Source organism: Methanolobus sp. ZRKC4 (assembly GCF_045291305.1).
In the GTDB taxonomy this organism is placed as follows: Archaea; Halobacteriota; Methanosarcinia; order Methanosarcinales; family Methanosarcinaceae; genus Methanolobus.
This window is the reverse complement of sequence record NZ_CP146983.1, coordinates 690,369-748,039: the sequence shown is the minus strand read 5'-3', so window position 1 is coordinate 748,039 and position 57,671 is coordinate 690,369. Positions and strand designations below refer to the sequence as shown.

General features: G+C 40.9%; 63 protein-coding genes, 1 tRNA gene and 1 pseudogene (1 of these 65 only partly in view). 33 read left to right on the top strand and 32 right to left on the bottom strand.

Translation table 11 applies throughout. From position 1 onward, the window contains the following. Window positions 1-83, top strand: the 3' portion of a protein-coding gene (locus tag V7O67_RS03900; RefSeq protein ID WP_406670950.1) for a coenzyme F420-0:L-glutamate ligase. Its footprint begins 676 nt before the window's first position; the window shows 83 of its 759 coding nt (coding positions 677-759); its start codon lies off the left edge, out of view; its stop codon occupies window positions 81-83. Here the strand turns inward: V7O67_RS03900 and V7O67_RS03895 are convergent. After that, entirely contained in the window at window positions 69-530 is a 462-nt protein-coding gene (locus V7O67_RS03895; protein ID WP_342306117.1) for a cytidine/deoxycytidylate deaminase family protein, read from the bottom strand. The two genes, V7O67_RS03900 and V7O67_RS03895, sit on opposite strands and share 15 nt — an antisense overlap. 111 nt (window positions 531-641) lie before the next feature. Between V7O67_RS03895 and V7O67_RS03890 the strand changes: the two genes are divergently transcribed. The 6 genes from V7O67_RS03890 to V7O67_RS03865 all read left to right on the top strand — a co-directional run bounded on the left by V7O67_RS03890 (window position 642) and on the right by V7O67_RS03865 (window position 7,247). Further along, window positions 642-1,544, top strand: a complete 903-nt coding sequence (locus tag V7O67_RS03890; protein ID WP_342306118.1) for a protein translocase subunit SecF — start codon at window positions 642-644, stop codon at window positions 1,542-1,544. Next, entirely contained in the window at window positions 1,541-3,232 is a 1,692-nt protein-coding gene (locus tag V7O67_RS03885) for a preprotein translocase subunit SecD (protein WP_406670947.1), read from the top strand. Before V7O67_RS03890 ends, V7O67_RS03885 begins: the two co-directional genes overlap by 4 nt. A gap of 17 nt (window positions 3,233-3,249) precedes the next feature. Then, complete coding sequence (locus V7O67_RS03880; protein ID WP_406670945.1) at window positions 3,250-4,278, top strand: AAA family ATPase; 1,029 nt, start codon at window positions 3,250-3,252, stop codon at window positions 4,276-4,278. 33 nt (window positions 4,279-4,311) lie between these two features. Then, complete coding sequence (locus tag V7O67_RS03875) at window positions 4,312-5,958, top strand: tRNA uridine(34) 5-carboxymethylaminomethyl modification radical SAM/GNAT enzyme Elp3 (protein ID WP_406670943.1); 1,647 nt, start codon at window positions 4,312-4,314, stop codon at window positions 5,956-5,958. A 102-nt stretch (window positions 5,959-6,060) separates the two neighbouring features. Beyond that, window positions 6,061-6,429 carry a helix-turn-helix domain-containing protein gene (locus V7O67_RS03870; protein WP_342306122.1) on the top strand — a complete coding sequence of 123 codons (369 nt, stop codon included), beginning with the start codon at window positions 6,061-6,063 and terminating at the stop codon, window positions 6,427-6,429. Window positions 6,430-6,500: 71 nt separating this feature from the next. Then, window positions 6,501-7,247, top strand: a complete 747-nt coding sequence (locus tag V7O67_RS03865) for a MinD/ParA family protein (RefSeq protein WP_342306123.1) — start codon at window positions 6,501-6,503, stop codon at window positions 7,245-7,247. Between the two features lie 26 nt (window positions 7,248-7,273). On the opposite strand, the gene V7O67_RS03860 is transcribed toward V7O67_RS03865, so the two are convergent. Next, a complete protein-coding gene (locus V7O67_RS03860; protein ID WP_406670941.1) occupies window positions 7,274-7,984 on the bottom strand; it encodes a hypothetical protein in 711 nt (236 codons plus the stop codon). Between the two features lie 673 nt (window positions 7,985-8,657). On the opposite strand from V7O67_RS03860, the gene V7O67_RS03855 reads away from it, so the two are divergent. Continuing rightward, the gene (locus V7O67_RS03855; protein WP_406670940.1) at window positions 8,658-9,053 is read left to right on the top strand and encodes a DUF1699 family protein; all 396 of its coding nucleotides are present in this window, start codon (window positions 8,658-8,660) and stop codon (window positions 9,051-9,053) included. A 50-nt stretch (window positions 9,054-9,103) separates the two neighbouring features. Here V7O67_RS03855 and V7O67_RS03850 read toward each other — a convergent pair whose 3' ends face one another. Then, window positions 9,104-9,523 (bottom strand): secondary thiamine-phosphate synthase enzyme YjbQ, encoded by a 420-nt coding sequence (locus V7O67_RS03850; protein WP_406670938.1) that lies wholly within the window; start codon window positions 9,521-9,523, stop codon window positions 9,104-9,106. A gap of 14 nt (window positions 9,524-9,537) precedes the next feature. Then, window positions 9,538-9,720: a hypothetical protein gene (locus tag V7O67_RS03845; protein WP_342306127.1), complete on the bottom strand. Its 183-nt coding sequence runs from the start codon at window positions 9,718-9,720 to the stop codon at window positions 9,538-9,540. A 111-nt stretch (window positions 9,721-9,831) separates the two neighbouring features. Between V7O67_RS03845 and V7O67_RS03840 the strand changes: the two genes are divergently transcribed. Beyond that, complete coding sequence (locus V7O67_RS03840) at window positions 9,832-10,329, top strand: hypothetical protein (RefSeq protein ID WP_342306128.1); 498 nt, start codon at window positions 9,832-9,834, stop codon at window positions 10,327-10,329. Between the two features lie 13 nt (window positions 10,330-10,342). Further along, complete coding sequence (locus tag V7O67_RS03835) at window positions 10,343-11,725, top strand: DHHA1 domain-containing protein (protein ID WP_406670936.1); 1,383 nt, start codon at window positions 10,343-10,345, stop codon at window positions 11,723-11,725. 16 nt (window positions 11,726-11,741) lie between these two features. Here the strand turns inward: V7O67_RS03835 and V7O67_RS03830 are convergent, their stop codons facing one another. The 4 genes from V7O67_RS03830 to V7O67_RS03815 form a co-directional block, all read right to left on the bottom strand. Further along, window positions 11,742-12,494: a DUF128 domain-containing protein gene (locus tag V7O67_RS03830; RefSeq protein ID WP_406670934.1), complete on the bottom strand. Its 753-nt coding sequence runs from the start codon at window positions 12,492-12,494 to the stop codon at window positions 11,742-11,744. 66 nt (window positions 12,495-12,560) lie between these two features. Beyond that, complete coding sequence (locus V7O67_RS03825) at window positions 12,561-13,292, bottom strand: glucose-6-phosphate isomerase family protein (RefSeq protein ID WP_342306131.1); 732 nt, start codon at window positions 13,290-13,292, stop codon at window positions 12,561-12,563. A gap of 93 nt (window positions 13,293-13,385) precedes the next feature. Beyond that, window positions 13,386-15,185, bottom strand: coding sequence for an excinuclease ABC subunit UvrC (gene uvrC / locus V7O67_RS03820; RefSeq protein ID WP_406670932.1), 1,800 nt, complete (start codon window positions 15,183-15,185; stop codon window positions 13,386-13,388). Window position 15,186: 1 nt separating this feature from the next. Continuing rightward, entirely contained in the window at window positions 15,187-15,942 is a 756-nt protein-coding gene (locus V7O67_RS03815; RefSeq protein ID WP_406670930.1) for a ribonuclease H-like domain-containing protein, read from the bottom strand. A gap of 158 nt (window positions 15,943-16,100) precedes the next feature. On the opposite strand from V7O67_RS03815, the gene mdh reads away from it, so the two are divergent. The 6 genes from mdh (at window position 16,101) to V7O67_RS03785 (ending at window position 21,711) form a co-directional block, all read left to right on the top strand. Continuing rightward, window positions 16,101-17,024, top strand: a complete 924-nt coding sequence (gene mdh / locus V7O67_RS03810; protein WP_406670928.1) for a malate dehydrogenase — start codon at window positions 16,101-16,103, stop codon at window positions 17,022-17,024. 90 nt (window positions 17,025-17,114) lie between these two features. Continuing rightward, entirely contained in the window at window positions 17,115-17,384 is a 270-nt protein-coding gene (locus tag V7O67_RS03805; protein WP_406656411.1) for a PRC-barrel domain-containing protein, read from the top strand. Between the two features lie 7 nt (window positions 17,385-17,391). Then, a complete protein-coding gene (locus V7O67_RS03800) occupies window positions 17,392-18,132 on the top strand; it encodes a tRNA(His) guanylyltransferase Thg1 family protein (protein ID WP_406670927.1) in 741 nt (246 codons plus the stop codon). Between the two features lie 64 nt (window positions 18,133-18,196). After that, window positions 18,197-19,147 (top strand): tyrosine--tRNA ligase, encoded by a 951-nt coding sequence (locus V7O67_RS03795; protein WP_406670925.1) that lies wholly within the window; start codon window positions 18,197-18,199, stop codon window positions 19,145-19,147. Window positions 19,148-19,228: 81 nt separating this feature from the next. Continuing rightward, the gene (locus V7O67_RS03790) at window positions 19,229-20,362 is read left to right on the top strand and encodes a hypothetical protein (RefSeq protein ID WP_406670923.1); all 1,134 of its coding nucleotides are present in this window, start codon (window positions 19,229-19,231) and stop codon (window positions 20,360-20,362) included. Between the two features lie 65 nt (window positions 20,363-20,427). Further along, a complete protein-coding gene (locus tag V7O67_RS03785) occupies window positions 20,428-21,711 on the top strand; it encodes a methanogenesis marker 16 metalloprotein (RefSeq protein WP_342306139.1) in 1,284 nt (427 codons plus the stop codon). Here V7O67_RS03785 and comE read toward each other — a convergent pair. The 9 genes from comE to V7O67_RS03740 form a co-directional block, all read right to left on the bottom strand. Next, a complete protein-coding gene (gene comE, locus V7O67_RS03780; protein WP_406670921.1) occupies window positions 21,680-22,243 on the bottom strand; it encodes a sulfopyruvate decarboxylase subunit beta in 564 nt (187 codons plus the stop codon). The two genes, V7O67_RS03785 and comE, sit on opposite strands and share 32 nt — an antisense overlap. Continuing rightward, window positions 22,243-22,767 (bottom strand): sulfopyruvate decarboxylase subunit alpha, encoded by a 525-nt coding sequence (comD, locus tag V7O67_RS03775; RefSeq protein ID WP_406670919.1) that lies wholly within the window; start codon window positions 22,765-22,767, stop codon window positions 22,243-22,245. The genes comE and comD overlap by 1 nt, the downstream gene beginning before the upstream one ends. Window positions 22,768-22,771: 4 nt before the next feature. Continuing rightward, window positions 22,772-23,404 (bottom strand): (Fe-S)-binding protein, encoded by a 633-nt coding sequence (locus tag V7O67_RS03770; protein ID WP_406670917.1) that lies wholly within the window; start codon window positions 23,402-23,404, stop codon window positions 22,772-22,774. A 2-nt stretch (window positions 23,405-23,406) separates the two neighbouring features. Continuing rightward, on the bottom strand, window positions 23,407-24,105 hold the full coding sequence (locus V7O67_RS03765) for a GTP-binding protein (protein ID WP_406670915.1): 699 nt from the start codon (window positions 24,103-24,105) through the stop codon (window positions 23,407-23,409). Continuing rightward, window positions 24,102-24,866 carry an ATP-binding cassette domain-containing protein gene (locus V7O67_RS03760; protein ID WP_406670913.1) on the bottom strand — a complete coding sequence of 255 codons (765 nt, stop codon included), beginning with the start codon at window positions 24,864-24,866 and terminating at the stop codon, window positions 24,102-24,104. Before V7O67_RS03760 ends, V7O67_RS03765 begins: the two co-directional genes overlap by 4 nt. Window positions 24,867-24,868: 2 nt before the next feature. Beyond that, the gene (locus V7O67_RS03755) at window positions 24,869-26,119 is read right to left on the bottom strand and encodes a cysteate synthase (RefSeq protein WP_406670912.1); all 1,251 of its coding nucleotides are present in this window, start codon (window positions 26,117-26,119) and stop codon (window positions 24,869-24,871) included. 134 nt (window positions 26,120-26,253) lie between these two features. After that, complete coding sequence (locus V7O67_RS03750; protein ID WP_406670911.1) at window positions 26,254-26,976, bottom strand: tetratricopeptide repeat protein; 723 nt, start codon at window positions 26,974-26,976, stop codon at window positions 26,254-26,256. Window positions 26,977-27,008: 32 nt separating this feature from the next. After that, a complete protein-coding gene (locus V7O67_RS03745; protein WP_342306147.1) occupies window positions 27,009-27,665 on the bottom strand; it encodes an HAD family phosphatase in 657 nt (218 codons plus the stop codon). Window positions 27,666-27,720: 55 nt separating this feature from the next. Beyond that, window positions 27,721-30,882, bottom strand: a complete 3,162-nt coding sequence (locus V7O67_RS03740; RefSeq protein ID WP_342306148.1) for a tetratricopeptide repeat protein — start codon at window positions 30,880-30,882, stop codon at window positions 27,721-27,723. Window positions 30,883-31,013: 131 nt separating this feature from the next. Here V7O67_RS03740 and V7O67_RS03735 point away from each other — a divergent pair, with 131 nt between their 5' ends. The 4 genes from V7O67_RS03735 to V7O67_RS03720 all read left to right on the top strand — a co-directional run bounded on the left by V7O67_RS03735 (window position 31,014) and on the right by V7O67_RS03720 (window position 35,769). Next, window positions 31,014-31,610, top strand: a complete 597-nt coding sequence (locus V7O67_RS03735; protein ID WP_342306149.1) for a YigZ family protein — start codon at window positions 31,014-31,016, stop codon at window positions 31,608-31,610. Between the two features lie 115 nt (window positions 31,611-31,725). Beyond that, complete coding sequence (locus V7O67_RS03730) at window positions 31,726-34,188, top strand: tetratricopeptide repeat protein (RefSeq protein ID WP_342306150.1); 2,463 nt, start codon at window positions 31,726-31,728, stop codon at window positions 34,186-34,188. Between the two features lie 407 nt (window positions 34,189-34,595). Continuing rightward, window positions 34,596-35,435: a hypothetical protein gene (locus V7O67_RS03725; protein ID WP_342306151.1), complete on the top strand. Its 840-nt coding sequence runs from the start codon at window positions 34,596-34,598 to the stop codon at window positions 35,433-35,435. A 49-nt stretch (window positions 35,436-35,484) separates the two neighbouring features. Next, window positions 35,485-35,769: a hypothetical protein gene (locus V7O67_RS03720; protein WP_342306152.1), complete on the top strand. Its 285-nt coding sequence runs from the start codon at window positions 35,485-35,487 to the stop codon at window positions 35,767-35,769. Window positions 35,770-36,072: 303 nt separating this feature from the next. Here V7O67_RS03720 and V7O67_RS03715 read toward each other — a convergent pair whose 3' ends face one another. Further along, window positions 36,073-36,534, bottom strand: a complete 462-nt coding sequence (locus V7O67_RS03715; RefSeq protein WP_342306153.1) for a DUF5788 family protein — start codon at window positions 36,532-36,534, stop codon at window positions 36,073-36,075. Window positions 36,535-36,779: 245 nt separating this feature from the next. Between V7O67_RS03715 and V7O67_RS03710 the strand changes: the two genes are divergently transcribed. Next, window positions 36,780-37,652 (top strand): PrsW family intramembrane metalloprotease, encoded by an 873-nt coding sequence (locus tag V7O67_RS03710; RefSeq protein WP_342306154.1) that lies wholly within the window; start codon window positions 36,780-36,782, stop codon window positions 37,650-37,652. A 358-nt stretch (window positions 37,653-38,010) separates the two neighbouring features. Here V7O67_RS03710 and V7O67_RS03705 read toward each other — a convergent pair whose 3' ends face one another. Continuing rightward, a complete protein-coding gene (locus V7O67_RS03705; protein WP_342306155.1) occupies window positions 38,011-39,003 on the bottom strand; it encodes an ATP-binding protein in 993 nt (330 codons plus the stop codon). A gap of 232 nt (window positions 39,004-39,235) precedes the next feature. On the opposite strand from V7O67_RS03705, the gene V7O67_RS03700 reads away from it, so the two are divergent. Beyond that, window positions 39,236-39,421 (top strand): hypothetical protein, encoded by a 186-nt coding sequence (locus tag V7O67_RS03700; RefSeq protein WP_342306156.1) that lies wholly within the window; start codon window positions 39,236-39,238, stop codon window positions 39,419-39,421. Between the two features lie 181 nt (window positions 39,422-39,602). Here the strand turns inward: V7O67_RS03700 and V7O67_RS03695 are convergent, their stop codons facing one another. Continuing rightward, window positions 39,603-40,403 (bottom strand): CBS domain-containing protein, encoded by an 801-nt coding sequence (locus V7O67_RS03695; protein WP_342306157.1) that lies wholly within the window; start codon window positions 40,401-40,403, stop codon window positions 39,603-39,605. A 193-nt stretch (window positions 40,404-40,596) separates the two neighbouring features. Between V7O67_RS03695 and V7O67_RS03690 the strand changes: the two genes are divergently transcribed. Continuing rightward, window positions 40,597-40,974 carry a hypothetical protein gene (locus tag V7O67_RS03690; RefSeq protein ID WP_342306158.1) on the top strand — a complete coding sequence of 126 codons (378 nt, stop codon included), beginning with the start codon at window positions 40,597-40,599 and terminating at the stop codon, window positions 40,972-40,974. Between the two features lie 29 nt (window positions 40,975-41,003). Here the strand turns inward: V7O67_RS03690 and V7O67_RS03685 are convergent, their stop codons facing one another. The 4 genes and pseudogenes from V7O67_RS03685 to V7O67_RS03670 all read right to left on the bottom strand — a co-directional run bounded on the left by V7O67_RS03685 (window position 41,004) and on the right by V7O67_RS03670 (window position 43,999). After that, on the bottom strand, window positions 41,004-41,519 hold the full coding sequence (locus tag V7O67_RS03685) for a gamma carbonic anhydrase family protein (RefSeq protein WP_342306159.1): 516 nt from the start codon (window positions 41,517-41,519) through the stop codon (window positions 41,004-41,006). A gap of 246 nt (window positions 41,520-41,765) precedes the next feature. Continuing rightward, the gene (locus tag V7O67_RS03680) at window positions 41,766-41,897 is read right to left on the bottom strand and encodes a hypothetical protein (protein ID WP_342306160.1); all 132 of its coding nucleotides are present in this window, start codon (window positions 41,895-41,897) and stop codon (window positions 41,766-41,768) included. A gap of 155 nt (window positions 41,898-42,052) precedes the next feature. Then, window positions 42,053-43,074, bottom strand: a pseudogene (locus V7O67_RS03675) (IS630 family transposase). A 424-nt stretch (window positions 43,075-43,498) separates the two neighbouring features. Then, window positions 43,499-43,999, bottom strand: coding sequence for a fasciclin domain-containing protein (locus V7O67_RS03670; protein WP_342306161.1), 501 nt, complete (start codon window positions 43,997-43,999; stop codon window positions 43,499-43,501). Window positions 44,000-44,856: 857 nt separating this feature from the next. Here V7O67_RS03670 and V7O67_RS03665 point away from each other — a divergent pair. Together V7O67_RS03665 and V7O67_RS03660 are read left to right on the top strand one after the other, a co-directional pair. Next, a complete protein-coding gene (locus V7O67_RS03665) occupies window positions 44,857-45,294 on the top strand; it encodes a MarR family transcriptional regulator (RefSeq protein ID WP_342306162.1) in 438 nt (145 codons plus the stop codon). A gap of 35 nt (window positions 45,295-45,329) precedes the next feature. Further along, a complete protein-coding gene (locus V7O67_RS03660) occupies window positions 45,330-46,535 on the top strand; it encodes an MFS transporter (protein WP_406670906.1) in 1,206 nt (401 codons plus the stop codon). A gap of 127 nt (window positions 46,536-46,662) precedes the next feature. Here the strand turns inward: V7O67_RS03660 and V7O67_RS03655 are convergent. Then, window positions 46,663-46,733: transfer RNA gene (locus V7O67_RS03655), tRNA-Gly, on the bottom strand. A gap of 269 nt (window positions 46,734-47,002) precedes the next feature. Here V7O67_RS03655 and V7O67_RS03650 point away from each other — a divergent pair. After that, window positions 47,003-48,217 (top strand): tetratricopeptide repeat protein, encoded by a 1,215-nt coding sequence (locus V7O67_RS03650; protein WP_342306164.1) that lies wholly within the window; start codon window positions 47,003-47,005, stop codon window positions 48,215-48,217. A 27-nt stretch (window positions 48,218-48,244) separates the two neighbouring features. After that, a complete protein-coding gene (locus V7O67_RS03645) occupies window positions 48,245-48,988 on the top strand; it encodes a hypothetical protein (protein WP_342306165.1) in 744 nt (247 codons plus the stop codon). 158 nt (window positions 48,989-49,146) lie between these two features. Here V7O67_RS03645 and V7O67_RS03640 read toward each other — a convergent pair whose 3' ends face one another. From V7O67_RS03640 to V7O67_RS03630, 3 genes are all read right to left on the bottom strand, one after another. Then, window positions 49,147-49,680: a J domain-containing protein gene (locus tag V7O67_RS03640; protein WP_342306166.1), complete on the bottom strand. Its 534-nt coding sequence runs from the start codon at window positions 49,678-49,680 to the stop codon at window positions 49,147-49,149. Between the two features lie 314 nt (window positions 49,681-49,994). Then, a complete protein-coding gene (locus tag V7O67_RS03635) occupies window positions 49,995-50,123 on the bottom strand; it encodes a hypothetical protein (RefSeq protein ID WP_406670904.1) in 129 nt (42 codons plus the stop codon). A 2-nt stretch (window positions 50,124-50,125) separates the two neighbouring features. Continuing rightward, window positions 50,126-50,557, bottom strand: a complete 432-nt coding sequence (locus tag V7O67_RS03630) for a flavodoxin family protein (protein ID WP_342306167.1) — start codon at window positions 50,555-50,557, stop codon at window positions 50,126-50,128. 346 nt (window positions 50,558-50,903) lie between these two features. Between V7O67_RS03630 and V7O67_RS03625 the strand changes: the two genes are divergently transcribed. Beyond that, complete coding sequence (locus tag V7O67_RS03625; protein ID WP_342306168.1) at window positions 50,904-51,494, top strand: CTP--2,3-di-O-geranylgeranyl-sn-glycero-1-phosphate cytidyltransferase; 591 nt, start codon at window positions 50,904-50,906, stop codon at window positions 51,492-51,494. Window positions 51,495-51,515: 21 nt separating this feature from the next. Here V7O67_RS03625 and V7O67_RS03620 read toward each other — a convergent pair whose 3' ends face one another. The 4 genes from V7O67_RS03620 to V7O67_RS03605 form a co-directional block, all read right to left on the bottom strand. Next, entirely contained in the window at window positions 51,516-52,172 is a 657-nt protein-coding gene (locus tag V7O67_RS03620) for a TetR/AcrR family transcriptional regulator (RefSeq protein ID WP_406670902.1), read from the bottom strand. A gap of 139 nt (window positions 52,173-52,311) precedes the next feature. Then, on the bottom strand, window positions 52,312-52,626 hold the full coding sequence (locus tag V7O67_RS03615; protein ID WP_406670900.1) for a hypothetical protein: 315 nt from the start codon (window positions 52,624-52,626) through the stop codon (window positions 52,312-52,314). 1 nt (window position 52,627) lies between these two features. Continuing rightward, window positions 52,628-53,353 (bottom strand): hypothetical protein, encoded by a 726-nt coding sequence (locus V7O67_RS03610; RefSeq protein ID WP_406657509.1) that lies wholly within the window; start codon window positions 53,351-53,353, stop codon window positions 52,628-52,630. Next, the gene (locus V7O67_RS03605) at window positions 53,350-54,219 is read right to left on the bottom strand and encodes an ATP-binding cassette domain-containing protein (protein ID WP_406670899.1); all 870 of its coding nucleotides are present in this window, start codon (window positions 54,217-54,219) and stop codon (window positions 53,350-53,352) included. The genes V7O67_RS03610 and V7O67_RS03605 overlap by 4 nt, the downstream gene beginning before the upstream one ends. Window positions 54,220-54,400: 181 nt before the next feature. Between V7O67_RS03605 and V7O67_RS03600 the strand changes: the two genes are divergently transcribed. Genes V7O67_RS03600 through V7O67_RS03580 form a run of 5 tightly spaced genes read left to right on the top strand, consistent with a single transcriptional unit; the run spans window position 54,401 to window position 57,631 of the window. Further along, window positions 54,401-55,537 carry an amidohydrolase family protein gene (locus V7O67_RS03600; RefSeq protein WP_406670897.1) on the top strand — a complete coding sequence of 379 codons (1,137 nt, stop codon included), beginning with the start codon at window positions 54,401-54,403 and terminating at the stop codon, window positions 55,535-55,537. A 31-nt stretch (window positions 55,538-55,568) separates the two neighbouring features. After that, the gene (locus tag V7O67_RS03595) at window positions 55,569-56,027 is read left to right on the top strand and encodes a universal stress protein (protein WP_406670895.1); all 459 of its coding nucleotides are present in this window, start codon (window positions 55,569-55,571) and stop codon (window positions 56,025-56,027) included. A gap of 11 nt (window positions 56,028-56,038) precedes the next feature. After that, window positions 56,039-56,242, top strand: a complete 204-nt coding sequence (locus V7O67_RS03590) for a CBS domain-containing protein (RefSeq protein ID WP_406670893.1) — start codon at window positions 56,039-56,041, stop codon at window positions 56,240-56,242. Continuing rightward, window positions 56,203-56,892: a CBS domain-containing protein gene (locus tag V7O67_RS03585; protein WP_406670891.1), complete on the top strand. Its 690-nt coding sequence runs from the start codon at window positions 56,203-56,205 to the stop codon at window positions 56,890-56,892. Before V7O67_RS03590 ends, V7O67_RS03585 begins: the two co-directional genes overlap by 40 nt. Before the next feature lie 58 nt (window positions 56,893-56,950). After that, entirely contained in the window at window positions 56,951-57,631 is a 681-nt protein-coding gene (locus V7O67_RS03580) for a 2,5-diamino-6-(ribosylamino)-4(3H)-pyrimidinone 5'-phosphate reductase (protein WP_406670889.1), read from the top strand. Window positions 57,632-57,671: the final 40 nt, after the last annotated feature.

Below are 57,671 nucleotides of genomic sequence, written 5' to 3'. Positions count from 1 at the left end.
AAGATGGGTCAATAAAAGAAATGTATCGAAGTGACCGTGAAGATATAATCAAAAAAGGACTTCGCTGTTTAAGCAAAGTCTGATATCGGCATGTTAACTACTTCAACACCTGCCTGTGAGAAGAATTCAAGAGAATCGGTATCTGGATAAGGGTGAATGTAGATGACTCGTTTGATATTGGAATTGATGATCATCTTGGTACACAATATGCATGGCTGGTGAGTGCAGTAAAGTGTCGCACCATCAGTACTCACTCCATGTAGTGCAGCCTGAATGATAGCATTCTGTTCAGCATGAACGGCCCTGCATTTCTCATGACGTGTACCTGAAGCAATGTTATTTTGCTGCCTGATGCAACCTATGTCAAGGCAATGTTCCATGTTCCGTGGAGCACCGTTGTAGCCTGTGGAAACTATACGCTTATCCCTTGCAATTACAGCGCCAACCTTGTTTCTAAGACATGTAGAACGTTTAGCCACAACCGTGGCTATCTCAAGGAAATACTCGTCTATACTTGGCCTGTCATTCATTGTTTAAGAGAAGCAGTAAGTGGTATATATAAGTTATAGTGTAAGAGTGTATTCATCAATTTTAAAAAATAAAAGTATGGATTGAGAACTTATTATTCTGGAGCATAAAACATGGAAGTCGGTTTGACTGAACGTTTAGATTCTTTTGTTAGAAAGCACAACGATCGCCAGCTTGCAGCAATCCCGCTTACAATATTTGTAATCTCATTATTGATACTTGCATTCACATTTGCAAGTAGCGGCGCACCTGTAAAGCTTGGTATGGAATTTAAGGGCGGAACAATGGTCTCTGTGGCAACAGAGGAAAGTGTACAATCCATTGAACTAAAATACTCAGATTATCCCCTAACTGATATCAGACAGGCCGGAAACCGTTTGATAATGCAATTTGGACCAATGAGTAACGAACTACAACAGGAACTTGTCAGTGATGTGATAGATTCCTATGATAATGTCGAAATAAACCAGATCGGACCTGTATATGGAGAAGCCCTTCAGAAACAGGCTGTTAAAGCGGTTATTATATCATTTATCGGAATGGCGATTGTGGTCTTTTTGATATTCAGGACATTTATTCCGTCACTGGCAGTAGTATTGTCAGCATTATCCGACATTTTCATTGCAGCGGCGTTCATGAACATCGTTGGAATCGAATTGTCCCTGGGAACAGTTGCAGCCCTGCTCATGCTCATTGGTTATTCCGTTGACAGTGACATTTTGCTCACCACAAGAGTACTCAAAAGACGCGGAACCCCACAGGAAAACATTAGCAATGCAATGCACACGGGTGTAACCATGACAACCACTACTTTAGCTGCCCTTGTAGTAATGTACCTGGTATCAACTTACTCATACTTACTAAGTTCATCACTTTCACAGATCACTCTTCTTTCAGACATATCCATTGTCCTGATATTCGGACTGGCCGCAGATATGATGAACACCTGGATGCTTAACACATCAATACTCAGGTGGCATGTGACAGGCGTAGGCACAAGGAGGCGTAAAGCATGAAAGACGATGAACAACAGAGTTTATTAAAGGACCTAAGAGTAATCGTCTTTATTCTGGCAATTATCGGGTCTGTAATCTTCATACACCCATGGTATTCTTCAGATGAAGGTTTCACAAGCAATCTCAACTATGGACTTGACCTGGAAGGTGGCTCCTGGCTTCAGTTAAAACTTCAGGGAGCTGTTGCAGAACTTGATGCTGATAATGGTCTTTTAGTTAAGGAAATAGTCAATATCAATCTTGGAGAAGAAGTGGAGATACGATCGGTTGATGAAGGAACTGATGAAACTACGATAACTTTTACTTCAGATTCAATACTCACAAATAATCAGATGGATCAGCTTGCAGTGGGCCAAACCACCATCTCCCGAACCAACAATGTGACAGAGGTCATACTTCACTCTTCAAAAGTGACACTGATAAAAACATATCTTGCAGACTCACTCAAAGCAGAAGTCCTGCCTACACTTGTTTCTGACACTGTCGAATATGAGATAAGAACTGCCATTTCACAGGAAGATCTTCAGGAACTCATGGCAGCTGTCGGCGGCTCAATTGTAACTGACATAAATGGAGATGCACTTTACAAAGAAGGCGTCACAACAGAAACAAGGGACATGACCAAGGAAATACTGAGTGACAAGCTCAATTCCCTTGGACTTAAGGACATACCAGTAAAAACAGTGGGTGATGATTACATACTCATTGACTTTGCAGGAATTGACCTTGCAACTGCCAAGAATATCGCTGAAAAACCGGGTAAATTCGAGATAAGAATTCTGACCCAGGGCAACGAATCAAAGCACGTCCTTTATGGAGATGAAATAGCAGCTGTCAGTATTGTGGGATTCCACGAGGATGAAGGACAGTGGTACGTACCATTCACACTAACGGATACAGGTGCCCTTGCACTTCAGGAAGTTGCGACCGAAACCGGTGCGACTACAGATCCGATGTCGCATAATCTGGTAATGTATCTGGATGATAATGAAGTTTACAGCGCACCATTAAGTTATTCAGCTGCATCCAGACTTGAAGAAGTGCCAATATACGCATGGCAGGCATCTACCGGACCTGATGAAGATAGTAAAACAAGAGCCGAGGAATTGCAGATTCACCTGCGTGCGGGAGCACTACCTGTCAATGTAGAACTCATGGGTTCAGGTCATGTTGACGCTTCACTGGGTGCTCAATTCAAGAGTCAGGCAGTCATCGCAGGACTGCTTGCACTGTTTGCGGTTGCACTCGTTATTTACAGACGCTATCGCAAACCAGAGATTCTCATACCTATGGTGGGTACTTCCATCTCCGAAGTGATCATGATCCTTGGTTTTGCAGGTGCTGTCGGCTGGCAACTTGACCTGCCAAGTATCGCAGGAATTATCGCGGTCATAGGTACGGGTATAGACCATCTGGTGATAATTACCGATGAGGTACTCTATGAAGGCAAACTTCCGCCAAGAAAAGTATATTTGTCCAGGATCACAAAGGCATTCAGCATAATATTCGCTGCTGCGGCAACAACTATCATAGCAATGTCACCACTTGTGGTGATGGGCTTTGGCGCACTCAAAGGATTCGCCATTACAACAATAGTTGGTGTCCTGATAGGTATACTGATCGCAAGACCTGTATATGCAAAAGTAATCCATGAAGTTCTTCAGGCAAACTCAACAGACGTTGAATAAAAGGAAAAGGTGATAATTTGAAGGATCTGTGGACTGTAAAATATCGGCCTGAAAGCCTTGATGAAATAGTCGGCAATGAACAATCATTAGACATGGTCAGGAAGTTGGCCATGTCCAATAACCTTCCACATTTTGTATTCCACGGACCTGAAAACTCAGGCAAGTCAAGCACAGCTTTTGCGCTTGCCCACCAATTATATGGAGAAGGTTATGAACGTAACCTGGCATACTTCAACGCATCCGATTTCTTCGAGCAGGGAAAAAGATACATTGTCAGGGACAAGAGATTCACCCGCATAATCGGGACTGATGATCCAAAGAAGATCAATAAAAGCGTGATAAATATCTTCAAGGACATCATCAATGAATATGCAGGTATGCCACCTGTAGATTCGGATTTTAAGATAATATTCATTGATAATGCCGAATCACTCAATTCTGATTCACAGCACGCCTTGAGAAGGATAATGGAAAAGTATACAGCTTCGTCTCGCTTTATACTTTCAACAACCCAACCTTCTAAGCTGATAAGCCCTCTTAGGTCAAGGGGTTTGCAACTATTCTTCACACATGTTTCAGATGATAAACTTGCAAATTTCATTAGCACAATCGTTGATGCCGAGGGGCTTCAGATCAATAGTGACGGTATTGATGCACTGGTATATCATGCAAGAGGCAATATTGCAAGGGCATTGAACACACTCCAGATAGCATCCGTACAATCTGCAGATGAGAGTATTGGACCTCAACAAATATACGATTCAACACTGGGAGAGCAATCAGAGAACATAGCAAGTCTCTTTGAATCAATAACTTCAAAGAACATTCTTGAAGCTAGGAAATACATTGATGCCCTCATACTCGAAGAAGGATTGTCCGGGCAGGAAATACTACTCCAGCTGCACAAGGTCACAGTGAATTCTAACGAAGCGGATGACATCATTGCCAAATGGGTCACAAAAATAGCAGACACTGATTTTTACCTGACAGAAAGTGCAAACGACAGAATACAGCTGGAAGCACTGGTTGCAGGATTCTGTCAATGATTCGAATATAATCTCAATATTTTCACGGTTAAAATGACTGAAAATGACTTTGAAACAGCCTGCAGAAGCATGTTGGATATGGTACTTAATGGCCAGATAACTAACGATAAGCAACTAAGTGAAACTAAGAAAAAGATTGCAAAACAGTTTCGTCTTTCAACCCTTCCGAAGAATGCCGACGTAATCATGGCCGGAAACCAGGAAGAGCAGGAAAAAGTGCGGGATATACTACGCCGCAAACCAGTGCGCACCATCTCAGGAGTGGCAGTCATTGCCGCAATGACATCACCTGCCCCCTGTCCCCACGGAGTATGCGTACCCTGTCCAGGAGGACCGGCTTCAGAGTTCCATTCGCCACAAAGCTATATGGGTAGGGAACCTTCCACAATGCGTGCGATCCAGTATGAGTACGACCCATACAGGATTGTTACCGGAAGGCTGAAACAGCTCAATCAGATAGGACATGAAGTAAAAAAAGCCGAACTCATCGTAATGGGTGGCACTTTTTCTGCCAGGTCGATAGACTATCAGGAATGGTATACAAAACGCTGCCTGGAAGCCATGAACGATTTTTACGGGGACTCCTGGAGGCAGCGGGCAAACCCAATTGGAAAGACAGTTCCATATTTTACAATAGAAGATGTTCAGAAGGCAAACGAGACATCAGAAGTAAGGAATACGGGCATTACCTTTGAAACACGCCCCGATTGGGCAAAAAAAATCCACATTGATAAGATGCTCGAACTTGGAGCAACTAAAATCGAAATTGGTGTTCAAAGCACTTACGATTTTGTTCTGGAGAGAATGAAAAGAGGGCACACGGTGGCTGATAGTATTGAAGCTAACCGCATTCTCAGGGATAGTGGCCTGAAAGTAGGTTTCCATATGATGCCCGGGCTTCCTGGAATGGATTCGGAAAGGGAAATCCGAAATTTTAAAAGATTATTCATCAATTCAGGATTCAAACCGGATTATCTGAAGATATATCCCACACTTGTAACAGAAGGTACTGAACTTAACGAGATGTGGGCAAACGGGGAATACCAGGCGATAAGCGATGAAGACGCTGTCGGGATTCTTGCAGAGATAAAGTCCCTTGTCCCTAAGTGGGTTCGATTGCAGCGTATTCAGCGAGACATACCTGCCCAGCAGATACTGTCAGGTGTCAGGAAAAGCAATATCCGACAGCTTGCACAGGACCGTCTTGGTCAGCAGGGTGGCAGGTGCCGCTGCATCAGATGCCGGGAAGTGGGTCACAACATCCTGCAGGGAAAAGAACCTGATATAGAAAATATAGAGCTCACTGTCGAAAGTTATGATTGCTGCGGCGGAAAAGAGCACTTCATTGCATTTGAAGACCTTAAAAAAGATATATTGATAGGTTTCCTTAGATTAAGGCTTCCTGACAACCCTCACCGTAAAGAGCTAGAAAATGCTGCTCTTGTAAGAGAACTCCATATATTCGGATCATCCGTGGCTGTGGGAAAGAATGCTGGAAATAATGATTGGCAGCACAGAGGATATGGCAGAGAACTCATTTCAAAGGCAGAAGAAATTGCATTGGATTTTGGATATGCGAAGATTGCAATAATAAGCGGTATTGGTGTGCGTCAGTACTACCAAAAAGCAGGTTATGAACTGGAAAATGTTTATATGACAAAGAATCTGAACATAAACTAAACCAGAAAGGATTATTAGTAAAGAGAACTGATGTGGAGTCAGTATAATATATAAATAAGTAATAATAATGTGTATTCTGATTAAAACGTAGGGGACTAAATATTGGACTCGGAATTGCTTGAACAGGTTGTCAATAACTTAAAAGAAATAAATTCCAAACTTGATCGACTCATTTTACAGGCTGAGTTCAAAGAAGATCAGGTCGGTGAGAAAAGCAAAATAATAGCAGATTCTCTTGATGTAATAACGCTACTTTCCCTACCAGATCACTTAAGGACTACTGCAACGACTTTATTTGAAATTGGTCCGGCAACAGCAGACGAGATTGCAAACGTGACAAATAAGGAAAGAGCTGTCGAAAGTAATTATCTCAACCAACTTGTCAGAATGAATCACGTCAAAAAATATAGAGACGGAAGGAAGGTTTATTTCCGCATAAATGAAAGCTTGAGGAAAAAATGTATAGAATGACATTAATTCTTTGGATGAATTTCAATATTGATTCAAAGTATTAAAATTAATCAATAATTAATGAAGGAAACATGACTCTTACATTAGCAATACACTCCTCCAAAGGTGGAACAGGAAAAACAAGCATCGCAGTAAATCTGGCAGTAGCTTTCGCATTAGAAGGAAAAAATACATGCTTGATCGATCTGGACCTTAGAGGACCATCCCTTTGTTCTATGTTCGAACCAGGAACTCATTTCTGGATCAACGATTTCTTATCAGGAAAATGTAGCCTGAAAGACACCATGAACGACTTTCAAAAAGACATCGAAACTGATGGCCACATGTACGTGAGTTTTTCTAATCCTGATATAAAAGAGATAAGGGACCTTGTGAGCAAGGATCGAAACTGGCAAGCAGGAGCCCTTAAAGCACTTATGAATGGGAAAAAAGAACTTGCTTATCAAAATATGGACATCATTATATTTGATACCAGTCCAGGTGTAGAATATGAGTCCATAAATGCTGTTGCCGCATCGGATATGGTAATTATTGTGCACAATGATACAACTGCATGTTTCAATTGCACTGAGCAATTAATAAAAGGTGTTTACACTCTTCTTGACAAAAAATGTGCAATCGTAGATAACATGCACCACGGTAATTGTCTTGATATAATAGAGAAGAAAAGATACGGTGCACCTGTTATTGCAACTATACCCTGTATGTGCGAAATTGCGACCCGCGGCAGAAATGAGATACTTGTTAACTCAGACCCTGAACACTTGTTCTCTAAAAGTATTACAGCAATCAAAGATAAAATAGTAGAAATGCAATAAGAACTCATTGTTCCTAAGTGTCTTTTTTATTTTTCTTTTATAATGTTCAACACATCATTTTGAAGATATTCGTCCAAATCCTGGGTTTTCTTATCCTCAATATCTTTTTCGACATCATCTGATGAGAGTATTATGTCTTTGAATACAACAACCAGTACATAAACCAGAAATGCAGGGAAAAATGCGAGTATTGTCCGTTCCACAGGATAAAGAAAGATCACTGACTTATACATATTTACAGGTAGATCATATAATAGATAACAGGTAATACTTCCTGCCATGTGATCAGACAGAACACCCATTAATGAAGCCAAAAATAGAGATAAGAATATGTATGCTTTAGAAGTAACGGTTTTCACCAAAATTGATTTTTCGAAATATACGAAGATGCCAAGTATCAGCAAATGATACCATGGATAAAAATAGGCTTCCCTTCCCACATCAAGCATGTACCATGCAACAATAAGTACAAAAAATATACTTTTTGCAGCCTTATGTTCCCTGTTGACAACAAGACCCGAAACTATTGAACTAAGTGCAATGAATAGAATCGAAAGTACCGAAAACGTATTCATAGAGAGATACTTACCACTTGTTAGTTCATACAAAAGAAAACCAGTTGTTGACACGATGGAACCCCAGAAAGGACCAAAGAGCATACCATTCAGTGCTCCAAAGGAAACAACGGAGCTTATTTTTGTGCCTTCCATGCCTGCTACATTCATGAAATCTGGCATATATATTGAAAAATATGTCAAGATTATACCAAATATAATGTAAATTATTTTTACATCATTTTTTACTCGCAATTTCGGCAACAATTTTGGAAGCACGTATCCTAAATTGGATATTGAATTATATAAACGTTTATGCTTGAATATAATAAATTACTTTAAAATCAGTAAGCTTCCCTGATTTTAAAAAAGATAGAGACGATAATGATGCAATTGTTGTATATACATGAATTTTGAGCCATATACATTAATTCAAGCCAGATGAATCAAGGTATCAGATAGATACACCAAAAATGGTGTGTCGACATTAAACCAAATATTTTCAGTGGGCAACTCAAAATAAATAATATTAACCGTAAAATATAAAATGATTTTTTTAAATGATTAATAAAAAAGTAGTGCACCGTGTTTAAAAAACAAATAAACAAACAATCATAATAAATTGATTATGAGTCAATAGGTAGCGTTTAGTTAGCAAATAAACTGACAACAAACTTGATAAATAAAATAACTAATTATACGATTAAACTAATTTATACTATGAATATAATCTTATACCCCGGGTTACCTTTAAATAAAACTTTGTATATACAGTAATTTTTAGAAAGAAAAAATCTAAACTCCCATTCATAAAATTTGATGAAAAACCTAAATATAAGAGAAAGGAAGGTAAAACATGAAAATCAGAGTTGTAAGTTCAAAAGAAGAAATCAACACCCTTGGACCAAATGAAGAGATTGTGCACCTTGCATTCAGACCATCAAACACCGATATATTTTCCCTGGTAATGAAATGCCCAAGCGTAAAAGCACTTCACATACCAAGCTCCTACAAGAGAACAATTTCAAATTCCGCAAAAATGTACCTTGAAATGCAGGGAATCGACCTTCTGGAAGGCGACGTATGGGGACACAGGAAAGATATCAACGAATATTCAGAAGTATCACAGGGTGTCTACGACCGCATAGACCAGTACAGAGAAGACGGACTCTCAGAAGACGAAATCGAAGACAAAATGATCAGAGAGACAAGACTCAGTCCCGACTTCGTTAAATTCCTTGTTAAACAATAAAAACAGTATGCATCCGGCTAAAAGCCGGAAACCCTTTCTATTTTCATTATTTATTCACCGTATACCTGGACAAGTACTTTTCTTGAACGTGGACGGTTATCCAGGTCTATGAAAATAATCTGCTGCCATGTTCCAAGCTGAATATTTCCTTTAACCAGAGGAAAGGATTCACTTTGGCCAAGAATTGACGCCCTGATGTGAGAGTGACCATTCCCATCATGCCAGCGCTCATTGTGAAAATAAGTAATACCTTCCGGAGCCAGTCTTTCAAGTGCTTCTTTAAAATCACGGACCAGACCAGGTTCGAATTCAATAGTCGTTATTGCAGCAGTTGAGCCTGGTACATATACAAGCACAATCCCATTACTAAAACCAGATGATGCGGCCAGCTCAGAAACATAAGGAGTAATATCCAGAACATCCGCGTTTCCGGATGTATCCAGATTGAACTCAGCACTGAACACTGACATTGGACTAAATAACCTCAATTCATTTCATTCAACTTTAAACCGACCACTGACATAGCAACTATGAATATCACAAGTGAGAAAACAAACCCGTATTCCTGAGGAAATAGATTCCTCATCTGATGTGCTGCGGCAAAAAGTATCAGCAACAATACTACAGAACCTATTGAAGATATAATTTCCAGATTTTTCTTATTCATCACTGCTAATTGAGTTAACAGGTACATCAATCTAACGAGTTGCATAATATAACCAAGGCAATATTTAATATAAGCTTGAAAAGAATATAATTTCAAAAACGTGATAATACAATGACAGAATTTGAAAGAGTACTTGTCCAGTCATTCAACGCATTCTTCGAAGAGAAAAAAATGAAGGGAATCTCATATCGGCTTAAACAGCACAGGTTCACCTCACAGTTCCTGGATGTACTTGTTGATTCACTTGACCCGGATTATTATATGGGAATAGAATGCAAGAGCATTTCTGTGGATAAAGGTGCAAAGGCACTTTATTTCACACAACATTTCACAACTGATAAGAATGGTGCCCACCAGATAGAAAGAATATCCGACTTTTTATTACGATCAGGGAGAACCGGATTTCTTGCAGTTGAATTGAAAATGGGCGTTGGACGTGCAAGAGAAGCATATATGATACCATGGACAGAGCTTTGCAAGAAATATAACGAAGAAGGCATTCCAAAGGTAACCGTGGAAGAGATACAGAGTTACCCGAGAATAGAAAGAGCGAGTAACAAATACCTGATCGATCCGAAAGGATGGAAAAAATCCAGAGTGATAGAATAAGAGGATAATAAACATGTCTGAAACTATGACCATGATGGCAGAGCATGCCCGGGAATGCGCTGAAGAGATCAAAAAATACGAGGAGATACAGCTGGTATCCCACATCGATGCAGATGGAATAACATCAGCAGCCATTATTTCAAAAGCCCTGGAAAGAGCAGGTATCGGCTCTGAGATGATGTTTGTCAAACAGCTTGATGAAACAATCGTAGAAAAACTTGCGGATATGAACCCAGAACTTACGATATTCACAGACCTTGGAAGCGGGCAACTGGAGCATATCAATAATTACGGAGTACATGCTATTGTTTCAGACCATCACCGACCACAGGGAGAGACTAAATTTCACCTGAACCCTCACCTTTACGGAGCAAACGGTTCTTACGAGATAAGTGGTTCAGGAACAACATTTATACTTGCATCCCAACTTGGTGATAACCGTGACCTTGCGGACCTTGCGATAGTGGGATGTGTTGGCGACATGCAAAATCGCAAGCATGGAAAACTTGTGAGCCTTAACAGGATGATACTTGAAGCAAATCCTGAAGTAATAATTCCTAAAAAGGATATCTCACTTTTTGGAAAACAGACACGACCAGTGTACAAAATGATACAGTATTCATCCGATCCATTTATTCCCGGGCTCACCGGTAATGAGGATGCATGCATTGACTTTCTTGCCAGGGTAGGCCTTCAGTTCTCAAATGATGAGAAATGGAGAAGATGGATAGACCTTTTGGAAGAAGAAAAAATGAAAGTTACATCATCCCTTATGCAATACTCCATGCAACACGGCATGTCATCCTACAATATCGGCAGGCTGGTATCAGAGGGCTACATACTCCTTTCCGAGCAGGAAGGTACTGAAATGAGAGACGCATCAGAATATTCTACACTCCTTAATGCCACAGGAAGATACATGAAAGCGGAAGTTGGAATGCAGGTATGTATGGGCAACCGGGACGAAGCCTACAGAGAAGCACAGGACCTATTGCAAACCCACCGCAAGAACCTGGTAGAAGGATTGAACTTTGTAAGAGATAATGGGGTGACCCAGCTATCGCACCTTCAATTCTTTGATGCAGGCAGCAGTATACCGGAAACCATTGTCGGTATTGTTGCAGGAATGAGCCATGCTTCCAATAACCGCCGCATCCCAATCATAGCATTTGCAGACAAGGATGACGGGCATAAGGTATCGGCAAGAGGCACACAGGAACTTGTCAACAAGGGACTCAATCTTTCGGAAGCCATAAGCCAGATATGCCAGGAAATAGGAGGAGCAGGCGGAGGTCATGATATCGCAGCAGGAGCTACTGTTCCCTTTGGTAAAAAAGAAGAATTCATAGAGAAACTAAACTCAATAATAGCATCCCAGATAGTCAGTAAGGCATGATGCTTAAAAATTGATTTCAAAGATCGTTGATGTGTTTCAGTTCATTAATATCCATCAACGTAGACATTGCATTGGTTCTGATAGGAATTCCATGCTCCTGGACTATTGCCATGGGATTCGTGCCGCCGATTACGACAATACCAAGGTGGTCCCTCTCAACCGGAACATCCAGTATCCTTGTGTTGGGCTCACCTACTTCCAAAATCCCCGTAATACCTGCATCAACCATATCCGAGAGCGTGCTGTCTATGATATCCCTTGCAACCATGGGTGCTTCCCTGAGATTCGCAAGAATCTTTCCGGTACCGGTCCTGAGCATTTCCATAACAGATGTTAGCTCCTGGGACATCAGTACTTCCAGAGGATCTATTGTGGTACTTTGATAAGTGAGCACATTTGTAAAACGCAGAGGAACACCATCACGAATTTCTACAAGGCCACCGAACCGGGGTTTAATCATCACACCCGCTTTCAGCAGGATGCCGTCAATGGTGATACTGCATACTGTTGCAAAGCCTACCTCATCTTTTCCTATAACCCGCTCTCCCACAGAGTCACCTTCATGCAACACTTTCAACATGGGACTTACAGCGAGACCACTATTGATGGCAAGGCTGAATATCTTAAGGACATCTTCAAAATCCCGTTTGTCAATCAGGGAAAGGTTGACGATGACATCTCCTTCCATAGTTTTAGGATTGAAGGTCGTCCTGAACATCAGGTCCTCTATTTTCGATGACGTGAATTGAATCTGGTTATTCCTTTGCAAAGACATACCTCTAACCGTTTAGTAGTTGCCAACCATTTATAGTTTCTCATAGTAAAAAGATACTATTCAAAGAGATGTTATCTTCCCGAATATTTCCATATGATCCTGCGGATGAACAAGGAAATCGAGTTTACCTATATCATTCACGATATCATACATATCCTCACCACAGAAAAGACCAGCTTCGGGATAATCCATTGGTTTTATGAATCGTATATCCGGCACTTCCCTGTAATCCGGATTCTTTTCAAACCCACCGGTCAGAAGATAGTATGCCCCACCGAAGAGTTTCTTAATAGGCTCATAAAGAGATGCAAAATCACGGCATACCCAGTTAGCCATTTTAAGTGTATCATCTGAATTATTGATAGTTATATGGCCATAACCCGGCGGAACAAGAGCAAGATCTCCTGCCTTTGCCTCACAGACAATCACATCTACGATCTCGTCACCCTCTGCTTTCTGAAGAAGATAGGTAGCCTCACCCTCCAGTACCTGATAGAGTTCAGCATATGACACATTCTGCCCCGGAACCGGAGGATGATAATGACCGGCAGTCTTGACGTATTCATCACTCAACATTGCAGGAGGAATTATAGTAATGTCATACCTGAGGCCATTTTCTTCTATTTTTGCGTGGTCGGACTCATTCTTTGAGAGATCACGATACATGTAATAAAGTTCAATGTTATCCTGTAAGCGCAGCCATGCCTGATCATGCACGACCTCATCCATATCATGAAGCATCCTGATATCAGGATGATGAACGTTCCCATAAAAATCCAACTCGTTACCCATTTAATCACACTTTACCATTTTTACCAAAAAGCAAATCCACTAAGCTATATTTGACCCACACTATTTATTTTTGCCGCAACAGTATTAATTAGATTACTTACTTTCCAAATGCTCAAGTATCTTTTTTGCGAGTTGCTCACTTATACCATCCAGACCAGACAGATCCCCCACTGAAGCAGACCTTATCTTATCAATGGAATCGAAGTTCTCAAGCAAAATACGCTTTCTGGAAGGCCCTACACCAGGAATAGAATCCAGTTCCGAATGTGTAAGACTGGCAGACCGCCTTCTTCGGTGGGAACTTACTGCAAACCTGTGCGCTTCATCACGAATATGCATCAGTATTTTTAATGCAGATGACGTGTGTGGGAGAATTATAACCTCATCGGGGCCTTTTTTGGTGGTAATAATATGTTCGAAACGCTTTGCCAGGCCAATCAAAGGAATATCAAGTCCTAAGGCATCCAGAGAAGATTTGGCTGCTCCTACCTGCCCCGGTCCGCCGTCGATGAGTATAAGATCAGGTAATGATCTGTTTTCTTTCAACAGGCGTGAATATCTCCGGCTTACTACCTCAGCCATCATTGCGAAATCATCGATTCCCTTGACCGTACGTATGTTATGTTGACGATACTTGTCGTTAGCCGGCATTCCGTCTTCGAAGACTACCATCGACCCCACGGCATTAGTACCAGAGATATTGGAAATATCAAAGCCTTCTATGTGTTGGGGCATGGAGTCCAGGGACAAGACCTTTTGCAATTCCTCAAGTGCTGCAATGGCTGATTCTGACGGTGCAGGCTTTAGTTGTGCCATCCTCATTGACATCTGAGCATTCCTTTCAGCCATCTCAATGAGTTTTTTCTTTTCACCCCGTTGTGGCACATGCACCCTTACATCCCGACCGGAACGCTGGCAAAGCCACCTTACTATAAGTTCTTTTTCAGGAATTTCATGCTGTACGAGTATTTCCGGTGGGATGGGTGAATCCTGATAATACTGTTTCACAAACTGAGCCATGGATTCTTCAATATTTTCCGATACATCAGCACCAAGAAGTGTGAAGTCCGCCTTGCCGACCATACTACCATGGCGCACATAGAAAACCTGTATGTATATCGTTTTCTCGTCAGATACTGCAGCCAGTACATCACGGTCATCAGTACCGGATGTTGCGATCTGCTGTTCTGAGAGATATTTTACAGATTCGATCTGATCCCGCACCTCGGCAGCAGATTCATAATCCTGCTCCTTAGCCAGTAATCTCATCTTTGCTTCCAGTTCCTTTAAAATTCCCGATGTTTCACCCTTCAGAAAACGAACAGCCTCCATCACCCTTTTGCGATATTCTTCCTTATCGAGTCTTTCCCTACATGGAGCCATGCAGCGTTTGATATGGTAATTGAGACATGGACGGGATTTGCCCGGCTCTATTTTCTTCCTGCACCGGCGAAGCATGAAAATCCGGGAGATTAGGTCAAGTGTTGTTCGGATAGCCTTTGCATTAGTGTAGGGACCAAAATAAAGAGCATCATCCATGAGCCGCCGACGAGTCAGGAATATCCGTGGAAACTTCTCATTGATAGTGACCTTGACATAAGGATAGCGTTTATCATCCTTCAGGCGAACGTTGTAACGAGGCTTGTACTTCTTAATGAGGTTGGCCTCAAGCACAAGAGCATCGATTTCGGTGTCTGTAACGATAAATTCTATATCGTCGATCTGCTTTACCAGTACACGCGTCTTGGGAATCTGGCTGGCAGATGAGTGAAAATAAGAACGTACCCTTTTAATAAGGGATATGGCTTTTCCAACGTAGATAATATCTCCCGTATTATCTTTCATCAGGTATACGCCGGGAGAATCAGGGATCTTGCTTAGATCGGGAACCATATCAAATGCTTTCGGAGAACTTATGTTCTATGAATCGGGGAAGGGTCATTTCCATTATAGTCTTGAGATTCACAATATCCTCGCGATTATATTTCAGCAGCAGGTCAAGTGCATCCTCATCCCCGCGCTCATACTGGTGCCAGAGGCGTACAGCGTCAAAGCCACTTATACCAACAGTTTCTTCAGCTCTTGAAATACCAAGTTCGCATTCTATTTTTTTCAGGCCGCCTGAAAGAGAGATGCGGCGCAGTGGATACATAAGATCTGCATGTAACTGGTTGAATTCAATTTGAGGAAACTCGCGTTTGATGAAAGGAAGATCGAACCTTGCTCCGTTGAAGGTCACAAGGAATTCATATTTAGAAAAAACATCTACGACCTCATTCAGGTCTATGCCTTTTACATAGGTCTTAGCCTCTTTTCCGTCATATATCCCTACAACCGTGATGTATGAGCTGCCAGGGGAAAGACCGGTGGTCTCTATATCAACATAAGCAACCTTTCCTGAAAATTCCCTGAATGCACGCCAATGTTCTGCTTTTGGAAGCGATCTTGCAAAGAATTCAAAATCCCTTGACTCCAGCCTTTCAGCAGATTCTTTGATGCCAGTCATGATCATCTCTTTTTTAGAAGGAGATATCAGAAGCTCATCCCTTTTATCCATGAAGTCATCCCAGGTCCTAACCCCACCGGACCATATCCTTTTTTCCACAGTTGTACCAATCCGTGGCATATGAATGTATGTACTTGTAAGCATGATAATTTCCCTTTTTCAGTTATGATAGATGATATTGATAACTATGATGTTCTACCTGCAAGTGCTAAATAAAATAAGGTTTGATATATATATGTTGGATTCAATCCCTACACTTATAATATAGTAATTTTTTAATTAATTGTAATCAGGAGAGAAAGATGAGCAAAGTTGCAGTTATCGGATCAGGCAATGTAGGTGCCACCACAGTTCAGAGACTTGCGGAACTTAATATTGCAGATATCGTGATGCTCGACATCGTTGAAGGAATGCCGCAGGGAAAAGCACTGGACATACTCCAGGCTGCCCCGCTTATTGGTTACGATGTCGATGTGATCGGAACCAATGATTATGCAGACATCAGTGATTCAGATGTTGTAGTAGTTACCGCAGGAATTGCACGCAAACCCGGGATGGAGAGGGATGATCTGCTTGCAACAAATATCAAGATCACGCAGCAGGTATGCGAAAATATAGAAAAGTATGCACCTGATGCTATTATCATAACAGTGACTAATCCTCTTGATATTATCACCTACGCTGCCCTGAGATGCACACAATCTGACAGGAACAGAGTGTTCGGGATGAGCGGATTGCTGGATTCAGGCAGATTCGCTTCGTTCATCGCACAGGAGATTAATTGCTCTGTCAAAGATATCAACGCAATGGTACTGGGCGGGCATGGTGATTCAATGGTCCCACTCCCGGGACATACTACAGTATCAGGCATACCACTGACCAGCCTGATGGATGAGGATGCTATTAACAGAATCATTAAGAGAACTGTTAATGCAGGTGCCGAAATAGTCGGACACCTGAAAACAGGAAGCGCATTTTACGCACCTTCCGCTGCAATTGCATGCATGACCGAGGCCATATTGAAAGATACAAAAAGAATAGTTCCAGCTTCTGTTCAACTTGATGGGGAATACGGCCTGAAGGATATATGCCTGGGAGTTCCTGTAAAACTTGGAAAAAAGGGAGCAGAAGAAATAATAGAACTTGAACTTAGCAGCCAGGAAATGGCAGCTCTGGAAAGATCTGCTAATGCAGTCAAAGAAGGAATTGCAAAGATACGTCCCTAAGTAGCGTTAAAATTGTGCAATTAAGTACTAAATCATCGACTTACATACAAATATTGATATATAAGTAAAATATAAGTAAGAGGGGATATCATGCGAGTAGACATAACTTCACTTTTCGGCTTGAATATTTACACTGACACCGGCACATATGTAGGAAAGGTTGCTGACCTTGTTCTGGATGTTGACGAAAGAGCAGTAAAAGGAATCGCCGTATCTTCTATCAACAAGGACATCTTCGATGTTACTTCAAAGGGCGTTATAATTCCCTACAGATGGGTGATCACCACAGGCGACATTGTTCTGATAAGAAATATCGTGAACAAATTCAAAAAGCAGCCTAAGAAAGAACCTGAAGATTGATCGGTCTATGAAAGGGCGAGAGATCTACTCGGATCTGCGTTGTGTACCACCTGTTATCGTGCGCGTTGACGGCCGCAATTTCAGGAATGCGCTGTCACGCATGGAATTTGAGAAGCCCTATGACATCAGGTTCGCATCTGCAATGGCGGATGCAATAGAACTCTTTTTTAAGAATAGTGGACTAAGCCCGGTGTTCGCATATGTTTTTTCCGATGAGATCAGCTTTTTTTTCCGGGAACTTGCCTTTGACGGAAGGATAGAAAAGATAGACTCTGTTGTACCTTCCTTTATGAGTAGTGCATTGACAATGCTGCTGAAGCCTGATGAACCCCTTTCCTTTGATTCGCGGATAATACCCGTGCACAGACAGATTGTTGCTGATTACTTTATATGGAGACAGGCAGAAGCATGGCGCAACTGTATTAATTCTTACGCATATTATACGCTGCTCTCCGAGGGAATGAAAGAGGAAGATGCTGCTATGCACCTTAAAAGGAAAAAGTCCTCAGATATGCATGAGATCCTTTTTGAAAGAGGGATCAATATATCAAAAGTCCCTGCCTGGCAAAGGCGTGGAATAATGATACTCCGAAAAGAAATAGAAATTAAAGGTTTCAACCCTCACCTCAATGTGAGAACAACAAGTACCCGGACAAAAATTTTCAGCGACCGTGAGATCCCGTTGTTCAGCTCAGAAGAGGGAGAAGCATTTCTCAAAAATATCCTTGCGCCACAAGTAAGCGAATAATGCAAGAAAAAGCATTTAAAGGGATATGTGTTTATACAGAGCACGATTTACAAATGGTGAACTCATGGACAGACTTGAGCTTATAAAAAGGAACGTGCAGGAAATAGTAACAGAAGAGCAACTTAAAAACCTTCTGGAAACAAAAGAACATCCTAAAGCCTATGTAGGATACGAACCCAGCGGCAAGATCCATATGGGACATGTCCTGACAGTTAATAAACTCCTTGATCTCCAGAAAGCAGGATTCGAAATTACTGTATTGTTAGCAGATGTCCATGCATATCTCAACCAGAAAGGAACACTTGAACAGGTCCGTGAAACTGCAGACTATAACAAACGCTGCTTTATCGCCCTTGGGCTGGATGCCGAAAAGACTAACTTTGTTTACGGATCGGACTACCAGCTTAGCTCTGAATATATGCTTAACGTGCTCAAACTCACCCAACTTACATCCCTGAACCGGGCAAGGCGCAGTATGGACGAAGTGGGACGCCAGATGGAAGACCCAAAAGTCTCACAAATGGTCTATCCAATTATGCAGGCTGTGGATATTGCATTACTTGGAGTTGATGTTGCGGTCGGAGGAATAGACCAGAGAAAGATCCATATGCTTGCAAGAGAGGGACTGCCTTCACTTGGATTCAAGGCACCACTGTGCATTCACACACCAATCCTCTTAGGACTCGATGGAGACAAGATGTCTTCATCCAATGAGAACTTCATTTCCGTAGATGATTCAGAAGCAGAATTGAAGAAAAAGATGAAGAAAGCTTTTTGTCCGGCCGGAGAAACAGAGAACAACCCTGTGCTTGAATTGTTCAAGTATCATATCTGCCCTCGCTATGAAGAAGTGGTCTTTGAAAGGCCGGAAAAGTTCGGAGGAAACCTTAGCTGCAAAGGATATACAGAACTAGAGGCTGTATTTGCTTCCGGCGAACTGCATCCTATGGACCTGAAGAACGGTGCTACAAAATACATGAACATGATACTTGATGTTGTCAGAAGTGTGCTCTAGAACAAGACGGTATCTCCCTAAATAACAATTTATATATGAGGTCCGCAAGAATATATCATTAAAAACATGAAGGGGATTTGGATGAAGTACACGTTTCAGGACTCAACTGACTTACCATTACAAAGAGATTTTATTCAGGACCTGAATGAGTTCATAGAAATCGCAAAAAAAGTTATTCCTATGGAAAATTCTGCTATCGAGCTTAGCGAGGAAGAAACAGGAGAGATATCCTCCCTTGAAGCAAGGATAGAGGAAATTGAAAGCTTCAGCAAGGATATACAGCAATATGTAGACGACCGTGCAAAAGGTGCCCAAGACAAGGAAATACTTGAATGCCGTAATGCTATTATCGATGCCTGTATTGAAACCAGCAACCACGGACTTAAGGAGCTTACCCAAAAACTGGAGCTGATCAAGCGCCAGTCTGAAAGTGGAATCTACAAGATAGAAATGGATCTGCTGAACAACCTGAATCCTCTTTTTGAATCAGGTATCTATGGAGCAAATAAGACATATTATGTCTCCACAAAAGAAGGTACCCTAAAAGGAATACTAAAAGCATCCTTTTCCGGTGTGGAATACGCAAGTGACCTAACCTATGCCCATGAGACACTCAGTGTCAGAGAGGTTTACGGAGAATTATCCCTGCCAACATGGACAAAGGCCGGCATATTCTCAAAAGAGAACAAGGTCAAAATGATAGATGTCTCCGAGCATATCATCACATCCATGAATTATGACGGTAACAAGCATATTGATGTAAGCTTTGAGAACAAGAAAGGTGACCATAAATTCAAGGTCGTTTCTGACAATGACACATATCAGATATATCACGGGGAACTCGATATAACTTCTGATGAAACACTGCTCAGATCACTGCGAGTGGACAATGTTTCCGGCTTTGTTGAGGATGTCAGAAAGTATATGGAAATGTTCATAAAACACCAGAAACTCACACACATAATGCTTGATGGAAAGGATGCCGTACGCAATAATGAAGTGTTTGACTGCCTCAAGCTCATTGCGGAACAATATGGAGATATTGTCAGAGAGTCACTTGATAAAGGTTATGTAAAGAACGAGATAACCATCAAGATAGAAGCAACCGATGGTACCCGTACTGAAAAATACATCACCAAAGAAGAGGCTTTTGACCAGCTCGCTGAACTTGGAAGCGAAGGCCTTGAACTGGCAAGTATACTCGGTGTTGACTGAATGCAGTTAATACTGCAATCTTTTTTTTAGTTCACATTCACAGTTAACTAAATTCGAGGGATATTTTGGAACGCTCTGTTGCTGATATAAGAGAAAAGCTGGAGAAAAAGGAAGCTGTTGTCATGACAGCACAGGAAGTCTCCGAACTTGTGGACAAAGAAGAGAACGTTGGCATGATGGATGTCGATGTTGTCACAACTGCAACAAGGGCGATAATGAGCGGAACATATGCAGTTCTTTCATTTCCTGTAAATTCCCCCCTTAGTTTCAAGAGAGCCTCGAAGGTGCTTCTCAATGGAGTTCCGGCACATGTAGGACCCTGTCCCAACGAAAGTCTTGGAGTGCTTGACCTGATAGTATTTGGTACAGCTCACTCAACCCAGAAGCACAGTTACGGTGCAGGCCACCTGTTCAGAGAGATGGTTGAAGGAAAGGATATAGAAGTATCCGTAATCACAGACGAGAATGTATCCTTTAAAAGTGAGATCAAACTAAAAGATATGCCTTATGCAAAGCTATATTCTACCCGCCATTCCTTCAAGAATTATGCAGCTTTTGTAAATTGCTCAACAAACCCTGTCAATACGATCTTCCATGCCACGCAATTCAGTCCTGACATGAACGGTGCAACGCTTTCCGGATGCGGTGAGATCAACCCAATCCAGAACGACCCTAAGATGGAAACTATTGGCATAGGAACGCGCATGCTTATGAACGGAGCTGAAGGTTTCGTTATTGGAGAAGGAACACGCAGCAGCCCTGAAAAACCAAATCTTGCAGGAGTTGCAGACATGCATGATATGGATCCGGCACTCATGGGAGGGTTTAAGACATCTGCCGGACCGGAGTGTATCGCATCATGGGCCATAGCAATACCGGTTACAAGCCAGTCTGTGCTTGATGCTGTACTCAAAACAGACCATGACATTCCAATGGTCGTAAATGACGTTGATAAAAGAGTGATGATAGGCAGTAGCACATACGCCGATGCCTGGAAGAATACAGACCCTACAGTCAGCTTCAATTCTGATGCATGCCTCAATTGCGAAGTATGCAAACCTGTAAGAGATTGTCCAATGGAGGCAATATACCGTAAAGACGACAGAATGATACTTGAAAGGCATCTGTGCTTCAATTGCGGACTCTGCTCAACTCTCTGTCCGGGAGGAGTGTTCACCGCAAACTTAGGAACCCTTCACTTTGAAAAAGAAACTGAGCAGCTAAATATCCCAATCGTCCTAAGACAATCTGACCGTAAAAGATCAGAGGAACTTGCGGAGAAATTGAAAGATAGAGTAATAAATGGGAACTTCAAGCTCAACGAGATGGTTGAGAAGATTTATCCATAAACCTTTTCAGTATAGCTTCGGGAGCCATCCCAATCACCGGAGCATCAGTATTTCCCGGTTCTGCTTTTACTACAATTATCCCGTTATCCATGGATTTTAAGGTTTCTTTCAAACTCTCTGGAGTATCAACCACATATACCTTTTTATTTCCTGCACCCTTTGCAACCTCTGCAAGGTCTGTGTTCTTTAATGTGGCGGTAGGCTGGTTGCCAGTGGAACCATAAGCACCGTTATCCACGATAACCAGAAGGTAATTCTCAGGAGCCTGCCATGCTATAGTTGCAAGACTACCCATATTCATGAGTACAGAACCGTCCCCGTCAATGGCAATTATTTTCCTTTCCGGAAGAGATAATGCAAGTCCCAGACCTATTGAAGATGCAAGCCCCATGGAGCCCAGCATATAGAAATTGTTCACCATATCACATGCCTGATGTAGTTCCTTGCATGGGATACCAATGTTACCTATAAGCAATGCATCTGTTTCCTGTGCCTTTGCAGCAATCTCATTGATGGCATCTATGCGCTTCATTATTGCTTTCTCCAGAATGGTATGGGTAAAAGTACAGCAACGGGTTTTTTCTGCTCAGAAGCTGCGTTCCAGGCCTTTACAATGATATCTGCCGGGTCGACACCTTTCTGCGGAAGAAAATATGGAATCTCCATTGTGTCCAGCAACTTCGAAGTCAGCTGACCCATAGGAACCTGAGCTACAATAGGCTCACCTTCTACCCCCCGGTGACTAATAATCATAAGCAATGGGATACCATACAACTGATTCAGCGATGCAAGCGCATTGATAGAATTACCAAGACCGGAATTCTGCATCAGCATTGCAGGCCTTTTGCCTCCCATAAAAGCTCCTGCACACACACCCACGCCTTCTTCCTCACGGGTCACAGGTACATGGATTATATCGGGATCAGCATCAACCATTGGTATCAGCTCCTTTAAATTGACACAGGGAACACTTACAATAAAATCAATTCCTGCATCCTTTATGCCTTTGAATATGGATTCAGAAGGAGTCATGTCACCTGACAAAGTGGATATCATGTTATCACCATACCTTAAGGTCTATTGCCTCGATGCGAACGCTCCTGCCCTCAACACCTACGACCATACCCGAATGGACTTTCTGCATCATACAGTATTCAGGTACGAATTTCACAGTCTGGCCCACTTTTGGCAGTTTACCCTTTGAAATCTTGCCTTCGAAGGCAAGTATCATACAGAGGCCTACATCCTTGAATTCAAAATCCTCCTGTCCAAGCCTGTGGAGAGGACCTACCAGATGAATGGTATATATGCCAGGATCGATGTCTATTACCTTTGCAAAATGCGTTACTGGACAGGCCAGTGGCCTGTAGCGCAGGTAATCACCGACATTTATCTCAATTGAACCATCAAAGGGATGAATGAACTCCCTGCATGAACATTCATCTTTAAGAGGAGCAAGCATAAAATCCGCTTCAAGACCATCTATTATGCCCACTACCTTCTCATCTTCAGGAATATCTTCACCCAGAAGACGGAGTATCTTTTTCACATTGTCCTGGAAATTATCACGTGAAAGGAAAGGACACTTTTGCAGGTCTTCAGCATTTTTGATCTCTGCTACAAAATCCCTGCACTGGCGATGGCCACAACTACCACAATTGTAACCCGGAAGTAGTTTTTCGATCTCATCCATAATTATTCCCCTTTGTATTCCATAAAGCCGTCAAGATTTCTCAGCACACCCATATGATGCTTACGTGCAACCCTTGTCTCTCCTGTACAGAGAGAGCAGATTGCAAGGGGAGGGTTATAGCGCAGAATCATGTTATCATGAACATCGGGTCCTTCTGCAACCAGTTCGGCAAGTTCGAAAGCTCCTTTTCCGGTAAGCCCGTTTGCCTCAACTATGATGCAATCCGGATTCACATCGAGTATCCTCTCCCTGAAAACCTCGCGTTCCGCCTGTGAGACAAGATCTCCCTTTGTTGTAACAACTATATCTGCAGTAGTAAGCAGCGGACCTACCTTCAAAGGAGTGTTCGGTCCTGTTGTAACATCTATAACACATATTGCCAGGCATTCATCGGGGTATGGAGCACAGCGCAGGCACAGACCTGCAGTCTCATTGAGAACGATATCAGCTCCCTCTTCTTCAGCCCAGCCAAGCATTGTCTCGGTATTATAGATAGTAAAATGGTCGGGACACATGTCCTTTGCAAGCCCTACATGAACAGGAATTTCCAGTTTGCTGAAACGCTGGTCGTCGTCGGTCCAAAGACAGTCTACCTTAACAACAGCGGGATTTTTTCCACTTTTCATAAGGGCTTTAATGGTATGGAGTAACACTGATGTTTTACCGGAACCAGGAGTACCCGCAAGCACTACTAGTTTCATGCAAGTTCCTCCACAACCTCCCCCTTGCGAATGGTCTCCCTCAGGGACATGAGCCAGTTGTCCACCTCGGCGATCCTGCCACAGACGTCCTGTTCACCCATGCTTGTGGTAATGATATCGACCATTCCTCCATTACGAATGACGATCCTGCGGGATGCCATTAGTGCCAGCACTGGATCATGAGTAACTACTACAACGATCTTTCCCTCACCTGAAAGCAGCTGTAGAGCTTCCTGTTTCTTAATGCCCGCATTTTCGATCTCGTCTATGAGCACTACAGGAGAATCGCTAATTACTGCAATGTCCGCAGTCATAAGGGATCTTGACTGCCCACCACTTAGAACTGTCAGATAATGGTCTGCAGATATGGGTTCACCAGTCAGGGTATTTGCAAGCTCTATGACCCTGTCAACCAGCTCAGGTCCTTTCCCCCTGCTGCGTGCATGCATCTGCAGGAAATCCCTCACCGTCATATCAGCCAGGAAATGCATTTTCTGTGATAATTGTGCCACAAGTTTTCTGCGAGGATCCACACGGGTAAGTGCATCAGGACGATTCCCGTTTATCAAGATAGTTCTGGCCGTGGGAGTATCACCCTGTGCGAGCTGTTCTATATCATCTATCAGGGTACTCTTGCCCGAACCGGTTGGACCTACGATGCCCACTATCTCACCACGGGATATATCAACTGATCTTATGGGCTCGTCAACACCGTCCTTGTCAACACCGCCTAGTATAGTAAGAGTGATTATTTCAGTCATAATTATACACCAAATTTTTCTGCTACCGTTTTTATTACTTTATTCTCTGCTTCTTCATCTTTTGCCGATACCGCAAGGGAAACATGCAGTTGTTTTAATTCATGATCCTGCATTAATCTCTTCTGTCCGCCACCGGTAATATTCAGGACTATTTTGTCCTCAGTACATACATTACCCTTTTCAATTGCCTGCACAAGTGATGCAACTGCAACTGCTGCGGCGGGATTTATGTCTATTCCTTCTGTTTTTTCAAATAATGACTGTGAATTTGATGCCTCATCGTTGCTTACCCCGTACATCTCACCGCCGGTAGCATCAAGAGCATCCTTTACGCCCCCTTTAATGACATATGGGGGCTTCCTGTTGAAAAGTACATCATCATACATCCCATCAGGACACGCAGCATCAACTGCATCAGTATCATGCCAGAGAGAATAAAGCGGAGCGCATGGGAGACTTTGACCCAGATGAAGTTTTGGCAGAGTGTTTCCAAACCTGCCATCATCCACAAGTCTCATGGATGCTTCCCAGGCTGATATTCCACCAGTACCGCTTCCCACAGCCTGGAAATAGTGATCCGGAAGTGAATTCATCGTAAGGACTGCATCGAGCATAACAGTTGCCATACCATCACGTCTGGCGACGTTCTTTGCACCGCCTTCATTCACAAAACCTTCTCGGGAAGCAATCTTGCCTGCAAGAGAAATTGCATCGAAATAATCACCCTCTACAGTAACAAGGCAAACTGATGGATTATCATTATGAGTAGTCCATAACCTGTGAGCACTTTCCTTAGGAACAACCAGAAGTAATGGCTGTCCGGTGATTGTGCACACATGGGAAAAAGCCCTCGCTGTGTTGCCCGCCGAAGCTACAACCATGATCCTTTCTTCATTCAGCTCCTTCAGGCGCTGCATGGTAGGAAATGACTCCAGGTCCTTGAACGTACAGGTCATCATCCCGGCATCTTTCTCAGGCCAGTAACCATTGAAGGCTATCCAAAGGTCTTCAAGACCGATGGCCAAAGCAAGGTTCTCACTTTTGTAAGTGATCGTTCTTCCAGAACCATCTTCTATAATACCAGTGACAGGCAACCAGTTGTAGTATTTCCATATACCTGGCATATCTGTTGGAATCAACTGTTTTGATGCATAATAAGCACGAAGGAGAGACTCATCATCCTTTTTACAGTTTAGTGAATAAGAATCATGAACTTCGCCACATTGAAGGCATTTCACACTGTACTTGTCCATATAGCAAATGTGGCAAAAACCATTATAAAAGTTACCCTTTTAAGAGAATAACAATCCTAATTGGGATAAAATATATGCTATTAACATACAAAAAGGAAATAAAAAGAGATTTCTTAACAAAAATATTGGAAAACTCAGTCTTTGTTTTCCAGTATTTCATGATATATTTCTTTGCCTGCAAAATTCCCCATCATGTAAAAATTACGAACCTCAGGTCCAAGCCCGTCTATTATATGGTCAATAGAGTTAAAACTCTGAGACAATTTGTCAGCCTGGCCTTCAGTAATAGAATCGCCTTTTTCAGCTTCAAAATAATCCTTGAGGATTCCATCAATTACACCCTTGAAATGCCAGTCCTGTGGATTTGAGGGTGTTATAGCAATAGATGTTTTATACAATTTCAGTACATCCCCATGCCTTTCAAGACCTGTCAATGCTATGAGCTTACCTGAAAGTGATTCAAGGGATGTGGGACTGATTTCCAGCAGACCTTCATATATAGTAAGAGCCTTCTCAAATTCCGTCAACTTGTTCAAAAGCATGCCACGGTGATTTTTCACCTGAGCATCATCAGGGAATTTGATCTCAGCTTCATCAAGATAAGAAAGTGCTTCTTCATTTTCGTCCACCATCTCCAGAACCATAGAAGTCTGCACCAGCCGATCCTTTTCACCCTCTATCTGCATGATGAAAGCTTCTGCAAAACCAATACCACGTTCGGTTTGCTCCATCCCATGATAAGTAGCGACTATCTGGAGAAGGTGTTCCATACTGGGAGTCTCACGGAAAAGTTCCTTCAGACTGCCCATGTTGTTTGCCAGCATTTCTTTCATATCAGCTTCAGCATTTTCTTCCATGCTAAGTATATTGAGAGATTGGTTTTAAAACCTTACGAATCCTGGCCTTCAAGAATATTATAGAGATAGTTCTGCAGTATTGTGTGGTCCTCCAATATTAGGTCTGCCTCAGATAACTTCTCAGGAGATACATACGTTGGCACACCTACACAGTAAAGACCTGCCTTTTTTGCAGATTCAACGCCCATGGGTGCATTCTCTATTACAATGCACTCGTCCTTTGCAATACCAAGCATCTCAACAGCTTTAAGGTAAGGTTCAGGATACGGCTTTCCATAGTGTACATCCTCACCAGAGACCACAACATCAAAGACGCCCGGAAAGAACTGGTCCATGAAAGATTCAACTGTAGCCCGCTCAGAACCTGTGACAACCGCCAGCCTGAAATTATTCTTTAGGGCACTGAGACAATCTGCCATACCATCAAATGCTTTCACATCGGCAATGCTATTAAAAATCTCAATTTTCCTTTGAAGAACATTTTCATACATCTCCGGCTCAAAATCCCTGCCAGCTTTTTGGAAGAGCCACTGCAGACCAAGCCTGTGATTGGCACCTTCGATCTCATATATATCTGCAGGCGTGACATTGACACCAACCTCACTTGAAACCTGTATCCACGCCTGTGCATGGTACATCATGGAATCGACAAGTACACCGTCCATGTCAAAAATAAGGGAACGTAGCATGGGACGTAATTGCCCCCATACACGATAAATCTTATGTGATAAACAGAGTCACACTTCATGCAGTTGCACTGTTGTACCACCTATGAGGCAGTTCATAATCCAGTGTATCACTATAAGCAGATGGCAGGAAGAATTTAGTACCTCTGTCATCAAGGGAAGCTACAAAACCCGGATCAATTGCATCCAGCTCCTCTTTTGCTGCATCGGCAGTAACGGATTTACCGATACGATACAGTGCAAACTGTTTATTGTAAAGAGCAGATGTGGAATTTGGATCGATGGCCAGCACCTTATCATAGCATTCCACTGCAGCATCGGCATCCCCGAGGATATTATGAATGAAACCTTTGTTATACCAACCAGTAGTGCATGACGGATCAATTTCCAGTGCCTTCTCATAATAATAGATTGAACCTGTGTGACTGCTCCTCAGGTACGACAGCATACCCAGATGATACCAGGCAGATGCACTGTTCGGATCAGAACTTGCTGCCATTTCAAATGTTGACGAGGCACTTGCCAGGTTGCCCATAAGATAGTAAGTAAAACCTTTGCTGTTCAGAGCCCGGGGATTACCAGGTTCCAATTCAAGGATCCTGTCGTAAGTTTCAATTGCTCCCTCATATTTTCCAAGCTTTTCATAGACTGATGCCTGCCCAAACATTGCAATAGAATCTGCAGGAGTAACAGAAAGCATCCTTTCATAGAAACCCAATGCAATTTCGTACCTTCCAAGTTCTACTGCGGAGCTGCTTTGGAATTTAAGCACAGTGGCATTTGTCGGATCATATTTCAGAACATTGTTGAAAGCATCTATCGACCTGTCATAAGTTCCAAGCTGGTATGCAGCATAACCTGCCCTGTACCATACATCCGTGTTCTGGGTATCCTTTTGCAGTATGGTTTCATAAGACTGGAGAGACTCGTTATACATACCGAGATCATCGTAGGATGAAGCCTTAAAGTAAAGAGCATCATAATTTGCAGGCTCTTTCTCCAGTACCTTCTCAAAGGATTCAACTGCCAGTTGATTATCTCCGTTATTATAGTGTGAAAGACCCTTCTTGTACCAGGCCTGTAAATTACCGGGTTCAAGTAATACTGCATTTTCATAACAGACAAACGCATCAGCGTAATTGCCAATCTGGTCATAGGATGCCGCCATACTTGCCCATGCCTCTGCAGACTCCGGGTTAAGAAGTATGGCTTTTGTATAAGAATCAATTGCTTTGTCCGTCATCAGCATATTTTCAAAGGTAGAACCCCTTGAAACCCACACTTTGTCGTAACTGATGACATCTCCAAGTATTTCTGCGTTATCCAGACTGTTGGTATTGCCATTTGAAAACGAATCAGAAGTATACCAGATCAATACGTCCGAACTGAAAATATCTTCATCCATTACCCCAAAGAACGTGGAAGTCTTCGGATAGTGTGAAAATGAGCTGTTAATGTCCCCAAGTAGATCCTGATTCACACTCAACTGGAATCTGGCCACTGAATGAGTCGGATCCAATTGAAGCACCTGTTCATAAGATACCACAGCTTTTTCGTATCTGCGGAGTTCATGCAGAGCATTGCCTTTTCTGAGCCATGCATCAACAGAGTCAGGATGTAACTCAAGTACTTTGTCGTAAACTTCAACAGAATCATCATATTTACCGAGATTATCAAGATCAAGGCCCCTATTGTAAAGAGCTGCTGTGAAGTTTGGCTCCAGTTTTACAGCTCTGGAATATGCTTTTTGGGCCGCGTTGTATTCACCAAGTCGATCGTAGTCAAGGGCAAGGTCATAGTGAACCCTTGCACATGAATTGTCGATCTTCAAACCTTTTTCGTATGCATCAATGGCTTCATCGTATAGCTCAAGACTATCATACGCATTGGCTTTTTTATACCAGATAATTGGGAAATCAGGCTCAATATAGCCTGCATTATTAAGTGCCACGATGGCGCTTTCATAGTCAGCCATCTTATAGAAAGCAAGACCTTTGTTAAACCACAGCAAAGCAGAATCGGACTTGAATTCAGGAGTACTTCCGTAACAATCTAAAACTCCCACAGGAACACCGAATAGAGCAGCTCCCGAACCAAAAGACTCTACTGTTGTACTGTCGGGTCCAAGTTTCAATGCCTTATCATAAGCTTCTATGGCCTCTGAATACTTTCCCATGATATCAAGGACAGCACCTTTGTGAGTCCATACCTCAGCATTTTCAGGTTCATAAATGAGAAACTGGTCATAGGCTTTCAGGGCAGATTCAAAATTTCCAAGCTGCTCATAGGCTTTTCCCATTTTGTACCATGCATCAACTGCATATGGATCCACCGTGAGAAGTGCATCATATTGCTTCACTGCAATTTCAAGTTGCCCCATATTCTCAAGGTCCAGAGCCTTATTATAATGTGCATTGATATTGTCAGGTTCGAATTCTAAAGCCCGATCATAAGATGTTATAGCATTCTGAAAATCACCCAGGCCATCATAGGCAAGACCTTTTCCATACCAGTAAGCAGTATTGTCAGGCTCGATCCCAAGCGCTTCATTATAAACACTTATGGATTCATTGTATTTGCCAAGCTCATATAAACTGCCTGCACGCCTTGCAAGCTCGATTGAATGTGAATTTGCAAAATCCAGGATTTGATCATAATAGTAGAGGGATTCATTGTGCCTTCCAAGAGCCTCAAGTGCCAGTGCTTTTTGGTACCATATACTTGGAATTCTGAGGTCATAATCTACATAATTTATTTCTGATTTCAGGGGAACTTCCTCAAAGGAAAAAAGACCGACATCAAAAATAGTTTCGTAATCAGAAACACTTTCATTTGATAGCAATTGAAGGGATCTGTTATAATAGATAAGAGCCCCTTCATAGTCTTCCTGTCCTGACAGTGAAAGAGCTTTTTTGAAAAGAGCAACTGGGGAATCAGGGTAACTGGAAAGTATCCGGTCATACGCCTTTGATGCTTCGGTGTAATCCCCCATCAGAAAAAGTGTCGAACCCTTATTGTCTAGTGCCTGAATGTTATCAGGGTCTGCTTCAAGTGCTTTGTCATAATAGATAAGAGCTTCATCATATGTACCGTTCTTAGTCAGGGAAATTCCAATAGCGTTCAAGCCACTGGCTTCCGGTCCCAAGCTGTCAGCTAAAGGACATAAATAAAATACTGCCAGAAGGATCATTACATAAAGAGCAGGGTTTTTAAAGAGCATGACATTACCTGAGAGGAATAATAAAGTGCTAACACTTATGAGTATAATATAGCATTTTTAAGTATTTACATTTATCTAATTCAAAACGGATACTTATAAAACCTACTATATAGCTATTATGGAGAATTTAATTGCCAAGTCATAGGACATTGAAAGAAAACGGCCATTCGCAGCAGGATTTCAAGAACTCGACCTTTATTGCTTACGCAGTTCCTGTAAAGGATGAATGTGAAGCGAAGGACTTCATCAATCTAATCAAAAATAAACATAGTGATGCGAATCACAACGTTTCTGCATACCTCATAAATTCAGACAACGTGCTTGCGATGAAGTATGATGATGACGGGGAACCTGCCGGAAGTTCGGGAAAACCAGTATTCAAAGTTCTGGAGATGAAGGAGCTAAGCAATGTAGCTGTGGTCGTGAGCAGATATTTTGGCGGCGTTAAACTGGGTTTTGGAGGACTTGCCAGAGCATACAGGGAAACCGCAATCGAAGCCATAGAGAGTGCCGGAATTATAGAGGTCCATGAAACGACAAGCATACACATAGATTCATATTATTCGGACATTGACACTATCACCAAGCTGATGCCTGAATATGGAACAATTAAGAAAACTGATTACTCTGATGTTGTGCAGTTTACATTGGAGGTTTATTCAGAGTTCAAAGATGAATTTATAGAAAAGGTTATCGATGTAACTAAGAACAGGGTTACTATTAAATAAGATACTTCCACCTAAAAAGCAGAATCAATGTAATCATTCACTATTATTTTCCCGGCAGAAAATAAATAGAATGAGCTATCTTGTTAACTATCATTATCAAAGAACCGAGAGCAATATGTCCAAAAGAGCAAGAGATATGGCATTCAGGCACTTCAACAAAGGAGTAAGCCTCATTGAGAAAGGACTGCATGAAGATGCGCTTGAAACCCTTGAACAGGCTGAAAAGCAGGCAAAGGAAGCAGAATCACCTCAGATACTGGTAGCAGTATTGCAGACATACGCAGACCTGTTGTTTTCACATGATAAAAAAGAAGCAGCAGTTGAAAGATACATTGCAGCTTCTGATATCCTTGAAAAAAATCCGGAATATATGGCTCCTGAACAAAGAGCAAGTATGTTCAGCAATATGGGAAATGCCCTTGAAAATATGGAAAAAAAAGAAGAAGCAAGGGATAAATACGAGACATCTGCACAAATCTACAGAGAACTAATTGAGAAAGAGCCTTCAAACACATCACACATATCAAATGCAGTTTCAACACTCAACAATATGGGTGCACTCCTTGCGGAAATGAGAGAAAATGATGAAGCTTTAGAGAGATTTGAAGAAGCTTTCACGCTCTATGAGAAGACATCTGAGAACGAAAAAGAAGATGTTGAATATCAGCTCAAGAGAACCACAATACTTGGGAACCTGCTGAACATTCCTGTGGAAAGTACAAGCGGAATGGACGGAGAAAGATATGAGCAATTGCTGGAAATGTACCTTGAAGAAACACGTGAAAATAATGTTGAGTCTTCAAAAATGCTCACGGCTTTACAGAATTTTGCACGCATACTCGAAAACGAAGGAGAACATGATGCTGCATTTATGAAACTTCAGGAAACGCTGGAAATCGTTTCAAAGCAGTTTGACGAAGATCCAGATGATCCTGCTAACAGGAAGATGCTTACCAAGCTTCTTAGGGATATGAACAGGCTTCTGGAAAATGAAGAGCAATCGGATAAATTGCTGGAAAAATACGGATCGATCCTGGAAATGTCCAGAAAATTACTGGCATCCATGCCATCAAATACATCTTACCAGTTAAATGTAGCTTTTTCTCTTGACATTATTGGGAACCTGCTAAAAGAAACAGGCAGAGTTGAGGAAGCAATGCAAAGAATTGAAGAATCTGTTGACATTGCATTACAGGTCCTTAAAATTGAATTCGAGGATAATTCAAGCCTGCAGGCAGGAGTGTCTATTATAGAAGACATGCTTGCACTTATAGAACTGACAGATGACATTGATACTAAATTGGGTTTTTACGAAAAGCTGGAAACAAAGATTTTGACAGTGAGTCAGGAAAGTCTGGAGTTTGGACTGATCAATGCAGAAATTTGTTATGAAATTGCTAAGATATTTACCGAAAAGGGTGCTTACACAGAAGCTCTTGATAATTTCAAAAAAGCTCTCATGACGTTCGAAACTGTCACACATGCAACAGGGGATGATTCCAAAATGAATGAAGTTCTGGAAAACATAGCACAAACACAGTTAAGTCTTGGACAGATCGATGATGCTTTGAGCAGTTATATTCAGCTTATAAAGACGGGAAGCTCCGACAGAGGATATGCGGACAGAGTAGATGAGATACTACTTGAAAAGGAAAGGAAAGCGGACAACACAGGTAATGTAGAAGTCCTGAAAAAAGAGTATGACAACATACTGGATATCAGAACTGAATTACTTGGACTTGTATCCGATGAGCATGGAAAAAATGCAACCATGATCAAGGAACTACAGGGAAAGATAGCTGACATTATGGTTGCAATGGGACAAAACAGAGAAGCACTTCAGGTATATGAACAACTTCAGGAAATGGAAACCACAAACATATACCTGCCTAAAATACTCAAACTGCTTGAAAAGTTTAAAGTGTCAGCTGACACAAAGCAAGGGTCTGAGGAACTTGAAATGCTTGAATTCCTGCTTACAAAATATAACAAGCTGCTGGAAATGAATGGAAACGATGTTTCGATCCATGCCAACCGTGCATCTGTTATTGAGAACATCGCACATGTCCTTTCTGAAAAAGGAGAAACTGAAGAATCCGGGTACATGTGCAACTATGCCCTTGATGCATACAAAGTATTGGCTGAACTGGAACCGGAGAACATTTTCCCAATTGAAAGGGTTGCAGCCCTACATGCAAGAATAGCAGAGCTTGCAACAAGTCAGAATAACGTTGATGAGGCAAAAGCCAGATATGAGATGTCTCTTCAAACTTACAGGTCATTGATGGATGCGAATCCTTCAAACACAGCACATCAGCTTGATTATGCAGGAGTTTTAGATGGAATTGGTTCCTTTTTCCTTAGCATGGAAATGCATACTGATGCAAAGAAAAGTTACGAAACTGCCCTGAAGACCTATGCAGAAATTATGGAGATAGAACCTGATAACCCGGCATACCGCTCTAATGTGACCATTACACTGCAAAATCTTGGATATACCCTGGAACTAATGGGAAGAAAAGAAGATGCATTGTGGATGTATGAAACTGCCAGAAAGATAGATGAAGGTATTGAGTGAAGTGAAATGACAATAACCCGCATTCCATGAAAAACGGAATGCAAACCCTTCACAACTAATACTCCTCGCCTTTAACTCATACTCCACGCCAAATGAATTGACGGAGGAAATGTGAACGTACGCAAACATTTTGTGGGAGATACTGAGGGGGAAGTACCTTAACGTTCACATTCCTGTGTAATCCAATTCCGTTTTTGGCGGGTTTTAATAATGTCCATATCGTACCATTTGGGACATTCAGTCACATTCCATCTTAGTATGTGACAACAATACCAACTATCAAATCATAATATATAAATATATCTATACTATGGCATATAATGATTATCATAATGATGATGTCTGTTCGTTATGAAAAAAGATAACATCAGAAAACTAGAAATCATATCGTATCACCCTTTACAAAGATGGACATCAACAAAATAACTAATATAGGTCGCCCTCTGAACCTCAATTATTTAACAAACAAATTGATAGCCATTATTGCACTGCTCACTTTTGCTGCTATTGTACTTGCCAGTGCAATTCACGGAGATACGAACCATGTAAGCCTGATAACAGGAATAAGGACAGGTTTACTAATATTTCTTCTATGGGCGATCTCAAGGGAACTTGACCCGGACAACAATTGGAGTGCTTTTGTAACTGTATTTCTGGCACTTGCAGTTATCATATTTTCAGAAATACCACCCTTACTTTCATTTGTTTGGCTCGTCATACTCCTAAGAACAATTAATCATTCAACTGGCATGCCTGCGGGAATAATGGATTCTTTGTTAGTCGCTGTGGTTGGGATAATACTGGCATACCACACATCCTTCATTTACGGTATTCTGACAGCTGCGGGACTTATACTAGACAGCAGACTGAAAGATCCGGCAAAACATCATCTTGCGGCAGGAATTATATTACTGGTAACTTCAATTGTTATTCTAATTGAAAAAAATGCAGTGGTATTTACATATCCATTGGAAAATATGTTGATTTTTGTATTTGGAACTGCACTGTTCCTGCCTGTAATCATGGGACCGACTAAATTAGAAAGTGTCGGAGACAGAACTGGAAAAACTCTTGAAGCTGCAAGATTTAAATTGGCAAGGATAATGACAATCGTTCTCTTTTTTGCAATGGCCATCATGCCAGGTGAAATCAATGCTCAACTAGTTACATTCATGTTTTGTATATTTGCAGGAATTGGAATTTATCGCATAGTACTCAACACTTTGCCACATACATTCAAACACTAGTCCCAACTAACGGATGAAATTATTATAGTATCATGTTCAAGATTATTCTGTGAGTGGGAGGAACAATATTGGTATTTTATTCTTTACTGCCCTTATTCTAATATTTTCTTACACCAATTACCTCACAGACTATGCTGAAAACTATGAGGCTTTGCTTGCAAAACTTATACAGGCGTCATTAATAATTCTGCTTGCATACATCCTGAACACTACAGTGAAGAACTACACACATGACTTCTCGTTCATATGGGATGAGGTGACCATTATCCTGGCTCTTGGAAGTAACTGGGAAAAAGCAAAAAAGATAGCATTGGATCCACGAGTGAGCTCATAAAAGATTACGTTGAATATTCCAAAAAAGAACTTTCCAATATGGAAGAGAAATACCTGTTAACAACTTACGATGTTGACACAAAGGCCTTTATGCAGATCGAGGGTGACAGAATAGAAATGCACCTTAGATACGTAGTTGACCCTAAAAAACGAAGACATGTAAGTAACATTATCACACATAGTCTTCTTGATGTCTTTACCAATGAGACTGATATCTTCATCGGGAGCGTATCAAGTATTGAAGTTACAAAATGCCGAAAATGGAAATCAGGTCCTCTCAAGGTCCCTGACCACACCGCATATCCTATTGTAAGTCCCCATTATCCTTCAGGAATTGAAGCCATTTGCGAGCTTCGACCACACGTTCCCTGGAAAATATGTCATGAAACTCCTTTTCTTTCTCCTTTGTAGTTCCGTCTTCAATCCCCCTCAGGTCCATTATTGCCCGCAGTAGCCCGGCAGTCTCATCAAAAAGAGTCTTTGCCTCCTTGTGTGAGAGTTTCTTTGTAGCTAACTCCAGTTCATCCTCTTTTTCCTTTTCTCTGAGGTAAGAAATGTACATATCAATATGCTTTGTGTCTTCAGTTGATAGCGTATCCTTGTTTAAGAGATTCCAGACAAGATCATGCAACTTACACTTACGTCCTTTTATCTCGACTGAATAGGGTACTTCCTCGCCCACCCAGAAAAGCCGGACATGTAATGCTGCAAGAAGCTGTTTTCTTTCCCGCTCAGTGATCATATAATCCTTAGCTGATTCTCGCATCTGTGATAACTCCATGCAAATTAAGAACAATTATATCGGATTCAATATGAGAACATACCCTATATTAAAAAATCGAATGAAGTGAGATCAAGCATGCTTTAATAATGATTAACTTTGTTATTATTACAGAAGTTAAACAATAATACTGAAAAGTATGGATTGAAGCAGAGATGCAGTCAGGAGGCTTTGGCGGAGAAAATATTGACCACACCCGCTCTGTAAGCCAAAAAAAGAAGCATTCTTAAATGGTAACCATAATGGAAGAACAGGCTATCTACGAAGAAACAAGAAACGAGCGAAATTTATCCTGGCTTAAAGTATTCTCAGGCGGGTTACTCCTTTACGTATTCGGAGTGTTCGCACTTGCAGCAACCCGCAATACAAACATATTCCCCACGGTGGTCATGCTTGGCAACTTTCTTGTACCTATCACATATGTAGCCTTTTTCTACCAGAGAAGACACTTGAGCAAACTTGACATGCCAACAACGGCATGGGCATTCTTTTACGGCGGACTTCTGGGAGTTCTGGCTGCAGCTACACTGGAACCGATATTCCTGTCACAACATGAATTACTCTATTCTTTTGAGGTCGGACTGATAGAAGAGTTTGCCAAGATATTAGGCGTTCTTATAATTGCCAAACGCTGCCTCCATGATTCTGAAATGGATGGACTTATCCTTGGTGCTGCCTCTGGTATGGGCTTTGCAGCGCTTGAAAGCACCGGTTACGCCTTCACGGCCTTTCTGGCAAGCGGCGGCAGCCTCTCCCAGACAGTTCTTATAACCCTGATAAGAGGAGTTATCGCACCCATAGGACACGGTACATGGACAGCTATCCTTGTTAGTGTGATGTTCAGGGAAAGCGGACCACGAATGTTCCACATCAATTACAAAGTCATCGGTGCATATCTGACAGTAGCGGCACTCCATGGACTATGGAACGGCCTGCCTGAAGTGTTAGCCATATTCCCGCAGTCAGTGGTAAATGTATTCATGGGTCAGGTAATTGTGGCAGTTATTGGTTTTTTCCTTCTATGGAGAAGATACAACGAAGCAAAGAAACTTCAGTTAGATAGACTGAGACAGGGAATACCTGAAGCTTCATGCTGGAAATAATTGAAATTATTTATGGGCTACAAATATAGCCCAGCCACATTTATTGAAATCAGCATTGAAAAAACAGATTACAAATCGCAATTCCTGCATGCTCAGGTTTTACTTTGGAACGGCGATAATCTTGCTATTGCACACTTCCAGAAAAAGGAATGATGTTCTAAAAAGAAACACCTCTACATCCACCATTATATAAAGGCATTTCTTTCCGAAACATTCCTTTTATGAGCCACTCTCCAACCCTTAATAATATTTACGATTAGTCAGTATTTAAATTAAACCTTGATTAAATTTTAAAGGCATGAAATTATTTAATGACATACTAATATTGAAAGCATATCAATGATATGTTAAGTTAAATTCATTGAAGGGGAATGTCAAATACAAAAATTGAACCTTCATCCACTACACTTTCAGCCCAGATACGCCCATCATGCAATTTAATGATTTTTTCAGTAATAGACAAACCAAGACCTGTACCATTATACTGTGCATTATTCGATGATTTAACCTGAATGAATGGGTCAAAAATTGCTTTAAGGTCATCCTTGTCCATTCCAATACCAGAATCCTTCACACTGAAATATAACTTTCCACCCTGTATTTCAAGATTAACATTTACAAATCCTTTTTCAGGAGTGAATTTAATCGCATTGCTTACCAGATTAAAAATAGCCTGCTTGATCTTTAATTTATCAGCAGTTATAATAGTATTATTGTCTGAGACGTTAAATACCAGTTCGACACCTTTCTTATGTGCAAGCGTTTCCAAAATAGTTTTGACTTCATTTCCTATTTCTACCACAATGAAGTCTTCCAGAACGAGCTCCATTTTTCCGGCCTCTATTTTCGCAAGATCAAGTATTTGGTTGATCAGTTCAAGGAGATGAGACCCACTGTTTAGTATATGTTTAGCATACTTGTTTTGTTTATCATTAAGCTTACCAAACGTCTCTTCCAGAAGTAAGTCTGAAAATCCAATTATGGCATTTAGAAGTGTCCTTATTTCATGACTCATATTCACAAGGAATTCACTCTTGGATTGATCAGACCGTTCAGCTTCATCCTTTGCAATCATCAATTCCCTTTCAAGAATCTTTCTTTGCTTAATTTCCGCTTGTGCTTCAGACCATCTTCTAGCTGAGAAAATGGAGAGAGCTACGGACAAATATATTCCGATAATGAAGAGTTCATCAAGCTCCCAGTTCTCATGCTGCTCAATAAAAAGGATTGTAAATTCAAAAATATCAAATAAACTGGCAACGAAAAGAACTGCCAGCCCAACACCAACCAGAAAAATAAATTCTCTTTGAGCTGTGCTTTTTCTATATTGAACCATTCTTATTTCGCTCATAAGATCACATTTTTTACTAAAAGTAGACTAATTAATACATTGTTAATATAATATTTAGTAACATATATCCCTTGTATTTAAAATTGATTGGGTGTCTGAAGTTTAGTCCTTTAGTAAAATGTGTATTAATTGATCAGCAACTTTAATCATAAAGTAATAATCATTTTATAGAGTTTTACTATATTAGCATACGGTTTGACTACTAAGATACATTCAACTCACTTAATGGTTGTTGACGGATATAGATACGAAAAATGAATTAAAATGGGACATTGACGTTTCAATACTTACTAACAAATATATCCAGAAGGAAATGCTTAAAGTACTTGGAATTGCAACTTTTGTCACAGCCACTATCGTACTTTTTGATATCACTTCCATCCATCCTCAGCGGTCACTTTTACTACAACAGCAGTAACGTGAAAGATATGAAATACGTCTCAATGTTGATAGGATCGATGTTTCTGCTCACTGCATTGTTCTTTTTCGCATATTATGGCAACAAATACATGATTTCCTACGAAATGAACAGTAAGGTTTAAGCACAATTACCAGAGAAGAACGACTGCAAAATAATTAAAAAAAGGGGCTTCCATTTGTTATGGAAAAACCCTACTTACAAGGCATTCTTTCAGAAGAGAGAACCTGTCCACAATACCTATGAGTTTCTTGTCTTCAGTGACACATATACGACCAACATCATAGTGAAGGAGGGTTTCGATGGCTTTGGATACCGTTGTACTGGAACTAATCGAATAAAGTGGGGTCGACATCAGTTTTTCCACTTTAGGAGCGTCTCCTGATCCGCTATCGTGAAAATCATTTGAACGGTTACCTGTTCTGGCAAATCCAGCTTTTATGATATCGCTCCTGGATATCATCCCCATGACCTCGTCATTGTGGGATATCACAGGTATGCCCGTATAATCCCATTCCAGCATATTGCCCCATATCTTGGAAATACTGTCATCAGGATATGCGGTCTTTACCTTTTTGTTCATAATTTCCCCTACCTCTTTTGGTGGGAGTTTTGTGAGACGGACCTGATTCAGGAGGTTCGTATCGCTCACTATGCCTGCAATTGTTTTGTCCGTTGATGATCTTAGTACCGGAGCACGGTGTTGCTGTGCATCAACAAGCGCTTTTGCCACGTCCCGTAGTTCCATATCAGGAAGTATCAATGGGAACTCACGTGCATAACCACCAACTGTTACTTCAGATTTGTTTGAGTGCAGACGCAGAATGTCCTGATCATCCAGCATCCCTACTACAGTGCTTTTATCATCCAGCACAGGAAGACCATGAAGGAAATTCTCACGCAATAGTTTTCTGGCATGTGTCATCAGATCATTTTCTTTTATACATACCAGATTTGTAGTCATTATGTCCCCAACTATCATTGTTTCACTCCTTTTAAGATGAGCCTGAAAACGGCTTGTTCCTGTATCTTCACCCCAATGAAAAAACAGGATATTATGTATTCCACTTTATATTACACATCACTAGTATTTGTAAATCCCGCCAGTTACGTAAGGAACGGATAAAATCCCCCTGTCCGTAAACTATTAAGTAAAAGGACACAAAAGCAGACACATGGCATTTAATTTTGTTATGATCATCATCCTTGTGTTACTCATTGCAGGACTTGTGATGTCACTATTCGCATTCAAACTCAAAAGAGAAGAGTACAAGAATACCGGAAAGTACCCCAGAGGTCATTATATGGGACGGGGACTTGCAATCGGTATTGTAATAGGAATTCCCATTGCCATTGCACTTGGGAGTATCTTTGCAGGATATATGGTTGGTCTGGTCATTGGTACTTTCATCGGATCGAACCTGGAAAAGAAACATGAGCACGAATTAAGACCTCTTACACAAAAAGAGAGAGAGCTGAGAAAAAAGACGATCATGATATTCACAGCTTTGTTTGCAATCGGAATTATCGCATACGTATTAACCATCATCTGACTTTGCCATAAGCATCTCAGCAGGAAAGGTCACTTATCCTGCATCTTTTTGTATTCTTTGAGCAATCCGACATATTCCGCCGCATTCTCAGTTATATGAGCGATGTCACCTTCTGTAAGCTGTCTCTGCACCTTCCCCGGTACACCTACAACCAGACTTCCCGCAGGTATCTTTTTTCCTGGTGGCACAAGTGCATTAGCCCCGATGATACAGTTCTCCCCTATCTCAACACCATTCAGCACCGTGGTGTTCATCCCGATTAGCACGTTGTTAGATATCCTGCACCCATGCAGCACAGCCCCATGACCGACCGTGACATCGTCCCCAATCTCAACCTTCTGCGGCGCATCCGTGTGAATGACAACATTGTCCTGTATGCTTGTTCTCTTCCCAATGCTTATCATGTCAGAATCACCCCGAATGACCGCATTGAACCAGACACTGGAATCGTCTGATATGGTTACATTACCGATTACCGTTGCGTTGTCGGCTACAAAAGCAGTTGGAGAGATTGTAGGAGTTGTGGATTTGAATTTTATTAACATAGAATCACTTTTGTTTAAATGAAGGTAACTATTCAGCCTGATAAAAACGCTATCAATAACAATCTTGACAAAAAGTTGAAACGTAAATTTCATTAGGATCATTTATTTTGATTGTTGCTATTGATTGCTTTTTTGATTGTTAGATTGTTAGTGAGCAGACATCTCTATTTCGATGAAATCAGTATCAATAGGCAAATCGTGCCAGGCTGAATAGTTACAAATGAAGAAGAAATATTCGTAATGAAATTAGCTTTGACCATCTGATTTTTTAGCTTCATCCTTTTTTTCATCCGTATTCTCTTCCCTTTCACCAAAATCAATTACCAGATGATTGCATCTGCCACTTTTTGCTCCGCATATTTTACAATATCTTACCATGGTATTCTCCTCTCTATACAATTATGTCATGTTTCTAAAAGAACTATGCGGCTGTTGAGAATGGCAAGTTTTTCGAATTCTTGCTGGACAATTAGTATTCTTATTCAGAATGGAAGAAAATAGGTTTCTACGAAGGTACTTTGCATTTATAGTTACTAACTTAACATTTTTAACTTATCATCCAGAAATGTCTCAATCCATTTTCTTGCGAAGCTAATCTTTGATGAACAATCAATAAACGCCTCAGCAATCAGATTTTTCATATGATCCAGATCTTTCACAAAATTGCGAGAAATAATTCTTTTGACACTTTTCCAGATGAATTCGATTGGATTCAAGTCGGGTGAATATGGAGGTAAATAGACCAATTCAATATCATTTGCCTGTGCAAATTCCACTGTATATTTTGCTCGATGTGATCTAAAATTGTCGAGAATAATTACGATTCTCTCTCCCATGTTATTGTTTTTAACAGCTGATAAAAACGAACATACATCCTCCTTGGTTGAATGTTCTTTGAAATCAATAACAGAATTACCATTCAATGCATAAAAACCGAAGGAGTTTGCTTTTATCCTGGTTGTGTTTTTGAAGATGGCAGGTTTATTGAAAGACCATAAACGAACCGTATTTGATGTTGTTTGGGGAGATGATTCATCAAGAAATCCGATAACGCAATCATCATCGATTAACGGTAAGTTTTTTTTAAACAATCTTCTGCATTTTGTGGTCTTCGATAATCATGCGCATATGGTTTGGCATGATGCATGCCAAACTTCTTCAAGATCACTAGTATTTGCTTAATGGTGTATTGAACCTTAAATTCATTATAAATGAGTTCCTGAACTTCTTTTGTAGACCAATCATCTCTTTCATGTAACATGTCCCTTAGTTTTTCTTTTTGATCATCAGTGAGTTTGGAAGGACATCCTCCTGAAAACCTAGGCTTTAATCCTTCATATCCGTCTTGATTCCACCGCTCTTGCCATTGATATGCAACGGGTTTTGATATCCCTACAAGTTTAGCTGCTTCATTAACAGAAGCTCCTTCATAACGATGTTTAACAAAATATAAACGTTGTAGAACTCGTGTGTCTTTCTCTAATGACTTAATATGTTTAAGCAATTCTTCTGATGAAAGATGATGCTTTATCGGAATTTGTTTGGGTTTAGCCATACAGTATTGTTATACTCAATTAGTATTAATAGTTTGGTTAATAACTATATATGAAAAATAGTGCTGAATCTATTAACTCTGAATGCTATGCGAGATAAAGACCATAGATGTAGAAAGGATGTTGATTAACCAAAGAGGAAACTTGAGCTTGAATAACCTGGCGAAAAAGAAGACGCCAGTATTTTTATAAATAAAAAATGGTAACTATTCAGCCTGATAAAAACACTATCAATAGCAATCTTGACAAAAAGTTGAGACCTACATTTTATTAGGATCATTAATTTTGATTGTTGCCATTGATTGCTTTTTTGATTCTTAGGTTGTTAGTGAGCAGACATCTCTATTTCGATGAAATCAGTACCAATAGGCAAATCGTGCCAGGCTGAATAGTTACTAAAAAATAAAAAAAAGAGATGGAGACTTATTAATTATTCGTAGACGGTGGCAATATAACCATATCTATTACATGGATGACTCCATTACTGGTTTCAATATCTGCCTGCACTACGTTTGCATCGCCAACCATTACATTCCCGTCGGTTATGTGCACGATAACCTCTTCACCCTGTACCGTTTCAAGAGCCATCATATCTGACAGATCTGTTGACATTGCTTCCCCTGCAACTACATGATAGGTAAGTATGGCTGTAAGTGCCTCCTCATCTTGCAACAATGAATCAAGAGTACCTTCGGGTAATGCATCAAATGCTTCATCAGTTGGTGCAAATACTGTAAATGGTCCTTCACCACTTAAGGTTTCATCAAGTCCTGTTGCCTGAAGTGCAGTCACAAGAGTATTAAATGAACCAGCAGCTACCGCGGTCTCTACAATATCCATTTCTTCTGCTTGGGGTTGCTCTGCACAGCCTGATAAAAGAACAGTTGTTGCAACAAGCAAAGCCACTATTATTTTGTATAATTTCATTTACTCCACTCCTCTAAATTTTTTATATTGAGTTCAATTGTGTTTTTTTTATGAACAAATAATGATGCTTTTCTATAGAATATATAGATTCTGTATTCTTTTGTGATGGTTTATTTTTTTCAGTATACTTCGATGCAAAAAAGCATTGCAGAAGCTCAATTATTATATCATGTGTTTGAAAGTAAGTTTACACACAAAAATACTGGTTTGTTATAAATTTTCATACAATTCTAATAAAAATAGATTAAAATGTTAATTGAGAAAATTCATCCATAATTTAATCATCCAGAATCCAAATTTGATAGGGAAACAGAGGTACTTGAGAGGAAGCATGTTCAGGCTGATTCTGGTATCTATATTGGAAAGGAAGCAAACAATATTGATGAACAGGCTCTTGATGTGAAAAAAACTCAAGAGTTCATCAATGAGAAAACTGCCTATGAACTCATTCTAAATCTAACTCCTGAAAGGCAAGAGAAATAGGGGCGAAGCATAGGAGTGCTTTGACTTATTTGAAGAAAAAAGCAAAGGAAATCCCATGCTACTGCCGGGACTCGAACCCGGATTCATGGCTTGAAAACCCACGAAGCAGATTAGCCATTCACTCTGAATGTTAATGTAAGAGAAGATTGGAACTGAAAGTTTCTTTTGTTGAATTACATAAAATGTTTCAGGGCGTACCGCTGGAACTGATATAATATAGATAACAAATTCTGCGAGCGATTAGTTGCGTCAGCAACTATATATCCATTAGGTGCATTACAAGCTATAATAGTTGCGTCTGCAACTAATTGGGTGGATAATATAGTGAGATAATAAAATGGACTGGATCAACGTTTGCAAAAAAAGGTGTACAAATGTGCGAGAATGAATTCATTGGGAAGTTTATCTCATATCTTCACAGGTATGGACAAATCTATATTGAAAAAAAAATGGAGCCATATAGTCTTGGAAGTGGACAGTTTTCTTTTCTTATGCGATTGTATCACGAGGATGGTGTCAATCAGGAATATCTTTCAAACTATCTGAAGATGGATAAGGCCACTACTACAAGGGCTCTTAAGAAGCTTGTTGATGAAGGCTATGTTTTCAGGCAGGTTGATGAGGAAGACAGGCGATCATACAGGATCTTTCTTAGCGAGAAAGGGAAAAAACTGGAACCTGAAATGAAAAAGATAGCTTCGGAGTGGGAGGACATTCTCTTATCCGGTTTTGATTACAGTCAAAGAAAAGATATCATGAACTCACTTGAAATGATGTTTAAAAACGTATCCCAAAGAATGCAGGATAAATAGGTAAGATCATGCAATTTAAAAATACTCATCTTCTAATGCTTTGTATTACTGCCTTTTTTGCAATGGCAGGAAGTGCTATTTTAGCACCAGTGTTGCCAGAGATGGTGACACCTCTGAATACAACATCTCATGAAATCGGACTGTTGATATCGGTCTACACTATCTCAACAGCTATTTTCACACTGGTTATTGGACATTTCATTGACCGTGTGAACCGTAAAAGTATACTGGTCCCATGTCTTGTCATCTATGGCCTGATGGGACTTGTAAGTTATTTTGTCTCAGACCTACAATCACTTCTTGTCATGAGGTTCATACAGGGTATTGGCGTGGCAGGAATGATGTCTTTGACTATGCTGGTCATTGGGGATGTGTACAAAGGCCATGAAAGTGTACATGCAATGAGCAGGGTTAGTATGGCTTTTGCCATTGGAGCGGTATCTGCCCCCCTCATAGGTGGAGGACTAGCAATTTTGGGATGGAACTATCCGTTCCTTTTCTATGCACTTTCACTGCCATTCGCTTTTCTTGTAATATTTTTCCTTCCGGAAACAAAGGTTCAGAAGGAAAATGGCAGCCATAAAGGTATATTTAATGTGCTTCCAGCACTCAAGGATTTGCGAATACTATATACGGTATTCCTGAGCTTTGCTATTTTCTTCCTATTATTTTCAGTGATTATCTACATGCCCTTTATGCTTAAGGCTGTATTTGGTTATACGGCAAAGCAAGCAGGACTTGTATTGGCATTCCAGGGACTAGCTGTTATTCTAATGGCATCCCGCGTAAAGGTCCTGGTCACTAAACATTCGATGATACAAGTGATTGCCACTGGTTTTGCACTTGTCGGACTGGCAATACTATCTATTTCATTTGCGAATTCAATTGTCATAGTTCTTCTTTTAATGTTGCTGTTTGGAGCTGGTTATGGGCTTGCCCAAACCACAATTGATGCACAGATAATTCAGATATCCTCTTCAGAATCAAGAGGTGGGGTATTATCCATACACAACACCATGAAGTACACTGGCCAGAGTCTTTCCCCCATAGTGTTTGGTATAGTCCTATTAAATTTTAACATTGACACGGTTTTTATGATATCAGGTTTCCTGGGGTTGCTCATTGCTCTGACAACGTATTTAATGAAGGCTATTTTTGAAAAAACATCTGATGTGCATGTAAAAAATAGAAAAACATCATTGCCGTATTCAGTCTCCCCTGAACCTTTAGATGATAGGTAGCCTGAATAAGAATTTATACTGAAATTCGAGATATACTTGCTTCAGGATATTTGACAGATATTTGGGTAATGCATCTACTCAACCATGTATGCTTTTTACCCAATTCTGATATCCCACAAAATACAGATGCGGCTGCCGGGACTCGAACCCGGGTTCATGGCTTGGGAAGCCACGGTCATACCACTAAACCACAGCCGCACATCAAAAAATTGTAATCTGTAATATTACGTTCGAGATTATAGATTTTGTGGTGATGGGAGCCTGCAATCTTTTTTTAATATTTACTAAAGACATTGCTCCGATTCACTGAGCATTGCTGTAGATTTTGCAGAATTGTCCACTGGCAGATGAATAAGAAATTTCGGCCAGGACATATAATAAATAGTAATATATTAGTTATGTACATAGAAATATGATATCGATTTCTGCAAAACAAAATACCAGGATAGTAGAATAGGAGATACACTATGAAATTAACAACAACATTTATTTTAATCATTTTATTGATAGCAGGTTTTTCTGCGGGATGTATCGGCACCGAAGAGGATACACAGGTTCCCAACACAGGCGAACTTTACAAAGCAAGCATGTATGCTGAAGCAATTGCATCTGTTGATAACATACAGATGGACAACCCATACTACACCTATGCATTGAACTACAAAGGAGAATCCCTCAATGCACTTAGCAGGTATGATGAAGCAATAGAATGTTACAATGAGATTATAGAGATAGACCCCCAGAATAGTGAAGCATGGGTTAACAAGGGTGATTCTCTTCTCCAACTTAATGAATATGATGAAGCAGACGTATGCTATAACAAATCAATAGAGATCGATCCGGAATTTGATGAGGCATGGTCTGGAAAAGGATGCGTACTGTACTATCATGACAGGTATAACGAGTCAATGGATTACTTTGAAAAATCAATTGAATATTCCAACAAAACGATAAGTTCCGACCCGGATAACCTTGAAGCATGGTATAACAAAGGAATATGCTACGCATATCTTGGAATGAACAACGAAACACTCGAATGCTGTGAGAAGGTAACGGAGATCAATCCTAAATTTGCAAGCGCATGGGAAGGGAAAGGGTATGCACTTAGTGAACTTGGCAGATATGACGAAGCAATCCAGTGTTACGATAAAGCAGTAGATATCAACCCTGAAAGTGCCTATGCATGGGAATCAAAAGGGTATACTCTCACTGAACTTGAGAGATACGACGAGGCAATAGAATGCTACGATAAAGCAATAGAACTCAATCAGGAAGATGTTTATGCATGGGAAGGAAAAGGGTATGCGCTTTACAAACTTGACAGATATGATGAAGCAATTGAATGCTATGATAAAGCAATAGAGCTCGAACCGGAATATGCCTATTCATGGGGAGTAAAAGGGTATGCACTTGACAAACTTGGCAGATATGACGAAGCCATAGAGTGTTATGATAAAGCACTAGAAATCTATCCAGAATTTTCAGGCGTATGGGATGCAAATGGAGATGTGCTTAACGAACTTGGCAGATATGATGAAGCAATTGAATGCTACAATAAAGCAATAGAGCTCGAACCGGAATTTGCAGATGCATGGGAAGGAAAAGGAGATACGCTTAGCGAACTTGGCAGAACTGATGAAGCAAATGAATGCTATGATAAAGCAGAAGAACTTCGTACTTAAGCTAAAAGGATAAGTTAAAGGCAAAAAATGAAAAACGGTAATTTATTGTTAGTATTATCCATATCTTTAGTCGCCATAGTATCTGCAGGATTTGTTCTTGATGAGCATTCAGGTTCATCTCCTGCTCAAGTGACAGACCTTGAACAAATGTACAGGGCTGCAATAGAAGATGCAATGGTGGCCGAAGATGATGAGATATACAGAGAACTTACTCCGATAACCGAATCAAATACTGAACTTCAATGGATGGAAGACTCTGGTGAAAAATATGTTCTTGTTGTCACATGGACCAAGTATCCTGAGAGTTACCCCGTCGATTCAAACGTGCTCACATGGTGGGGAGACACATGGGTGATGGTCATTCCTGAATTGAAAGGCTTCGTTGAGCAAAATGACATTCAGGATGATGAGCTAACACTCAGACTGGAGCAGCTCATCGGCCTTCCTCTTGATGATGGGAATGAGTATTTTGTGGAAATGTGGGTAAAGCCGGATGACCTTTTCAGACCAAGTCCTGACCCTGAGATCACAGATACACAAACTCAACTTGATTTTAATGAGAACGTCTCACAGGAACATGTCGATTGGTTCAATTCCCTTAACAGCAGCACCTACAATGAATATCCATGGAGCAGACTGGGATATACATACGACTGGGGAAATCCTGACAGTGATGTAGGGATGAGCGAATACGTCATCAGGAATAATTCAGAAGTAATAGTAAATTCAGTCTCAACAACTCCTGACTATTTCAATCAGGACTCCGTTTGAACATGTAAATGCTCACATAAACGGCATTCTTTTCTTTTTTCTATTGTGAAAATCATTGTATTGCAGGATTGAAAGGCAAAAACGGAAGAAAATAGAATATTACATGAAGTTATTGAAATTGTCAAACTTGAGTATTGATGTCTGGGTCTGAAGAGAGATTATGTCAATTCTCTCTTCAATATCTTGTGTGCGACATTTAACTGCTTGAATTTCTCAAGATCCCCGGTTGGTTTGTCGGGGTGCAACTCTTTTGACAGCATCTTATACTTTTCATTGATGACTGTAAAATCAGTCTCATCGTGGTCGCAGCCAAAGAATTCTCGTGCATCCAGGCGTTTATTGAAAACATCTTTATCCTCTTTGAACTCTGAAATAAACTCGGATATTGTGTTTTCCTCTGAAAGAACCCGGCTTGCTTCGAGCTCAATTACCTTGGATAGGACATAGAGATTCTCTACATAATTCTTTTGCATACTATGGCTGTAATGCATGCGATGATCTGATATCCACCAGGTTGCAGAAGCTTTCGCTTTTTTCATTGCCATGCGCTCAAGAGGGATATCAATGTCATTTTCGTTAACACCGATCTTTCTTAAAACCGTAATAATATTATTCTGAAATTGTATGGCTCTTCTGTTACTGGCACCCTTAACAAGCACTGAACCAATTTCATGTCCTTTTATTTTAAGCATTTTATTCACTCATTTTCGTTTTGGAGTCTCCACTAGTTCATCCTCCCTTATATATCCATGCATATTCCGGAATACTTATTCCCGGTTGTAGTCACTAGAACACAGCCACACGTCAAAAATAGTAATAAATTGCATTGCGGCTGAAATTATTGAAAAGATATATATGTAATGGAGAAAATCGCACGAGGATATCAAATTGGAGTGGTTGGATGGAGGGATGTGGTTGGGGTAGTAAAGTGTTGATATCCTCATGCCTTATCATCTGAATGAAATCAAAACCGTGATTTCAGCCACGGTTTTATTGATTCCGGAAATTACTTCTTTGAGTTCAAGGATTCAGCTATATTCCTGCCGAGTTGTTTTGCGGCTTCCAATGGAATTTCCTGATCCTCAAAGTTGTTAATTCCTACGGAATCCACTGTTGCTTCAGGCCCGAAGAGCATTTTTACACCACTAAGCTCACAATCATCTGCGAGTTTACACATGGCGCATTTCCCAGTATCTTGGCATCGCCCACGATCTGCATACCTTCCTCCTCCATGTATGCAGCAACAGAATTGGCCACACCCTCTGCAACCGGTGGTGCTTCAGGCATACATGGCACTGCAGATGTTGCAATAATTCCTTCGGGTTTACCCTGCATGTAACCATGCTTGTGTCTCAGGCAATAAAGACGCTCAAGAATAGTCTTTGTCCTAGCATCAATGGATGAGTAAGGAGTATAGGCTGCAACAATAAGTGCATCTGCCTCTTTTACTTCCTCTGCGATAGTATTACCATCATCACCGATAACACATACGTTCTTGTCAACGCATTTCATGCATGCCAAACATGGTTTGACATTATGCTTGCTAAGTTTGATAAATTCGACATCCATACCCGTTTCTTCAAGTGCTGCCCTCAATGCTCTGTCGGTATTACTGTTTGGGATGGGCGATCATGATATTCCTATTACTTTCATTTTTTAGCTCCCTTGATAGATATTTGCCCACTATTTTTAAGGCTGGGAATTAATCTTATACTTCCAGATAGGAAGTGTAGCTAAACATACTTAATAATTACTGCAGTATACAAGAATTGGTGTTGGTATAATGGAGTGACCATCTCAAAATATTGTGAAAAACACAGCTATCCTATTTTGATTTGGATTTTTATGGCACAACTACTCGTTTATCCTCATAACGTTGAACTCTTTTATATATGAAAAAATAAAATAGGAACGCATGCCACCCAGTTCACTTCTTGATGAGATATTACGCAAGGGACTCCATCTGGCATCGGTCGCTATCGTGATTGTCTATGCCTTTTTCGGAAAACAGATAGTCCTGTATTTCATGACCGTCTACCTCATTCTTATACTCCTCATCGAACACATGAGACTGGACCATGGCTTCAAATTACCTTTCATACATTATCTGTTACGCCGGAAAGAGGAAACATCAATAGCAGGACATGTTTATTTCACCCTTGCTGCCATAGTTGCAGTCTCCGTCTTCAGTGAGAACGTTGCCTATGCTGCTATCCTGATGGCCACTTTCGGAGACATGAGCGCAGCACTTATTGGTAAGAAATTTGGCAGGACAAGGATATTCAGGGGTGAAAAATCCCTGGAAGGATGTGTTTCCGAGTTCCTAGTGGACCTTATTATAGGCTATGTTTTTCTTTCAAACTGGAGTATCGCAATTGCCATGGCGCTTGTTGCCACCCTTGCAGAAACAGGCTTTGAAAAAATAGATGATAATCTTGCAATCCCCGTATTTTCAGGTTTTGTTGCCGAATTACTTTTGATAATCTCAACTTATGTCCACCTGTAGAAGAAAAGGCAGGTAGCTGTTTCAGAGTTGTTTCCTGACACTTCTCACATAATCCAGAGCTGGATCTTTAATTCGAATTTCAGTATTTTTTAAACCAAGCGTGTCATTGAACAGTTTTTCGCTGAAATCCAGCAGCTCTTCATATTCCAAAGGAATGACATCTTCATCTGAGAATATGCTTTCCCTGGACTGGTCAAGAACTCTCATAAGTTCTCTTGTCCACAGGCCTGCCAGGATCTTCGGATATGGGACGTTGAATGTCCCTTCCTCATTTCCTCTCCGGATTAGTTGTGCATAGAGGTCTGTGGTCAGCTCTTCGAACTGGTCTGCAATTTTCTTGATGATGATGTGATTACCACTGAATGAATATATCCTGCTTAGCTCAGGCCAGTCTTTGACCTGATTAACCTTGTATTGGGTAATCTTGAGAAGGACTTCGTTTATTGCGTCTATCACTGAGACATCATTTTTGAGTATCTCATCGTAGTACTCCAGAAATTCCTGGAAATAATTCAGGGTAATCGCTTCAATGACATCTTCTTTTGACTTGAAGTGGTGATAAAAACCACCTTTGGAACTATCCGCTCTTTTGATGATGTCCTCAACTGTTGTTTTGTCATATCCTTTCTCGGAAAATAACTCATGAGCCGAGTTGATAATTCTGTCTTTGAGTTCCATATTCTGTTCTTTTTCAGGGGTAAAGAGATTATTAATCTAGCGATATGCAGCCCTATTGAAACGTCTGATCAGCACCATAATCAAAGCAAACTCTAAGATGACACCGATGATTAATACTATCCACCATAAGCCGTTGCCTTCATAAGCCATCCAGTAGGCTTTGCTTATCCAGTACGGGGGAAACAAAACCAAAGACAGCACCCACAAGCAGTGTTCCATCAAAAAGTGCAAAGAAAGCCACAAGCATTGGATATAGAACAGTGAGGCTTGCAGCAATGCCTTTCATCGGAAGCAAACCGGTTTCAGCCAGATAGATGTTCATCCACGGAAGACCAAAATGCAGCACAGATGCAATTATCGCAGCGAAAAGGAACATAAACAGCAGAAAACGGTCCCTACCAATGAGCTTCACATCATTACGTCCAAGTCTGTGTACTAATTTTGTGACCTGCATTTTATTTCATCCCCATGACGATGTATCTGTTAAATGCACGGGAAGCCCAGATGAAAAAGAGAACTATCTGTAGGGATGTGTAAACTATGGCATATGCCCACTCTAATGAAGTGAGTTGAACGTATGCTCCCTGCATGATCATTGCAGGTGCGCTCGTGGGGATTGCGAGAAATGCAGGGTGGACTACCCATCCAAGAAAATACAGGAACGGTAGTTGAAGCAATACTGCGACTACCGACATTGGTATGAGAAAGTCGGTGATCCTGTCAAAGCGAACTATGAGGATGATGCCTATCAGTGTATAAATCACTCCGATTGCGATGATACCGATAAGGAGGATGGGAATGTCCGGAAATATTACTGCACCCGAGAAGCTTATGATGAACATTGCCCCGGCTATCATTACGATGGATTCGAGAGTTTCCAGTGCTGTGAGGCTGATTACTTTTGAAGTGAGATATTCGGATGTTCTCAGGGGTGAGACGATTATTGCATTTAGAGTGCCTTCGTCTTTTTCAAAAATTATCAGTCCTGCAACATAGAGCAGTGTGGAGCCGCCTGCAACCATTAACATGAGGGCCGGTATGACTGAGGAAAGATGCTCCGGGCTTACAACCTGTGATATTGCGATTGCAACGAGTATCCCTGCGATGATTCCGATTGTGTAGAGCTTGTTGCGTAGCTGTACGGTTACATCGTTTTTCAGGGTTGAAACCAGGCGGCTCATTTGTGCAGCTCCTCTCCTGTTACCTGGATGAAGATGTTCTCAAGAGTGGTTTCCTGGGTGTGAATACTCTCGACATGGCCAGCAGATTTTAGCAAGTTTGCGAACTCATTGTTATCACCAAGGCCGTCAAGTGGAAATTCCTTGCACTGGATTTTTTGTGTAGCCAGACCGTCGAAATATTCCACCCGGACATTACGTTTTCCATATTGCTTTTTAAGGGATGCAGGTGAGTCGATTATACTGATATTCCCTGATGTGATGAAAGCGACCCTGTCACAAAGCTCATCGGCAACCATCATATCATGTGTGGTTATAAAGACGGTCGTACCTCGACTGCGCAGCTCCAGCACCATATCCTTGATCCTACGTGCATTGACAGGATCAAGACCGGCCGTGGGCTCGTCCAGGAAAAGAATCTCAGGTTTGTGAATAAGGCTGCGGGCAACGTTCAGGCGAACTTTCATTCCCTTGCTGAAATCGGATACTTTCTTGTCGGCATCTTTCTCAAGCCCCACCCATTCCAGCACTTCGGAAGGCTCAAGGGTCTCGCCTTCATAAAGTGAGCGGAAGTACTCCAGGTTCTCCAGCGCAGTCAGTTTGAGATAGTGATTCGGCAGCTCAAAAGAAACACCTACATGCTCGTAGTAGTCCTGTCCCCATTTGCTGACTTCACGGTCCATTACCATGATGCTACCATTGTACTCCCTGAGTAGTCCGATGATTATATTCTGTGTGGTGGATTTCCCGGCTCCTGATGGTCCCAGAAAACCAAAGATTTCTCCCTTTGCGATATTAAAGTCAAGACCATGCAGGGTTTCATTTTCTGCACCGGGATAAGTGTAAGCCAGGTTTTTGACGGTAATCATTGGATTGCTCCTTGACAGGTTGATGATTACAGACCGACCGTCGGTCTGTTGATTAGAAATAATTAACTTTTTGTATTTATGGTTTTGCATGAAAATATCAAACATAACCGAATTTACTGAGGACTTTAAAAATTGCAATAGCTAGGACTATCGCATCCCCAATAGCCAAATCATTTTTAAAATGCTTATAAACAATAAAGTCCATAAAGAAGTAGCCATGTCATGCGAACAGACGATACACGGTAAAATAATATACGGGCCTGAAGCAGAGGTCATCGAAGGTTATATCGTAATAGAGGATGGCATCGTCAAGGAAGTTCACGAAAAAAAGAATGATTCCGGAAATATCATTGCGCCCTGTTTTGTTAACGCTCATACTCACATTGGAGATTCGGTCTGTAAAGACCCTGTGCTTGGAAATTTGCATGGACATTATGTCGAAAGAGACCTTAGCCAGCTGGTTCAACCACCACACGGACTGAAACACCGGATATTAAATACGACACCACACTGGAAAATTGTGGATGCAATGATGAACTCCATCCAGGACATGAACGACACCGGCACATATGCATTTGCGGATTTCAGGGAAAGTGGCACAAAAGGAGTGCTTGCACTAAAAGAAGCACTGGAATCATCAGACGTACTTGCCAGGATATTTGGAAGACCAGCGAACAATGTCGGAGAAAAAAACATATCAAGGGAGTTGGAAGAGCTGCTTGACAAAGCAGACGGATTTGGTATGAGTGGTACGAATGACATAGACATGGAAATCCTGAAAACTGCAAGGCAGTATTCTCTAAAAATGGACAAAACCTTTGCAGTACATGCAGGCGAAAGCAGTCGAAGTGACATAAACAAAGCATTATCTCTTGACCCGGATATTCTGATACATATGACCCAGGCAACCCAAAAAGACCTTCAGGAAGTTGCTGATATGGACATACCTATTGTAGTTTGTCCAAGATCGAACTTTATAACCGGAGTAGGGATGGCACCTATTGTAAAAATGCTGGATATGGGAATTAAAGTCGCAGTCGGAACCGACAATGTGATGCTCAACTCTGTAAGTATGTTTTCCGAGATGGAGATACTGTCAAAAGTCTTTGGATTCGAGGACAGACAAGTATTTATTATGTGTACGCTTATGGGAGCAGCAGTATTAGGACTTGAAAATACAGGTCCTATTATAGAAAGGAACAACGCTAAAGTGATGATCCTTAATGGGAATTCAAGTAATCTTGCAGGAATAAAAAACCCTATCAACAGCATCGTTCGAAGAGGGAGACCTGACGATATACTATCTGTAATTATTTAACATCCGTATATTACATAATAGGTGAGGGATTATGAAGAGCGATCTCTACAAGAAAATTTTTATTGCAACAGATGGATCTGAGCAAAACGAAAAAGCAGTCCAGCATGCATTGGAACTTGCGAAAACGTGTGGGGCTAAATTGTATGCAGGATACGTTGTTGATACCGCTGCTTTTGCTTCAATACCAATGGATGCAGGATGGGAAATGATGTACGAGCTTTTGGAAAAGGAAGCAAGTGTTGCAACCGAATCTGTTCAAAAAATGGCAGAAGATGTTGGTATTACTTTTGAAACGGTGACCCTTGAAGGCAACCCGAGTCATGAGATCATTGAATTTGCTGACAATAACAACATAGATCTTATTGTGATGGGAACTCTTGGAAAGAGAGGACTTGATCACTTTTTACTTGGAAGTGTCGCCGAAAACGTCATCAGAAACTCCAAAGTACCTGTACTTGTAGTACGGGGCGACTCCGATGAGGAAAAGTAGGGAGTTTAAACATGCCAAAAAACATCAAAGTCTCAGAGATAATGAAGACAAACGTTGCATATGCAACTCTTCCAGGCTCAAGGGACGAAGTCCATACTCTTCTGAAAGATAAAAAAGTATCAGGAGTACCTGTATTAAAAGATGGAAAGATTGTGGGATTGTCAGCAGGGCAAATTTGCTTAGAAATCCTGAAGAGGAACAGTTGGCTTTGTTGATGACACGTAATCCGTTAACTATTGATCCCAACGTAGACATAACAGTAGCAGCTAAAATACTTCTTGAGAATAATATTAGAAGGCTGCCTGTCGTTGAAAATGGAAAACTCCTTGGTATAATGTCTGTGGCTGATATTGTTGCGGTTCTTGCTGAGATGAACATTCCGGACCATGTGGGCCAATATATGAATCCGATGTCAGTGCCTGTATGGACAAACACTCCTCTGAATGTTGTAGCAAGGGTGATGGAACTTGCAAAATCCAAAGCAGTACCTGTAATTGATAGTGATCTTGAGGTAGTCGGTATAATCACTGATCGTGATGTCATCAGTGCAAGCGTTATTGAGGACTCTGTAGAGGTGGCCGATATGTCCAATGGTGCGGACGATGATGAATGGACATGGGAGTCAATGAGAGACACAATGAGTATCTACTACAGTGTTTCAAGAGTGAAGGTTCCTGACATTCCTGCAAAAGACATAATGGTAAGTGATCTTGTAAAAGCTGCTTATATTTCAGGTGTCAGCGAGTGTGCGCTTAAAATGAAGCGTAACCGTATAGACCAGATTCCTATAGTTAATGCAAACCAAAAATTCCTTGGACTTCTACGTGATCGTAATATCATACAGGCTATTGCAAATTTGAATTAAAATACAATTTTTTCGGGTATTGATTACCCACAATTCTTTTTTGCTCAAAGTGGTTATTATGGGAAAACCTTTTGTATTCATTAATTCTGCAATGTCTGCAGATGGAAAGATATCCACAAAGGAAAGAATACAGGTACGCATATCCGGTAATATTGATTTTGACAGGATGGATTCTCTGCGGGCTGGTTCCGATGCTATAATGGTAGGAATCGGGACCATACTTGCTGATGATCCCAGTCTGACTGTGAAGTCTCCCGAACTTCAGGATAAAAGGATAAAAGCAGGCCTTGATGAGAATCCTGTGAGAATTATTGTAGATAGCAATGCCAGAACACCCATTGATGCGGATATTTTCACAAAGGGAAAAGGAAAGCGAATCATAATAGTTTCGGAATCAGCCTCTCTTAAAAAAATAGCTGAACTTAAAGAAAAAGCCGATATAATTGTAGCCGGAAAGAAGAAAGTACATCTTCCTGAAGCCATGCAAAAACTTAGGGAGCAAGGTATCAAACAGTTAATGGTAGAAGGTGGTGCAACACTTAACTGGGGAATGATTTCCAGTGGCCTTGTTGACGAGATATATACCTTCGTAGGAAACTTGATAATCGGAGGGAAAAACTCTCCTACTTTTGTTGACGGAGTGGGATTCCCGGAAAAAGAGCTTTTGAAACTTGAGCTAATGGATGCTGAAAAAATAGAAGACGGAATCTTGCTTAAGTGGAAAGTTCTTCAAAAATAACAAATCAATTAAATTTTTGACACATGGTTTTGTATGCATG

Coding starts and splice junctions, on each gene's coding strand:
- V7O67_RS03895 (WP_342306117.1), bottom strand. CDS start 530: ATGAATGACAGGCCAAGTATAGACGAGTATTTCCTTGAGATAGCCACG.
- V7O67_RS03890 (WP_342306118.1), top strand. CDS start 642: ATGGAAGTCGGTTTGACTGAACGTTTAGATTCTTTTGTTAGAAAGCAC.
- V7O67_RS03885 (WP_406670947.1), top strand. CDS start 1,541: ATGAAAGACGATGAACAACAGAGTTTATTAAAGGACCTAAGAGTAATC.
- V7O67_RS03875 (WP_406670943.1), top strand. CDS start 4,312: ATGACTGAAAATGACTTTGAAACAGCCTGCAGAAGCATGTTGGATATG.
- V7O67_RS03865 (WP_342306123.1), top strand. CDS start 6,501: ATGACTCTTACATTAGCAATACACTCCTCCAAAGGTGGAACAGGAAAA.
- V7O67_RS03860 (WP_406670941.1), bottom strand. CDS start 7,984: ATGCCAGATTTCATGAATGTAGCAGGCATGGAAGGCACAAAAATAAGC.
- V7O67_RS03855 (WP_406670940.1), top strand. CDS start 8,658: ATGAAAATCAGAGTTGTAAGTTCAAAAGAAGAAATCAACACCCTTGGA.
- V7O67_RS03850 (WP_406670938.1), bottom strand. CDS start 9,523: ATGTCAGTGTTCAGTGCTGAGTTCAATCTGGATACATCCGGAAACGCG.
- V7O67_RS03845 (WP_342306127.1), bottom strand. CDS start 9,720: ATGAATAAGAAAAATCTGGAAATTATATCTTCAATAGGTTCTGTAGTA.
- V7O67_RS03840 (WP_342306128.1), top strand. CDS start 9,832: ATGACAGAATTTGAAAGAGTACTTGTCCAGTCATTCAACGCATTCTTC.
- V7O67_RS03835 (WP_406670936.1), top strand. CDS start 10,343: ATGTCTGAAACTATGACCATGATGGCAGAGCATGCCCGGGAATGCGCT.
- V7O67_RS03825 (WP_342306131.1), bottom strand. CDS start 13,292: ATGGGTAACGAGTTGGATTTTTATGGGAACGTTCATCATCCTGATATC.
- uvrC (WP_406670932.1), bottom strand. CDS start 15,185: ATGGTTCCCGATCTAAGCAAGATCCCTGATTCTCCCGGCGTATACCTG.
- V7O67_RS03815 (WP_406670930.1), bottom strand. CDS start 15,942: ATGCTTACAAGTACATACATTCATATGCCACGGATTGGTACAACTGTG.
- mdh (WP_406670928.1), top strand. CDS start 16,101: ATGAGCAAAGTTGCAGTTATCGGATCAGGCAATGTAGGTGCCACCACA.
- V7O67_RS03805 (WP_406656411.1), top strand. CDS start 17,115: ATGCGAGTAGACATAACTTCACTTTTCGGCTTGAATATTTACACTGAC.
- V7O67_RS03800 (WP_406670927.1), top strand. CDS start 17,392: ATGAAAGGGCGAGAGATCTACTCGGATCTGCGTTGTGTACCACCTGTT.
- V7O67_RS03795 (WP_406670925.1), top strand. CDS start 18,197: ATGGACAGACTTGAGCTTATAAAAAGGAACGTGCAGGAAATAGTAACA.
- V7O67_RS03790 (WP_406670923.1), top strand. CDS start 19,229: ATGAAGTACACGTTTCAGGACTCAACTGACTTACCATTACAAAGAGAT.
- comE (WP_406670921.1), bottom strand. CDS start 22,243: ATGAAGCGCATAGATGCCATCAATGAGATTGCTGCAAAGGCACAGGAA.
- comD (WP_406670919.1), bottom strand. CDS start 22,767: ATGATATCCACTTTGTCAGGTGACATGACTCCTTCTGAATCCATATTC.
- V7O67_RS03770 (WP_406670917.1), bottom strand. CDS start 23,404: ATGGATGAGATCGAAAAACTACTTCCGGGTTACAATTGTGGTAGTTGT.
- V7O67_RS03765 (WP_406670915.1), bottom strand. CDS start 24,105: ATGAAACTAGTAGTGCTTGCGGGTACTCCTGGTTCCGGTAAAACATCA.
- V7O67_RS03760 (WP_406670913.1), bottom strand. CDS start 24,866: ATGACTGAAATAATCACTCTTACTATACTAGGCGGTGTTGACAAGGAC.
- V7O67_RS03755 (WP_406670912.1), bottom strand. CDS start 26,119: ATGGACAAGTACAGTGTGAAATGCCTTCAATGTGGCGAAGTTCATGAT.
- V7O67_RS03750 (WP_406670911.1), bottom strand. CDS start 26,976: ATGGAAGAAAATGCTGAAGCTGATATGAAAGAAATGCTGGCAAACAAC.
- V7O67_RS03745 (WP_342306147.1), bottom strand. CDS start 27,665: ATGCTACGTTCCCTTATTTTTGACATGGACGGTGTACTTGTCGATTCC.
- V7O67_RS03740 (WP_342306148.1), bottom strand. CDS start 30,882: ATGCTCTTTAAAAACCCTGCTCTTTATGTAATGATCCTTCTGGCAGTA.
- V7O67_RS03730 (WP_342306150.1), top strand. CDS start 31,726: ATGTCCAAAAGAGCAAGAGATATGGCATTCAGGCACTTCAACAAAGGA.
- V7O67_RS03725 (WP_342306151.1), top strand. CDS start 34,596: ATGGACATCAACAAAATAACTAATATAGGTCGCCCTCTGAACCTCAAT.
- V7O67_RS03715 (WP_342306153.1), bottom strand. CDS start 36,534: ATGCGAGAATCAGCTAAGGATTATATGATCACTGAGCGGGAAAGAAAA.
- V7O67_RS03710 (WP_342306154.1), top strand. CDS start 36,780: ATGGTAACCATAATGGAAGAACAGGCTATCTACGAAGAAACAAGAAAC.
- V7O67_RS03705 (WP_342306155.1), bottom strand. CDS start 39,003: ATGAGCGAAATAAGAATGGTTCAATATAGAAAAAGCACAGCTCAAAGA.
- V7O67_RS03695 (WP_342306157.1), bottom strand. CDS start 40,403: ATGATAGTTGGGGACATAATGACTACAAATCTGGTATGTATAAAAGAA.
- V7O67_RS03690 (WP_342306158.1), top strand. CDS start 40,597: ATGGCATTTAATTTTGTTATGATCATCATCCTTGTGTTACTCATTGCA.
- V7O67_RS03685 (WP_342306159.1), bottom strand. CDS start 41,519: ATGTTAATAAAATTCAAATCCACAACTCCTACAATCTCTCCAACTGCT.
- V7O67_RS03680 (WP_342306160.1), bottom strand. CDS start 41,897: ATGGTAAGATATTGTAAAATATGCGGAGCAAAAAGTGGCAGATGCAAT.
- V7O67_RS03670 (WP_342306161.1), bottom strand. CDS start 43,999: ATGAAATTATACAAAATAATAGTGGCTTTGCTTGTTGCAACAACTGTT.
- V7O67_RS03665 (WP_342306162.1), top strand. CDS start 44,857: ATGTGCGAGAATGAATTCATTGGGAAGTTTATCTCATATCTTCACAGG.
- V7O67_RS03660 (WP_406670906.1), top strand. CDS start 45,330: ATGCTTTGTATTACTGCCTTTTTTGCAATGGCAGGAAGTGCTATTTTA.
- V7O67_RS03650 (WP_342306164.1), top strand. CDS start 47,003: ATGAAATTAACAACAACATTTATTTTAATCATTTTATTGATAGCAGGT.
- V7O67_RS03645 (WP_342306165.1), top strand. CDS start 48,245: ATGAAAAACGGTAATTTATTGTTAGTATTATCCATATCTTTAGTCGCC.
- V7O67_RS03640 (WP_342306166.1), bottom strand. CDS start 49,680: ATGCTTAAAATAAAAGGACATGAAATTGGTTCAGTGCTTGTTAAGGGT.
- V7O67_RS03635 (WP_406670904.1), bottom strand. CDS start 50,123: ATGCTCTTCGGGCCTGAAGCAACAGTGGATTCCGTAGGAATTAACAAC.
- V7O67_RS03630 (WP_342306167.1), bottom strand. CDS start 50,557: ATGGATGTCGAATTTATCAAACTTAGCAAGCATAATGTCAAACCATGT.
- V7O67_RS03625 (WP_342306168.1), top strand. CDS start 50,904: ATGCCACCCAGTTCACTTCTTGATGAGATATTACGCAAGGGACTCCAT.
- V7O67_RS03620 (WP_406670902.1), bottom strand. CDS start 52,172: ATGGAACTCAAAGACAGAATTATCAACTCGGCTCATGAGTTATTTTCC.
- V7O67_RS03615 (WP_406670900.1), bottom strand. CDS start 52,626: ATGCAGGTCACAAAATTAGTACACAGACTTGGACGTAATGATGTGAAG.
- V7O67_RS03610 (WP_406657509.1), bottom strand. CDS start 53,353: ATGAGCCGCCTGGTTTCAACCCTGAAAAACGATGTAACCGTACAGCTA.
- V7O67_RS03605 (WP_406670899.1), bottom strand. CDS start 54,219: ATGATTACCGTCAAAAACCTGGCTTACACTTATCCCGGTGCAGAAAAT.
- V7O67_RS03600 (WP_406670897.1), top strand. CDS start 54,401: ATGCTTATAAACAATAAAGTCCATAAAGAAGTAGCCATGTCATGCGAA.
- V7O67_RS03595 (WP_406670895.1), top strand. CDS start 55,569: ATGAAGAGCGATCTCTACAAGAAAATTTTTATTGCAACAGATGGATCT.
- V7O67_RS03590 (WP_406670893.1), top strand. CDS start 56,039: ATGCCAAAAAACATCAAAGTCTCAGAGATAATGAAGACAAACGTTGCA.
- V7O67_RS03580 (WP_406670889.1), top strand. CDS start 56,951: ATGGGAAAACCTTTTGTATTCATTAATTCTGCAATGTCTGCAGATGGA.